Below are 40,388 nucleotides of genomic sequence, written 5' to 3' on the forward strand. Positions count from 1 at the left end.
TTCAAATGGCTATTCTACGTTTGATTGGTTTTGGAAAAAAAGAAGAATTTAAGAAAGTGCTAGCAATTTTAAGAAAGAAAAAGCCTGATAGGACAAGGATCCTATGAAATTTGTCGTGTACAGAGGACTTTCATACAAACTTGACATTGAGTATTGTCAATTTTATGGTTTAATAAAATAAAGCTTAAACAGGTTATAAAAAGAACATGGAAAAACATATTGATGTGTTGATTGTCGGTGCCGGTATTTCGGGTATTGGTCTGGCTGTTCATCTTTCGAAAAATTGCCCACAACGCCAGTTTGAAATTATTGAACGTCGTGAAAGTTTTGGTGGAACTTGGGATTTATTCAAATATCCGGGAATCCGCTCCGATTCAGATATGTCGACCTTTGGTTTTAATTTTAAGCCGTGGCAAAAAGACAGCGTCTTGGCGGATGGTCCATCCATCAAAAATTATTTATCTGAAGTGATTGACGAGTATCAGCTTAAAAATAAAATCCATTTTCAGCATCGGGTTTTAGCGGCGAATTATAATTCGGCTATTAAAAAGTGGGTGGTTGAAATTGAAGATGCAGCTCAAATAAAGCAAACCTGGGTGGCCAATTTTGTTTTAGGTTGCACAGGTTATTATAATTACGATCAGGGATTCCAACCTGAATTTCCAAATCAGTCTGCATTTAAAGGCGAGTTTATTCATCCGCAACATTGGCCTGAGCAGCTAGATTATTCTGGTAAAAAGGTCGTAATTATTGGTAGTGGAGCCACAGCGATTACCTTAGTGCCAGCCATGGCGAAAGGTGGTGCAGGGCATGTCACCATGCTGCAACGCTCCCCAACCTATATCGCCTCTGTGCCGTCAATTGATGTGGTCTATGAAAAAATGCGTAAGATCTTACCAGAAGATCTGGCCTATAAATTAACGCGCGCGCGTAATATTGGCATGCAACGTGGTATTTATGCCCTGGCGCAGAAACAGCCGAAACTGCTCAAGAAGCTTTTGCTGAATGCGGTGAAATTCCAACTCAAGGGTAAAGTTGACATGAAGCATTTTACTCCAAACTATGAGCCTTGGGATCAGCGTTTATGTGTGGTACCTGATGGTGACCTGTTTAAAATTCTGCGTGAAGGCCGTGCTTCAGTTGAAACGGATCAAATTGAAAAATTTACTGAAACGGGTATTCAGTTAAAGTCAGGTAAACATTTGGATGCGGATATTGTCGTTTCTGCAACCGGATTGAATATTCAGATTTTAGGCGGTATTCAGGCCACGCTTGATGGCAAGCTGATGAATACCTCTCAACATATGCTGTATCAGGGCATCATGGTCAGTGATGTGCCAAATATGGCCATGATTATTGGCTATATCAATGCTTCCTGGACACTGAAAGTGGATATTGCAGCAGATTATATTTGCCGTCTGATCAACTATATGGATAAAAATGGCTATGATGAAGTGATTCCACAAGGTGACGCGACCGAGTTAATGCAAGATACCGTGATGGGCAGTCTGAGTTCAGGTTATATTGCCCGTGCTGCTGATGTCATGCCGAAACAGGGCAAGCATGCACCTTGGAGTGTCTCCAATAATTATCTGGCTGACCGTAAACAATTAAAGCATGCACGTTTTGATGATGGTGTGCTTAAATTTCATAAGCGTGAGCAACAAGATAAGAAAAGCTCGACACCGCGTTTAGTCTCATAATTGAATTTCATTATTTTTTGAAGAGAGAGCAGTAATGCTCCCTCTTTTATACTTATTGAATTATGGGTTCAAGTTGTCAGCTTTTATTCTGCTGCAAGCTGCTACAGATAGAGCACCAAGCATTGAACTGGTCTAGAAATAAACGTTGATTATAGCGAACGTGAAATCAATTCTTTCATAATTTCATTGGTGCCGGCATAAATCCGGTTGGCACGGTTATCAATATAGGCACGTGCGATTGGATATTCCATCATGTAGCCATAACCGCCATGCAGTTGCAGGCATTCATCCACGACTTTGGAAAACATTTCGGAAATTTTGTATTTCGCTGCTGCCGCTGCATCAATCCCAAGCTGTTCAGTAAGTTGTAATTCCATACAGCGGTCTAAATAAGCACGGCAGAAATCGATTTCGGTTCTTAATTCAGCCAGCTTAAAGCGGGTGTTTTGAAAAGCACTGATCGGTTTACCAAAGACTTGGCGTTGTTTGGTGTATTGCACAGTATGCGCAAATGCAGCTTCGGCTCCCGCCTGACAAATGATGGCAACCAGCATGCGTTCCCAGGCCAGTTCTTTCATTAGCATCATAAAACCCATGCCTTCCATACCGAGTAAATTTTCTTTGGGCACGCGGACATTATCAAAGAACAATTCACAAGTATCTTGTCCTTTCATGCCGATTTTATTTAAAGGTTTGCCTTTACTGAAACCGGCGCGATCTGCCTCAACAATGATTAAGGACAGGTTGGCTGAACCTTTATCACTGCTGCCCGTTTTGCAGACCACAATCACCATGTCACACAGGTAGCCATTGGTGATAAAAATTTTGGAACCATTGATGACATAATCACTGCCATCTAAAATAGCAGAGGTACGTACTGCTTGCAGGTCAGATCCAGTTCCGGGTTCGGTCATGGCAATTGCAGTAACGACTTCACCTGTAGCCATTTTTGGTAGCCAGTGCTGCTTTTGTTGCTCATTGCCGAAATTGCAGATGTAATTGGCCACAATATCCGAATGTAGCGAAAAACCGGTTGCTGAATCCATGGCATAGGCCTGTTCTTCAATCAGGATCATACTGTACAGCCGGTCTACACCCGAGCCTCCGTATTGTTCCGGCATGGTGGCACAAAGTAAGCCTAGTGCACCCGCCTCGTTCCACAAATCCCGGTCGACATGCTGTTGCTGTTCATATCTGGAAGTATTGGGAACCACTTCCTTTTCATAAAATTTGCGTACCGTTTCACGGAAAGCTTCATGTTCGGCATTAAACAAATGACGGGGCAGCATATTGGCTAAAGGTCGAATCGCAGCTGATTGCATTATTATTGTGTCCATCTATAAATATGTTGTTTGATAAAAATTAAAAGATTGAGGCATAAGCGACAATGAGATGAATGCTCAAATGTACAGATAAAATGATGAATTTGGTCAATTCGGGCAAATGGCTCGAAATAGAGGGGATGGATAGGGTAAACTAGCAAAAAATTTCACATTGTTGGGGAGCTAGCTATGAGCGAAGAAATCAGCTTGGAAGAACGCAAAGTCATTTATCGTGCTCGTCGCGGTTTAAAAGAGATTGATGTTTATTTTGACCCTTATGTAAAAAATTATTATCTACAGGCAGATGCAGTAGAGAAAGAAACTTTTGCTGAGTTGGTCGCGCAAGAGGACCCAGATCTGCTAGATTGGTTTATGGAAGTGTCTGAACCGCCACGTCCGGAAATGAGAGCCTTGATTGCCAAGTTGAAACATTACGTTCATGGCTAACCGTTGTTTTCAGCTGAAACGCAGCCGTCTGGCCTGCATATTTCAGCTGAGCATTTTTACTCTGTTGATTGTGCTTTTGCAGCAACTCTTGCCCGTATGGCTATGGTTGCTGTGTATTGTGCTAGGTGTAATAACCTATGCCTATGGATTGAAAGTCCTTCAACCGATCTGTTTGGAACATTTGCATGCACGTGAATGGTCACTGTCGCATTTAAAATCGCAACAGGTTAAACGTGTGTCGGTTAGTCATTTGATTGATCATCAGCTTTATATTGTGGTGTATTTCCAGCATTTTCAGGAGAAACCACTCTTGATTTGGGTTGATCAATTGCCTTTTAAGCAATGGAAAGCACTGAAAAAACTGGCTAAATTAAGCTAATTGTTAGACAGTTGTGTAAAATTTATTTTAATTAAATTATTTATAATCAAATATATAGTTATATTTTTTGTTCTTTGTAAGACAGTTTGATGAGAAAAATCACAAATGTTGCAATTGTCAGACAATTTTTCCAGTGAATTATTTCAGCTAAATGTAAATTAAAACTACCAACAGCAACTGAGGAAATCATCATGGTGATTCCAACTTGGATGTTTCTGGTGATAGCAATTGTTTTGGCGATTGTTATTGGACGACTAGGAACAGTGCTGAAGGATCGATTTGCACAACATGAAAGCCGTTAGGCTTTGACCCCTTGATAAGTAGCATGTGCCGAACCGTCGCAATGCTACTTTTTTTTGCCCAAAATTTTTAACTTGATGGAATACAGTCAATTTTCCGTACGTCATTTCGTGGCACAGTAGCAAACCAAATTAGAGTGAATACTCTTTTATTCAAATTTTGCATCTGCTATGTTTAGGTGCTATGGACATAAACACAATTATAGAGGACAGGAAAATGTCGCAAGTCCAAAAAATATGCCAAGGTATGGCAGCCATCATCGTTACAAGTTCTTTATTATCAGGTTGTTCTCAAGTGGTTAAATCAGGGGCAAACATTGCCCTAGGTTTTAGTGAGAAACATATTGTACCGCCTATCTTGGCCATGGATGATGCTGATATGGCATGCAATTCAGGCAATGCCTTAACGCCTGCTATTATGTCCACCAAAGATATGGGGGCAGACCCAACCCGTATTGCGGTTCTTTTATATGCTTCATCAGGAGTTTGTGCTGAAAATCAGGCCTTGGAAGCAGAATTGCATTATTTACGCGCTTCTAAAGCGGGGCAAGTTTCAGAAGCACAAGATGCCCGTATCCAGCAAAAACGCTGGGCTGCCATTGCCGCACAGCGTCAGTATGCAGGCTACCAGCTATTAGAAAAGCGTTGGGCGACAAAATATAACAAGGCCCTAGGTGATGGGTGCCCAAAAATGAAAAGTGACCTCGATCAAACGGTATATTTAATGGGAATGATCAGTGGCTTACAGGCCATGACCAATGACATTAATTCTGGCGGTGCCGTCAATGTACCGAAAGATATTGCGGCAGTGGTGGAACGCGGCATGGTGTGCCTAGATAATTCCAAATTCTGGGGTGCGCCAGAAGCTGCACGTGCAGTCATTTGGACCTTGTTGCCGGGTGCGGGAGATGGTAAGCCCGACCCTTATCAGACTTTAAAACAGTCGGTGCAACTGGGTGAACAAAAAGGTGTACGCTTGTCACATGCCCTGTATGCGGTCGCAGCTCAAGCCAGTGGCGATGATGCCAAGATTCGTGATGCACTGAAAGCATTTGCCACAGCCCGCTCTGAAGAAAAACCGGTTAATCCGCAGTTCAGACTGGTAGACAGTATGGCGCAAAATATGGTGCAGGGGATTTCAGACCGTTACTGGACTGAACATACCGGCATCCGCTCCAGTGATGATGGGATGCAACGTTTCTGGGATGATCAGGATAATTCTGCAGAACTGGATGATTTATTTACTGAAAATGAGAGTGCTGCATCCTCTTAAGTTGAATGGGATGAAAAAAATATAAGAAAAATATGGGTTGGGATGATGTTTTATTTTTAATCCATTATTTCTAAACTGGGGGGCATGCCAATGAAAAACCCGTTTCTGATGCAAAAGATTATTTTTATTGCATTTGTAATGTCTTTTTCGGCATGCCTTCAAGTTTTTGCAGACTCGTTTATTTATTGGCAAGCTGATTTATTTAAAGAATTCTGGCGTTTATGGACTGCCCATTGGGTACATGTGGGATGGATTCATTATCTGCTCAATATGCTGGCTTTTGCCTGTTTACCTTTCATCTTTCCACGCGTCAAAATCTGGCATTTCATTGCTTTACTTTTATTACTTCCGCCGTTTATTAGTCTGTGTTTTTATTATTTTTTTCCGGATATAGAAGCTTATGCCGGTCTGTCTGGAGTCTTGCACGGGGCGTATGTCACCGTTGCCTGTGTGCATCTGTTGTATAGAAAAGAGCGCAATTTTGCTGCCTTGGTGTTGTGCCTGATTCTGGGGAAATTGCTTTGGGAAAATACGGTGGGCAGTGTCGGTACAGCGGAACTGATTGGTAGTCCAGTCCTGGTTGAAGCACATTTATTGGGGGTGATTGGAGGAGTCGTCATCGCTTTGGCTTATGTTTTATGGGAATATTTTGTTGAATAGTGGCAATATTGACATTTAAAACAGAAAAGAAAATACATATTGTCATTTTCATTGATATCGAGTTAATGCAAATTTGTTGATAAGAATAAATAGATTGAATAGAGAAAGGATGTTTTCTATTCAGAAAAGGAAAGTGGCATTGCTGAAGTTGTAGCAATGATTAAAAGAAAAAATAGGAATGCACATGCAAAATGATGAAAACAGCAGATCAGGATTAGGTCTGTTACGTTATATATGGACAGAGTGGATCTCGACTTTTGTCATTCTATTACTACTTTTACTCACACTCATCATCGGTACTGGTGAGATGATTCATGGTCAGCTATTACGTGTAGGTGAACGTTTGTATGGCAATGAAGATATTGGCATGCAATATTCTTTTTTACGTGCAGAACCCACCAAGCCAAGCTGTGACTTACATCCGGATATTGATGCGCAAGTACAAAAACAAATGAAAGCCAATGCCAATGATGAGTTCGCTGATATTTTCGGGACTACATCGGAAGCAGATGTACGGGCTTCGGTTCTGGCAGGGCAGCAACAGTGCCAGGAAAAGTATCAATTCTATGACAAAGCCATTCAATATATGGATGATCATCCAACGATAAGAACTTACCGTACCCTGGAAACCTCATTCTTTGGTGTTTTTAAATTTGGTACTGAAAACCGTGTCATTATTTTATTGTTGATGGTTGTGGTTGCTGCAATCACCGCTTCAGTCAAGTTTCATCATATTGGCTTACGTGCTCCAACCACCAAGCTGGATTATCGTGTTTATGCCCTGTTTATGGCATTGGGTAATGGTCTGCTGACAGCATCGGTACTCAGCCAATACCATTCCATTATCAACTCAGGCGTGACTTCCACGTATGAAACACTGACGGTTTACTGGTTGTGGATTTTCCTATTTATTAGCTTAACCCTGATCAGTCTGTTACAACTCTTTAAACCACCTATGGCTAAACAGGAAGCTAAGGGTAATCTGGGACTGGCTTTACTGAGTGTACCTTTATATGCCTACATGGCATTAGTGACCGGGATTGTTTTTACCTTTGTCATGGATTATCCAATGGGGCAAGGGATTTACCTCGGAATTCTGGTGGAATTCTCTGGCATTTTCTTAAACCTGGCACTGTTTATCTGGGTGGGTATGCTATTGACCCAAACTCGGGTGATGGATTTATTCCTCGGTATTTTACGTCCGTGGAATTTGGCCCCTGAAACCCTGACCTGGCTGATTTTGATTGCCGCTGCGATTCCAACGGCCTATACCGGTGCTTCCGGGATTTTTGTTGTGGCAGCAGGTGCGATCATTTATAAGGAAGTATGGAATTCGGGTTCACGCCGTCAATATGCCCTGGCTGTTTCCGCCATGTCTGGCTCGCTGGGGGTGGTGATTCGTCCCTGCTTGCTGGTGATTCTGATTTCCATGCTCGATAGCCGACATGTAACTTCAGATGAGCTGTTTGATCATGGTATTTATGTCTTCTGGTTGACCGCTTTGATTTTCCTGGGGGTATCACTTTATCTTGCGGAAACACGTTTCCGTGTGAACTCGCCTAAAGTGGCGGTACCGGGCATGTTAAAAGCCATTGTGCCGGTGATTCCTTATATCGTGATTACTGTTGTTGTCATTTTAATGTATACGATGGGTCTGGATACTCAAATGGATGAATTCACTGCTCCGGTGATTCTGCCGATAATCCTGATTGCTTACATTATGTTTGATAAATGGTGGGGTGACCGTTTTGTGACACCACCAGACCGTCATGCAGCTTTAACCCTGGAACATGAAAAACAGTCGACCTTTATGCGCGAACATACACCGCATGGGGGAGAAAAATCACGCGGCTTTGCCCATTCCATGTGGTTTGCTTCAGCAGAAACCGTTGGACATATTGGTGCACTGATTATCCTGATGGCTTTGTCTGCAAGTGTAGGCGGTCTGATTGAACGTAGTGAAGTGGTTGAATTATTGCCAACGCATCTTGGCAATATCTATATTTCACTGGCCTTTATTGCACTGTTGCTGGCAATTGTCGGTATGACGACAGATCCGTTTGGCGCGGTCATTCTGGTGGCTGCCACCATTGCACCGGTAGCTTATGAAAATGGTATTCATCCCATCCATTTCTGGATGATTGTACTGGTTGCATTTGAATTGGGCTATGTCTCTCCGCCTGTGGCGCTGAATCATCTGCTGACCCGAATGTCGGTAGGTGATGATGAGGTTCGTGCTGCCGATGCGGAAGCAAAGGTCAAATACACCAAGTTTTATTACCGTTATGAACGTTGGTTGCTACCGATTATGGTGCTGTTCCCGTCTTTACTGATTGTGACCTATGCGCCGTATATTTTTAAACTGTTCGGTTGGTATCATTAATTGATCATGCTAAAAAAAGCACCTTCGGGTGCTTTTTTTATGATTGGAAAAACTGGCTGAATGATTAGATTGAACGTTTTTTCACCAAGGGACTACACAGGATAATGGCAGTTAAAATGAGTCCGAAACCCATTAAACTATAATAATCCGGTATTTCTTGCCAGAATATAAAGCCCCAGATTCCGGCAAAAATAATGGCAATATAATTTACCGGGCCAATTTGTCCGGCAGGTGCGAGTTTATAGGCATTGGACATGAAAATCTGGCTGATGTTGGCCAGCAGTCCCGCACCAATCAGAAAACCCAGTTCAGTCCAGCTATAGGGACGCCATAGCCAGAACATCGGAATCATGGAAATGAGGGTGCCGATAAAACAGAAATAAAAAACGATTTTTTCTGGCGATTCGGTACTGGTAAGCGCACGAACCGTCACAAATGCCATGGCAGCCAGGAAGCTTGCCCCTAGTCCAATGATCGACATCTGGTTAAACATGCCGGCATCCGGCTTGGCGACAAAGATCACACCGATTAAACCAATCGCTGCAGCAAGAAACATGGCGTTGGTGATTTTTTCTTTCAGAAATAGCCAGGCAATCAGGGGAATAAAAATCGGGGAAGAATAGGTAAACACCATGGCATTGGACAGCTTTAAATGGGCAATCGCATAAAAGAAGCCATACATGGCGACCAGCCCGATCACGGCACGCCAGCTATGCATCCAGATTTTTTCGGTTTTAAAAAATCCAATTCCTTTACGGTAAATAAACGGCAGAAAAATAAACAAGCCGACAAAGTTGCGAAAAAATACAATAGTGGGATTATCTAGCGTGTGTGAGGCATAGCGAATACAGACGCCCATCAGAGAAAATAAAAAGGCAGAGCAGGTCAGTAAGGCAAGTGCTGTAAACAGGTTCCGATTGCTGGTCGGTAGGGACATGAAAGAAATCAGCTAAAACATGTGCTGATATTTTAGCTGAATATTCAACTATAAAATTATTGTTTTTGAGCCAATTGAGCTTCGAGTAATTTAATCTGTTCTTCTTTCAGGGCAATCAGCTCATCTGCATCGGCGTGTTGGGCTTTTAGCATGGTTTCCTGTTCATTTAACTGGCTTTGAATATCATCCAGTTTAGCCACTTCTTCTTTGGCGAGTGATTCATTTTCTGGAACAGCTTGTTTCAGAATTTTTTCATCCACCAGCTGAATGGTTTTCTGCTCGGCTTGAGCAAGCGGTTCAGCTGGTTTTGCAGGAGCCGTTAAACTAGCTCCTTCATGTTCAGGCAATGTTTCGTTTGAAGTTGCAAAAAACCATTGATAGGCTAAAAAAAGCGCAATGATTGCAACCAATCCCCCCATAATGCCCAATAAAAGTTTTGGGCTATTTCTTTGATCTAATGTCATATTGAACCTGTTTTTATTTAGGCTGACGTGGTTTGAACTGAATGACACCAATCTCATCCGGCAGTTCCGGCATTTGTGGTTCTTCGACATGTGTTGGCCGGTTTTCGCTATAGCCACAGTCAATACATTCAATCCATTCATCGTCGCCAGAAGTTAGCATGACAACCCGATCCAGTGCTTCACATTTTGGACATTTAGCACCTGCAATGAAACGACGTTTGATAGTCATCATCCTAACCTTCCGAACAATCTTAGACAGTTAGTTTAAGCGTTTTTAGAGGGCTTCGTCCAACCTTGATGACGTAATAATGCATCTATTTTTGGCTCGCGTCCGCGGAAATTGATAAACGCGTCAAGTGCTGTATCTTTTCCGCCAACTGCTAGAATAAATTGACGAAATTCTTTTCCGGTCTGCACATTAAAGATTCCTTCTTTTTCGAAACGGTCGAAGGCATCACTGGCCAAAACTTCGGCCCACTTATAAGAGTAATAACCCGCAGCATAGCCTCCGGCAAAAATATGGCTAAAGCTATGCTGGAAACGGTTATAACTGGCTGTCGGTGCGACCGCATATTTTTGGCGAATTTCGTCCAGCGTCGCTTGTACCTGTTCGGCATTTAAAGCAGAACTGTGTTTGTGAATCGACAGGTCAAACAGGGCAAATTCGATTTGACGCAAGGTTTGCATACCAGACTGGAAGAAACGGGCATCCAGCAAGGATTTAAGCAAATCTTCTGGCAAATGCTGCCGGGTTTCGATGTGTTCGCTGAGCAGGTCGAGGCTGTCAGTATCCCAGGTCCAGAACTCCATAAACTGGCTTGGTAGCTCGACTGCATCCCAATCTACGCCGTGTGTACCTGCCACGGCAATATGGTCGACTTCGGTCAATAGATGATGCAGCCCATGGCCAAATTCGTGGAACAGGGTATTCACTTCATCGTGAGTGAGCAGCGCAGGTTGATCGCCTACAGCAGGGGTGAAGTTGCAGACCATGTAGCAAATCGGTTTTTGCAGGCCTTGTCGGGTTTGCATGCGCGAGCGGAAACCACTCATCCAGGCACCACCGCGTTTGCCGCTACGTGCATACAGATCGAAATAAAAACCGCCGACTACCTTGCCTTGATCTTCCAGTTCAAAATAGCGTGCATCTGGATGCCAGACGGGCGCTTCACGTTCCACAATGTTGATGCCGTAAAGACGATTTACAATACTGAACAAGCCTTGCAAAATCTTGGGTGCAGGGAAATACGGTTTCAGTGATTCCTGCGATAAATTGAACTGTTGCTGTTTCAGTTTTTCCGAATAATAACCTGTATCCCACGGCTGTAATTCGAGAATGCCATCCTGAATGGCGATGGTTTTTAATTCGGCAATTTCTTTACTTGCAGGTGTTCGGGCATGTTCAGCCAGGTCGACCAGGAACTTATCTACGGTTTCGACATCCGGCGCCATTTTGCTGGCCAGCGATAACTCGGCATAGTTGTTGAAACCTAATAACTGTGCCATTTCATGACGTAGACTCAGGATTTCTTCCATCACCTGGGTATTGTCAAATTCAGGATGCTCAGATAGGTCGGAAGCACGTGTGGTATAGGCTTTGTATAACTCTTCACGTAAGCCACGGTCATCGGCATAGGTCATGATGGCCAGATAAGCCGGAATGTCCAATGTCGCAACTGACTGATCAAGTTCGCGTTGCTGACCATATTGTTTGAGCAGATCGATGCTGCTTTGTGGTAAACCTTTGAGTTGTTCTTCAGTTAGAGGCTTGAAGTAGATTTGTGTGGCATCGAGGACATGGTTAGAAAAGTCAGATGACAGCTGTGACAAACGTGCAGAAATTTCTGCATAGCGTTTTTTCGCTTCACCTTCTAAAGCCACGCCTGAAAGTTTGAAATCGCGCAGTGCCAGTTTAATGGCACTTTGATGGGCTGCAGGGAGGGTGCTAAATACGGATGAGTCATGTACATGTTGATAGCTTTGATAGAGCACCGTATGTTGACCCAGCTGGGTGTAGTATTCACTTAATGCTGGAAGCAGGGATTGATAAAGTTCACGCGTTTCTGTGTTATTCATCACGGCATTGAGATGTGATAGCACACCCCAAGCTTCGCTCATGTTGTTTTCCAGCGTATCGACCTGTTCCAGAACATTGAGCTGTGCTTGAGCGTTCTCTGGAACTGCAGTTAAATCTTTTAAAAAACTTTGTCCTTGTTGAATTGCTTGTTCAATCTGTTGTTTTAAATCAGCCAGTTGAATCTGGTCAAATTGTGGAACGGGCAAGGTCGCCTTTTCTAAAGTCATTTCTAATACGCCATATCATTTATAAAGTTAATAGTAGATGTAAGGCTTAGAGAAGGTTAAATCAAGGGCTATTATTTTTCAGTCGGTAAATACTTTCTAGATTAGACTCAATAAAAAGCCCTACCGAAGTAGGGCTTTTATCAGAAAATTAGTCTAGCTTAGCTTTCGCATTCGACTTTTTCTTTTTCGGTTTGGATTTTTTCTTCAGCTTGTCTTTGGCTTTTGCATCCGATTTGGCTGAAGATTTTTTATCTGACTTTTTAGCTGGTGCAGCAGATTTGGTTTTAGGCTTTTTCTTGCGAATCGGTTGTTCACCATCTTCACTGACCACGGCTTTCGCACGCGGGCTAAATACTTCTTCTGTTGTTGTCTTGGCCACACGTGGCGCGCGGCTACGAATAGCACGGCCGGCATGGGTTATTTGTTGCAACAGTTCAAAGTCAATTTTGCGATCGTCCAGATTTACCGCAGCCACCTTAATTTTGACTTCATCGCCCAGACTAAAGGTTTGACCACGTGCCTGACCGATTAAGCTTTGGCTTGGCTGGTCATAGACAAAATAGTCATCGCCCAGTTGGCTGACGTGGATCATACCATCAACATAGAGGTCTTTTAATGTTACAAACAGGCCAAATTCAGCCACTGCACTGATCACACCGACAAATTCTTCAGCTAAATGCTGCTTCATATAATGACATTTCAACCAGGTGGTGACGGAACGGGAAGCTTCATCGGCACGGCGTTCGGTTTGAGAGAAATGTTCTCCGGCATCATCCAGAGCGGCACCGGAAAGCAGGAAAGGCTTTTGTTTTAAATGGGCTTTGATGGCACGGTGCAATAACAAGTCCGGGTAACGGCGGATCGGAGAGGTGAAATGGGTATAGGCCTCATACGCCAAACCAAAATGCCCGGCATTATTTGCACCGTAATAGGCTTGCATCATCGAGCGTAACAGCACCGCATGAATGCTTGGAGCATCAATACGGTCTTTGGTGGCTTCAATCACCGCCTGATAATCTTTTTGCGTTGGTTGTTCCGGGAAAGGCAGGCCGAGCAATTTCACATATTCACGCACTTTCTGGATGCGTGAAAATTCAGGTGGCTCATGTACACGGTATAACATCGGAATGTCATTTTCCAGGGCATATTCTGCGGCTGCGACGTTTGCCAATAACATACATTCTTCAATCAGCTTATGCGCTTCGTTACGTGTACGTGGCAGAATTTCATTAATGCCACCTAACTCATCAAAGGTCATGTAGGTTTCGACTGTTTCGAATTCCATGGCATGACGCTCTGCACGTAAACCTTTCAGGATCTGATACAGCTGGAACAAGGTATTCAGCGATTTGCGTACATCACGATCTTCAGGAACTGCTTTGCTGTCGCCATCAAAATACTGTGCCACCTGAGTATAGGTGAGACGCGCTTTGGAATGCATGACTGATGGATAGAATTCAAAACCAGTGACGCGACCGGCACGTGACAGTTTTAGATCACAGACCATACAGAGACGATCGACATGCGGATTCAGCGAGCACAAGCCATTGGAAAGTGCTTCCGGCAACATTGGTAAGACAAAATGCGGGAAATAGACTGAAGTGCCACGTTCTTTGGCTTCGTCATCTAGCGGTTTGTCGTTGCGGACATAATGGCTTACGTCAGCGATGGCTACGACCACACGGTAGCCGCCACCTAGACGTTTTTCGGCATATACGGCATCGTCAAAGTCGCGTGCATCCTCACCATCAATGGTGACCAGAGCCAAATCACGTAAATCGATACGACCTTCACGGTCTTGTGCAGAAGGTTCCTTAAAGTGTTCGGCATCGCGAAGCACTTCTTCCGGGAATTCATAAGGCAAGCCAAATTCTAAAATGGTTTGCGGAATAATGATTTCGGTATCTGCCTTGTCTGCCATAGACTGAACGATATGACCGGTCGCCAGTTCTTCGCGGGTTGGATAGTCATCAATCGCCACACGAACCGAATCACCTACTTTGACCTGGGCATGTTCAATCAGTTCTTTTTCCAGGGTAATCGGCTGATGGGCATTCGGATTGGTCGGCTGAATAAAGTATTCGCCATCGTGAATGGCCACTTTACCAATAATCTGTTTCACCCGATGTTGCACCACTTCGGTAATAAAGCCCCAAGGCTTACCTTTGCGGTCGACCGAGGTTTGACGGACCTTGACCCGGTCGCCATTAAAGACCAGACGCAGCTCGCGTTCAGGCAGTAAAAGGTCTTCATGATCGGCAATCGAGGCACTACCCAGACCTTTGGAATTGATATAGACGGTGGCTTCATGCGTCGGCTGGCTGGCGGCAAGCTGGAACTTATATCCATCTTTCATCAACTGGCCATCGCGAACCATGGCGATCAGGCGATGACTGAGTGCATCAATACTTTTTTGATCTGCAATTTCAAAATGTTCTACTAAATCTGCATGAGATTGTGGTGCTTGTAATTTTTCAATCGTTTCAGAAATCAGAATACGGCTAGGAATAGGATTTTCATAGCGTTCAGCTTCAGCTTTAGCTTCAGGATCGACCCAATTTTTCATAATGTCTTTGGCTTCATGTCAGAAGATAGGATTAGCATAAGTCATGCTGCAACAGACTGCACGTAAATGATTGCAATAATGTGTTTTTCAGTTCAAATTTTGGGGTAAGGCTGAATATTTCACGGTCACCAGCCATAAAACAGATAGAAAAGGGCAGAGCAAAGTCGTAAATTGTTTAAAAAATAGATGATTGATTAAAAATATCAGAATTTTTTCAAATCTGACTTGAAGAAATGAAGTTTAATTTGTATTATGGCGGCTCGTTACGGTGAGGTGGCCGAGTGGCTGAAGGTACTCCCCTGCTAAGGGAGCGTGGGTCTTAAAGCCCACCGAGGGTTCGAATCCCTCTCTCACCGCCACGAATAACTTGAAATGCGCTCATAGCTCAGCTGGATAGAGCACTTGGCTACGAACTAAGGGGTCGGGAGTTCGAATCTCTCTGAGCGCACCAATCAAGTTAAACGTAAATGTAACGAATGCTGAAAGGCAACTCAAGTACGCGCTCATAGCTCAGCTGGATAGAGCACTTGGCTACGAACTAAGGGGTCGGGAGTTCGAATCTCTCTGAGCGCACCAACTTGAACACATCGACAGATGTAAAACTGGAAGAAACCGCACATGTTGCGGTTTTTTTGTGTCTGAAATTTGGTGTAACTTAATCTTGTCAATTTTTCCATGAGTTGGGAAGTTTTTAAAAAGCATCTCATCTTCAATATTTACTTCAGATATCTGAAGTAAACCTGAAATAAAAATACGCTTATAAAATTGATGATTTCTTATTTCAAATCAATTTTCAAATCAATCTGTGCAATCATCAAAAAACAAATTTTGTTTAAAAAATAGATGAAAAATCCAATTTTGCCCAATAACTGTTCATTTGATTGCAGATTTGTGAAAAAGCACTTAACAGAATGTTAAAAACGCGTATAATGCACCACATCAAGACGTCGCGCTCATAGCTCAGCTGGATAGAGCACTTGGCTACGAACTAAGGGGTCGGGAGTTCGAATCTCTCTGAGCGCACCAACTTGATCACATCGACAGATGTGAAATTGAAAAAAACCGCTTAATTGCGGTTTTTTTGTGCCTAGAATAAATTAAATGTATTAAAAAATTATTTCATCTGTTATTTAATCTTTAATACCGCTAACTATGGTATTGCTATCTATTGTTCTAACATGTCGTGATAAGACACATTTCGCGTCGGCTCTCCACTAACAGCATCCAACAGGTTTTCTAGACTGTTGAGATGATCGGAACGCAGCTTAAAATAGAATGGAAGATTGATCACTCTTAATCCGGCTAAAATTTTATATTCTGCATTACGGTTTGATGTAATTTAGGCGAGCAAAAACAATAAGGAAAACGCCCAATCTGGTGTAATATCTAGCACAATTGTTCGAATAATTTGATGATGAATTATGTCAGAGACCAAGCCTGCTGTATCGGTACGTTATTTCCTAAACCTGGAAGAATCGCAAGACGGTTTTGCCCTGGCGACTTTTGGTAAAAAGCAGATTACCCGTTTTATTACCCCATTGGTGAGTATTGGAATTATTATCTGGGGGTTTTATCTCGGCTTTAATGGCGTGGGTCGCTATTACGTTGCGCTTGGCGCTTTCTTTTTAATTTTGCAATTGATTATGCGTTACTGGTTTTTACCGATGATGTTCAAACGTCAATTTGTGAAATATCAGTTTGGTAAAAGTGAACAGGGCATCGAGTTGTTTCAAGATCATGCCGACATTTATGCCAATGGCCGTAAACAGATTTTTTACTATAGCGAAGTGCAAAACTTTGCTGTGGGCAAGCTGACTTATATGATTGAATTGAAGAATCGTACCGTGGTGATTGTACCGAAACGTGCCTTCGAGCAATTGGCCGATCAAACCGTATTTGAAAACACATTTAAAAAGTAAGTTTGAAATAAAGTAAAAGTGCAATAAAAAAGGAAGATCATGAATACACGTCCATCTAAAATTGTCTGTGTCGGTCGCAGCTATGCAGACCATGCCAAAGAATTAGGCAATGCCATTCCTGATCGTCCTGTTTTATTCATCAAGCCGCCCAGCAGTTTAGTGAGTTTGGAACAAGGCATTAGCTGGAATCCGGCATGGGGCAATTGCCATTATGAATGTGAACTCAGCCTGCGGATTGACCGTACTTTGAAAGCAGAAACTGATCCTGCCAAAGCCTTGCAAGCTGTCGGTGCAGTGACTTTAGGTCTGGATTTAACCCTGCGTGATTTACAGGATGACTTGAAAAAGAAAGGTCAGCCTTGGGAACGTGCCAAAGCCTTTGACGGTTCATGTGTCTTGGCAGATTGGGTGGACGTTGCTGAAGTCAAAGACTGGAAAGATGTCCATTATACTTTTCATGTAAATGATGAGCTGCGTCAAAAAGGCGATACCTCGTTGCTGATTTTTGATATTGCAACCTTGCTTGCAGATATCAGTCAGGTGTTTACTTTAGAGCCGGGTGATGTGGTAATGACCGGTACACCTGCGGGTGTGGCTGCATTGCAATCAGGCGATCAACTGAAAATGACGTTGCAAGGTCAAAGTCAGGATTTTGTCTGGAAAACCTTTGTTCAATAAGCGAAAAAGCTGAGTAAAAAGGCTGTTTGATACCACTGCTGTCCCATAGTTGAATCTCAGTGTTAGATTTGTGTGTGGCAAGGATGCCACACATTCCCCATCACGACAGGAAGTCGTGATGGGGAATAAAAACTTTTGCCTACTTTTGGTCTGTCAAAAGTAGGGTTTAGCCTACACAAAGTCACTTCAACTTTTAAAGTAAAGATAAGGCTGTGAAAAATTAAATATAATTATATATCAAATACTTAAATTTAAAATATCATCATATTGATTTCATACTGAAATAAAATTCAAATTATGGGACAGCAGTGTGTTTGATACAGCCTTTTTTTAGTTCTAGATTTTTACATAGCGGTCAGTTTGCATGGTTGGATCAGATATTTTTGTCTGCTAATACATCTACGTAGTCATTAAAAAAGCCTTCATATGTGAAGGCTTTTTTATGGCATCGTCAAGGTCAGTTAACGCTATTTCTTTTCAAAAATAGCCGACAGCGGAATGGAAAGTTTTGCAGCCAGATAATCATCAGATTCAACCAGAGCTGGACCAAGTCTTTGTATCCATTCATCATCCGGACGAATATTGGCGACATCTTTGCTACGCGGAAGCGGGTAGGGCAACTGTTTATAAAAACTCCAAAAATCGACCTGAGCCAGATTGCGCGCGAGAATGTATTCATCATTATCGGTACGTTTTACCAGATTTTGTTTTTCCAGCATCACTACATACGTCGGCCAGCGTCCGATTTCATCACGGCCCAAGACTTCCAGTGCTTCTTCATCAGAAACGCTTTCACCACTTTGCTGTTTTTTATAAAATAGCTCCATCAAATCTAGCAGCATAATCACGGGATGGCGTTTGGGTTCTTTGCCTGAATTAAACGCAGTGAGGGCATAACTGATTTCGACCCCCAGCAAAACAATGTTCCAGGACAGGAAAATCCATAACAGGAAAATCGGAATGGCAGCAAAAGCGCCATAGACAATTTCATAACTGGTGAAATTTGACATGATGATGCCAAACAAATTTTTCAGCAATTCAAAGACTACAGCGCTGAATGTACCGGCAATCAAGGCAGCTTTAATCGGAACACTGCGATTGGGAATGGTCCAGTTTAAAATAAAGAAGCCCAAAATGGTCAGGACAAAGGAAATGCCCCACAAGATAAATTCACCGTCGACCTCATAACCGGCAAAATTATTACTCAGTACATTTAATGAGGCTACAGTGGATGAAATCGCAAAAGCACTGCCTAGCAGAATAGGGCCGAGTGAAATAATGGTCCAGTAACGCATAAAGCCGATAATCCCGCCTCGCGTTTCTTTTACTCGCCAAATCCGGTTAAATACGGTCTCGATACTGGAAAGCATCATGACTGTGGTCACGAACAGAAATAAAATACCAATCACTGTCAGGTTGCTGGATTTATCGGTAAAGGCAGTAAAGGCTTTGTCAAAGGCGATGGTGGTTCGGGGTAAAAAATGACTGTAAATCAGTTGTTGTAATTGCTGCCTTGCAGGTTCCAGGGCTTTAATCGAAGAAATGATTACCAGAAAAACTGTCAGCATGGGGACCACTGCAAACAGCGTGGTATAAGTCAAAGATGCCGCTTGATCACGGCAACGATCGGCTTCAAAACGTCTTACGACAAATAAAACAAACTGAAACCAGGTCTCATTATAAAAAGGAAGTTTTTTTAAATACTTTTTTAGCATCGTGATGAAGTCTCAATTTTTTTAGTCATCTTTATGAATTTTCAATACCAAGCTTAACCAAAAAATGGGAAAAATACCGTATAGTTTTCTCTTTTAGCTTCGTTTATAAAAATTATGCAGTCTTATGTCCTGGTTTTATATTACAGCAAATATGGCTCAACCAAAGAAATGGCACATTTAATTGCCAATGGTGTTGAATCTGCAGGTATGGCGGTAAAAATTCGTACGGTACCCAACCTATCCACTGTGGTGAAACAGGCTGAGCCGAGTATTCCGGAGGAAGGGGATATTTATTGTACCCTGGATGATTTGGCCAATTGTTCAGGTCTGGCTTTGGGTTCACCGACACGCTTTGGCAATATGGCCTCCGAGATGAAGTATTTCTGGGATCAGACCACCAGTCTGTGGTTGAATGGTGCTTTGCATCAAAAACCGGCCTGTGTCTTTACATCTTCTGGTTCGATGCACGGCGGACAGGAAAGCACATTGCTGACTATGCTTCCACCTCTGTTTCATCATGGCATGATGATTATGGGCCTGCCGAATGCCAACCCGGCATTATCCAACACCAAGTCTGGTGGAACACCCTATGGTGCCAGTCATGTGAGTGGTCCGCGCCATGATTTGGGTTTAAGCCAGGATGAAAAAGTCTTGTGTGAAGAGCAGGGTAAACGCTTGGGCGAAGTGGTTAAAAAATTGCAGGAAAACTGATTTTTATTAAGAACTTGAGTTTCACTCACTCTATTTGTAAGGTATGTATCTATAAAAAACCCTTCTAAAAATGAAGGGTCTTTTTATTGCAATTTAAAGTTTAAGTGCTTATTCAGGTTGTTTAAATCTATGATTGCATTGCAAACATTTATAATCCAGAAACACATTCTTATCGATAATGACACCGGCTTTTTTACCGAAAATATTCCCTAATACGCCACCGGTCACACCTACAGCAATGGCACCTACAAATGTTCCTACTGTGCCACCGAAAATCACGCCTAATGGTCCGGCAACTGCCCCAATCGCCGCACCGGTCGATGCTCCCGTTGCAGCACCACCTACCGTTCCTGCTGTTGCCCCGGCGGAGGTCATTAAAATTCCACCAATGGTTTTTAAGTTCTTTTCGTGATCGCGTTTTTCAACTTTGGTCGATCCACATTTAGGACATTGCATAAGTTTTTCCATCAACAATTTATATTGACCGATCTTGAACTATAGGAAATAGAGAAGGTTTCAAGGTCAGCTGATATTTATGACATGTTGCTACAGTATGTCGCTTCTGCAACTGGATGTCAGGAGCATTTCATACCAACTTGATTCTAGTTGAAATAAAGTCGAAACAGTTTATCTGAGTTGTAAAAACATTCATTCTTTATCGAATCTGGTGATGGCTGATTTTTTAATAATCATCAATCATACAGCCATGAAAATGACTGTATCTTGCATATACTGCAACTTAAAACAGGCTAGGCTGAGACTGTACGGCTCCTCTTTTCAAGCCTAATTCCATGTGTCTTTGGTTTAATTCTTCGATTTTTCGACGGATAAGAAGACTGTTAAAACAATCTTCTTACCCGTCGCCTTCCTGACCGGTGCCAGTATGGCAAATGCTCAAAACACTGAAGTGGTCGTAGATATAGGGCTGCAAATAGCCTTATCGCTAAAGTTAGAGTGTTTTTTTTTGAACGGATACTCATACTTTTAAAAAATTAACTTTACTGCTGAAATTACTTTATAAATACGCTTAACTGTGATTGGTTAATTGTATTTTCATAAATAATAGATGTTCATCACATTTGAATGAGCATTCTAATAAAGTCAAATTTTACAACTCCCTAAAGCTGAACTGTTTTGACAAGGTGAATATTCGCTTATGAAATCAGGATGATTTTTTATATAAAAAAAATATTAATTTTATTAAATTTTTGATGTAAATTTTAATTTTAAAGATTTATTACATAATGATTTCTTACAATTCAAAAATAAACAACAATTAATAAATCAATAATTATAACAACAAGATAGTTTGTTATCTTAAACCTAAGATATGTAAAACCTGATAAATTTTGCCTTTTGTTTTATTTATGTGATTTAATATTTTTAATATAAATTAAACCTTAATAAATAGAAAATAAATAAACATCCTGGAACGAAGGACGGGTAATGATTATGAAAATATCAGTGATCAATGTGAGTTTATTTTGTTGCTGTATTTTGGGCAATGCTTATGCCACATCGGATGAATGGAGCCAGCGCTGGAAATCGTCAAGTACTCGTTCCAGTGAAAATCTGGTGCAGGCCAATCTGATCGAGCTCAAGGATTCCGATTATTATTCTGGCTTGGGAAAGACCACTATAAATAGCACCTCGACCAGCTCTATCGGTACGGTGAATTCAGCTACGAGCAATGTGAATATCAATGGTTCAAATAACGGCGTGGACATTTCGAATGATACTTCGAATGAAGGCACCTTAAATTCCACGACCACTCAAAATAATCAGCAATGCCCCAACTTAAGCACCCAACCGGGGGGGGGCTCACTATGCTGAATTTTCCGTTAAATAGAAGAAAAATATCTTCTGTGACTGTGTTGATCCTTTTAAGCCAGCTGATGAGCGGGTGCACGGGTATGGCGGTCTCAAACAAGAAACCGGTCAGCCTGGTACAGGGACCTCCAATTACCGATATTTTCACCCCTTTTGATATGGCTTTATCCTGCCTGAAAGGGCAACTGCGCAGTGATGTCAGCTTTTCCGTTGGAGCGATTCTGGACCAGACCGGTAAAGATGTAGTGACCAATGGCGGCAGTGGCAAAATGGTGACCCAAGGTGCGGGAGATATGGTGCAGTCCGCCCTGTTTCAGGCTGGGGTCAGTTTATTGAACCGGCGTGATCCGAGAATTATCGAAAGCGAAGCCAAGTGGGGCATTCGCGACCCACGGCAAATCCAGGCATCCGATTATTATGTCACTGGCAGCATCAACAGTCTGGATTTTATTCCAGGGGGCGGTGTGGATATGCAGATTGGTGGAGTCGGGCCGAATTATAGTCAAACCCGCATTATGGTCGGGCTGGATTTATCCCTGACTGATACCCGCAGCAGTAAGGTGGTAGCTAATGTTTCGCTGCAAAAACAGATTGCTGCGCAGGATTATGGTCTGAGTGCAGGCAGGTTTGCCGGGCATACTTTATTGAATATTCAGTTGGGCAAGGGGGAGCGCGAGGCAACTAACTTTGCCTTACGCCAAATGCTGAATCTGGCTACTTTTGAGTTGCTTAGTCAGGTGATTCCGCCTGCAACCTTTGAAAGTTGCCGCGCGCAAATACCACCTGAATTTGGCCAATTGAGTTTAACCCGAAGTTCGGTTGCGCTGTATAAGTATAAGCAGAGTCAGCAGCAAAGTACCGCAAACGTACCGAGTACTGTTCTGGAATCATCCTCACATAAAACCAGTTCACCGAATGAGAAAAATAAATCGACGAACTCACCCAACAAGGATACACAGCCACCCAAGAAAAAAGAGTCTGAGTTGATTGAAAATCCTGAAGGTGAGTCTGAACCGAGCAAACAGGATTTGATTAAATATATCAGTATGAAAAAGCCTTCATCTTTTTTAAAAAAAATGAATGAAGAAAAAGACAATGAAAAGACTTCGATGCTGTGGGATGTTAATCCGGAAGTGGTCGAAAACTACTGGTCAAGTACGCAGCGTGATTAAAAATATATAAAAATGGGCTCGCTCCCATTATAAAAAAGAAGTGCTTAGCGAGAAGTACTTCAAAATTAGAAAAAAGGAAAATAACCATGAATAAGACTATCAAAACAATCGCTTTATCTGTTGCCTTCTTGTCCGGTGCAGGCATGGCTAATGCTCAAGAGGTCACTGTAGATACTGGGTTAAATGGTGCCTTAAATCTTTTATCTCAACATACCCAGCCAAATGGTACTGCGCTTAACCTTGCCATTAATACCGCTACTGTTGATGCAACGGTCAATGTAGATGGGCGGTATAACTCACTGAATAATGTGGGAGACAAAATTGCAGTAGAAACTTCAGCAATTGGTGCGGTAAACACCGGTAGTATCAATTTGCAGCAAGGCAATCTGACTGCTGTGAATACGGGAACATTGGAATCAACTCTGGATGCTGAAAGAAGTGCGGCGCGTAATTTGGAAGAATGGCGTTCTGAACGGTCATCAGAGTTTGAAAGTTCCATTAGTACATCGTTAAATACGGATACTTATGACCAATTCTCTGAAACTCTGAGTAATTACACTGCAGCGAATTTAGCTTTTAATTCCGCAGCTATTGATGCATCTGTAAATGTAGATGGAAAAGTGAATCATATTGATGGTATCAAAACTTCAGCTATTGGTGCTGTGAACACCGGTAGCATTACTGTGACCGTAAAGTAAATCCACCGTTCAATATGATCCAGGGTCTAACTATTTGCGGATAGTTAGACTTTTTTATTTTAGAGCAAAAAATGTTCAGTGAATATTGCTTTGTAGTTAAATTAATCTTTAACAAGTCCTATTTGGTGTGAAAGTTCGGTTGTTATGAGATGTAAAACCACGCTATTGACTAGAGTTGATTCGAATTATTGGACAAAAAAAGTGCAACGAATTTATTTTTTTCTTGTATCTCATTTTGCAGCAGGGGCCAGCAAGCTGAATTCACATGGAGCAGGTGAGTAAGCACCGATTTTGTTAACATTATTCTGGATAGTTGTTTCACATAAAATATGCATTCTAAAAACAAACACCTATAAAAAAGAACGCCTGAGCGTTCTTTTTAAATTCAGTTGAAATTCTAGTCACGGACAAATTCAACAGTACCATTTTCTAAAGATTTAACACGTGCCAAAGATTCAACACGGTAACCTTTATCAAGTAACAATTGGCGCCCTGGCTGGAAAGATTTTTCAATTACAATGCCAATACCCACAACTTCTGCATTTGCTTGATGAATTAAATCGGCAAGACCTAAAGCAGCCTGACCATTTGCCAGGAAGTCATCAATCACTAAAGCTTTATCGCTAGAGTTGATGTGCTTGTTGGAAATGGCAATGGTACTTTCAATTTGTTTAGTGAACGAGAACACTTTGGAACGGTATAAATCATCTTTTAAGGTTAAAGACTGATATTTACGTGCAAAGATCACAGGCACACCAAGTTCTAAACCGGCCATGACTGCTGGAGCAATACCAGAAGCTTCAATGGTGATAATTTTCGTGATCCCTGCATCTTTAAACCGTGCAGCAAATTCTTTGCCAATTTGCTGCATTAATACAGGGTCGATTTGATGATTTAAGAAAGCATCAACTTTCAGAACTTGATCAGATAGAACGATACCTTCACTTAAGATTTTCTGTTCTAGTGCGTGCACGGGAGAATTCCTCTAAGGGCAGATGCTTTTTCAAGCAAAAGCGTATTTTAAAAAGGCTCTCGAAAAATGCAAGCGAAATTGCTCAAATCAATTAACTCGTTGGGCCTTTATAACCTGTTAATAATAAACCATAGGAAGTTTTGCCATCTTGATGGGTTACTTTCACGGGTGTGTAGTCCAGTTTAGGTGCTAACCAAAAAATGGTATCGCGATTTGGCTTGCTGTGTTTGAGCACTACTTTAATGGTGTCGAAAGTGCCATAAGACGTTTTTACCTTTTCCATACCCTGTTTGACAAAACGACGTGATTCCACTTCTTTGGCATCGACAATCGCATAACTTGATCTCAGCCCGGATGATTTTAAGTCTTCACGCAGTTGTAATTCAGCATTCAGTTCATCCAGCGTACCAGCTTTCCAGGCAAATGAACGTGCTGTGTCATCCTTCTTGGTATTAATGGTTTTAGCTGTGGGATTAAACTTGATACTCATTGTATTATTATGAATGAGTACTTTACTGCTACGGCTGAAAGTATGGGAAATAATTTGGCCATTATTAAAGCCAAAATAACTGGTTTCTGTTGCAGAAGCCAAGCCAGCAGCTTTTGCAGCAAAAATATAAGTCCAGTTATTTCCCGACTTGCTTAATGTACGGGTAGCAGAACCCAGATTTTTGCCATTATAGCTAAATTGATAACTTGCCTGGAATGGACTCATGGCGAAGGTTTGGCTTGAGAAACCAGCAAACAACAGAGTAGTGCTTAATCCAGATGTCAACGCAATTATTTTCAATACAGGGTGAGCCATCAGTAAATTGTTCCTCTGAATTTGGAATAAAATGTAAAACTTGTCTTTAAGCGGTATTATGCGCTTTGATTATGAAGATAAAATCTGAAATTTTGTTCGATCTGTATCTTTATGTAGTTTTTCCCTAAAAAATATAGATTTTTAATCAGTAATCATCATCTAATTTATTTTTGCTTAACCGGACTGACTTTGCTGTCCTGGTATTCTTCCGCAATCTCCCAGACCTCCATCGGCTCTTCGGACATTTTTCTGAATAATGCAGTCAGGTTGACATTGCCTATGACCACCAGTTCAGCTTCACGCAAAACCGCATGGTTGACATGCACTTTTGCTAAGGTATCAATGATAGAACGCTTTTTGCCTAACCATCGGTTTAAATCCAGATGCAATAAGTCATCTTTTACTTTAATGACATTCAACTTTTCAAGAATCATGCCCAGAGGGTCTTGATTGAGTACTTTTTGATAGAAAAATAAAGCAAATTTTACAGCAAGCTTTTGGAAGATATTTTTGAATTTGGCTTCAATGACTTGGGTGTCACTAATCTGTTCAAACACAATCAGTTGGGTATCTTTATTCAGTTCCATCTGTACCAGTTTCAAATCGACTGAAAGGGTAATGTATAAACCCTTCACATCAAGCGTTGCATATAAGCGTAGCCAGTCTTCATGCAAGTCGGCATGCAGATCTTTCAGCATGGCAACATTGTCAGTAACAAAACGCTGAAAAGTTGCATTTAAAAAAACTTGAGAAAGGGGGAATTCACGCTCATCTTCAATAAACCCTTCAGCCTTTTCATACACCTGGCGTATACGTTTAGAGATATTGGATAGTAGCGTTTGCATAATAAGGCATCCCAGCGAGTTAATCTTCTTAAACTTCGATAGATTCTGTCGAAAGTATTAAAAATACAGATATTCCACCTTGCAGTTTAACAAAATTAATTGCACCATTTTCATGATTTTAATTGTCTACAGCGTGCTTATTGACTGAGTTCTCGTTTCTTCATTCAAAACTAGACGCTGTGTTTATTTTATACTGCTTTTATGCAGTTTGGGGACCAGACATTTTGTCGGTTTAATGTGATGCTTAAGAAAATCAGTTTCGCACCTTTAATGCATGCATGGTGGAAAGATCCAATTTTCACAAGCGCAGTGATTGTAGCTGTTGCTTTGCATTTGATTATTTTGACTTTGCAGTTTGCCATGCCGAAAGAAAGTGATGCGGCAGTCAAAGAGATCGCCGTCACATTACGTCCGAGTGAGGACAAGGTGGAACATGCGGATTTTCTGGCACAGGCAGATCAGCAAGGTTCTGGAACTTTTCGTGAAGCACACCGTATGTCGAGCGATATGCCGGCAGCGATGACTGAGCAAACGACCGGTGAACAGCAACAGGAAACTCTGGAGCGTTTACAACAGAAACGCGAACTCAGCTTTGAAGAAAAAGTGCTGATGACCACCTTAAGCTGGAAGAAAGAAGCAGAACAGAACCAGCGTAAAAAAGCCATGCAGGAGCTGAATAGCCAGTTTCAGGCCAAGGCCGCGATGGTGGCAAGTCTGGAAGCACAATATTTGCAACGTCAGCAAAACTTTAGCCGTCAGCAAAAAATTAAAACCGTAGATGGTATACAGGCCAAGCAGGATATTTCTGCCGCTTATTTGGAAAAATTCCGTGAGAAAGTAGAATTTTACGGTAACCGCTATTATCCCGATGCAGCCAAAGTGCAACGCCTCGCAGGAGAGGTGCGTTTAATGGTCATCTTAAATAAAAGTGGCGGAATTCGTGCCATTCGCCTGATTGAAAGTTCAGGTCATGGTTTACTTGATGAAGCGGCCAAGACCTCAGTGCGTAAAGCTGCTCCATTCGGTGGTTTTGATAAAGGGATGAAAGATATTTCCGAGCTTCGCATTGTGCGTACCTGGCGGTTTGACCCGGCTGAAGCTGAGTTTGAGGTGCATTGATTGAATGGCCTTGATCTGCTTTTAAAAGTTTGACAAGTATTTATTTTGATTATGTTTTTAAGGTGATGCTAATACATAGTGCCCCTTTTGACGCCCATCCGGCCATGTCACGTTTAAGTCCTGTTCTGAAAGATCTAGGCGGGTCGGGAAGATTTCTAAATATTGGCGGTATTGGGGTGCAGCTTTCAAGCCAATACATGTCCCATTTTTCCACCAGGTTCCTTCTGCATATTGGTCTAAGGCACCTACAGCCAGATACCATTTAAACTTGCCGTCCGGTTGCAGTAAAAGCTCAGAGCCGACTTCCATCACGCCTTCCAGATAATAATGGCCTACCCAGGCATTATCTGCTGGCTGGAACCTTACTTCCTTACATACAGATTCAACATTGGCATACAATTGGGATGCAGGAAATAACGCTGAAATCAGGCAAAGTCGGAAAAGAATTCTGTTCATCATTTTTTCCAGCATTTAGCAGGGGAGATATTTTAAGATTTTATGCTTATTTGGCATAAATAAAACCCGACTAATCGAAATTAATCGGGTTTAATAAATGGGAATGCTGCTAGAACCTACTGTTGTTCAGTATAGGGATTTTCAAAACCTAACTTCGCCAGAATTTCAATTTCCAATGCTTCCATTTCTTCAGCATCTTCATCTGAGGTTTCATGGTCATAGCCCATTAAGTGTAATGTGCCATGCACCAGCATATGAGTGAAATGCTCAATCGGTGTTTTGTTCTGATCAATGGCCTCTTGTAAAACCACAGGAATACAAATCACCAGGTCACCAATGGGTAGGGCATCCAGCATTGCCAGCACTTCTTCTGGCACATCGCTCGGGAAAGACAGCACATTGGTCGGCTTGTCTTTTTGACGATACTCCAGATTCAGCTTATGGCTTTCATCATTGTCTACACAGGCAATCCCGATTTCACAGTCCTGATCGACATTGATAAAACGAAGTGTAGTTTCAATGACCTTTTTAATATAAGCGCGTTTTAATACCAGTTCAGGTGACTGGTAGTCTTGTTGCAATGATAGGTTAAGTTTCAAAATGAATCCTTAAAGTATCTTAGTCCTGAGCATCGGCAGCAGCATCATTTTCAGCAATCAATGCTTCCTGACGCGCTTTACGTTCTGCCCGTGCTTCAGCACTAAGACGGTGTTGTTCACTGTCCCATCCTTCATAAGCTTCGACAATTTTCTGTACCAGCCGGTGACGAACTACGTCACGGGAATGGAAACGGGTGATATGAATTTCGGTTACAGGTTCCAGTACACGTAAAGCATGGGCTAAACCAGATTGCTGACCGCGAGGTAAATCGACCTGAGTGATGTCACCGGTAATGACCGCACGTGAACCAAAGCCTAAACGAGTCAGGAACATTTTCATCTGTTCTGGCGTCGTGTTTTGTGCTTCATCCAAAATCACGAAAGAATGGTTGAGGGTACGGCCACGCATATAGGCGAGGGGCGCAACTTCAATCACCTGACGTTCAATCAGTTTGGCGACTTTTTCAAAGCCCAGCATTTCATACAGGGCATCGTAAAGCGGGCGCAAATAAGGATCGATTTTCTGGCTTAAATCCCCCGGCAAGAAACCGAGTTTTTCCCCGGCTTCAACCGCAGGACGAACCAGCAGGATGCGCTGGATTTCATTACGTTCCAGCATATCTACCGCAGCAGCCACGGCAAGATAGGTTTTACCGGTACCGGCAGGACCAATCCCGAATGAGATGTCGCTTTGCAAAATACGCTGTACATAACGCTTTTGATTGGCACCGCGTGGATTAATCCGGCCTTTGCGGGTTTGCAACCACACTGCATCGAGACCAGTATGTTCATTGTCAGAAAAGTCTTCCTGCAATTCACGATCCGTCTGACTGCCCTGAATCATCAGATGCAAAGTATCCGCGCTGACTTGCTGGCTGGTTTCAGTTTCTTCATGTAGACGCATCAAGAGGCTTTCGGCTCTCTCTACTGCATCAATCTCACCATCGATGTAAAAAGCATCACCTCGATGGGAAATTTTGACCTCTAAACGCTGTTCGATTTGTTTCAAATGACCGTTATAAGCACCCAGCATGCCTTTTAAACGTTCCATTGAAATACCAGGAAAAGTTACTGTACGTCGGATCGCTGCAGTCAAGAGAATTCCTTATAAAATGATCTTACTGATCACCTTACATTACGCCACGTCAGGCTCAAGATTCAAGAGCTCACCGTAAACAAAATTTAAAGTTTTAATTTCGGTAATTTCAATCTCTGCAAAACGCCCAACCCAGGCCGGATCACCAATGAAAGAGACCAGACGGGTATTGTCCGCTGTACCAATCAACAGGTTCGGATCTTTGTCAGAAACCTTTTCAATCAGCACACGCTGGATGGTGCCGAGCATGGCATCAGTTTTATCAATGCTTGAGCGTTTAATCCATTGCTGAACTTTGGCCAGCCGTTCTTTTTTCACATCTTCAGGGGTGTTGTCTTCAAGTTCTGAAGCGGGTGTACCTGGACGTTTTGAATAAATGAAGCTATAAGAGTGGTCGAAATCTAAATCCTGGATGAATTGATAAGTTTCTTCAAAGTTCTCATCGGTTTCACCCGGGAAACCAATAATAAAGTCTGAAGATAAATGCATATCCGGACGGACGGTACGTAGCTTTTTAATTTTTTCGATATACACGTCAATGGTGTGGTTACGCTTCATCGCTTTCAGCACATCGTTGGAACCGCTTTGTACCGGCAAGTGCAGGTGCGAAACCATTTGTGGCAAGTCACGGTAGCATTGAATCAGGTCATCATTAAATTCAAGCGGATGTGAGGTGGTATAGCGTAAACGACCAATCCCCGGAATTTCAGCCACCAGACGCAGTAAGTCGGCAAAGGTGCAGATATTGCCTTCGAAAGTTTCGCCGCGGTAACCATTCACGTTCTGACCTAATAGGCTGATTTCACGAACCCCTTTTTCCGCCAGACCGGCAATTTCTGCAAGTACGTCATCTAAAGGACGCGATACTTCTTCGCCGCGGGTATAAGGGACTACGCAGAAAGAACAGTATTTGGAACAGCCTTCCATAATTGAAACAAACGCTTTATAGCCTTCAACACGCGGTTCAGGTAAAAAGTCGAATTTTTCGATATCCGGGAAAGAAATATCCACCAGCTTGATTTTTTCTTTCTTCGGTTTTTCAATTTGTTCACTATGCTGATCCAGCATTTGCGGTAAACGGTGCAAGGTTTGTGGACCAAACACCATGTCGACATACGGTGCACGTTTCTGAATATTGTCACCTTCCTGAGAAGCGACACAACCGCCGACCCCAATCACCAGATCAGGATTTTTTTCTTTCAGCTTGCGCCAGCGACCTAGTTCGGAAAAGACTTTTTCCTGGGCCTTTTCACGAATGGAACAGGTATTCATCAGCAGAATATCGGCATCATTTGGGTCAGTGGTGAGTACATAACCGTGCGAGTCGCCTAAAAGATCTGCCATACGATGACTGTCATACTCATTCATCTGACACCCTTGCGTTTCGATATACAGTTTTTTCACTGAACCGTCGGCTGGGGTGTGCTGTGGCTGGGTAACAGTGTTTTCTGAAGCAGCTTGGGCACTATTTGGAATGAAGGTTTGAACCGTCATGTAGGCTCCTAAAGGATAAATCGGTGAAATCGCAATTCAAGACTGACTGTATCAAGCTCACTCAGCGAGCGATATTTCTTTTTCCTTTCAATGCCTAATGGTATTGAAGAGGAAGAAAGAGGCTGACTGTCATCTTGAAAAAATGCAATTTGAATACAAGAAAGGCGCATATTTTAGCAGGAATCGAAGCCAAACTTATAGCTCTAAATAAAGCTGCAAAAATATTGATTTGTGAAGTAAAAATGATTGAAAATTAATATTGTCTAATCATAAGGTTACATAACAGAACAGTAGAGTAGTGTAATAATAATTAAACTATTCAAAAATGATTAGGTGCGACCAAGGCAATATTAAATGACAGAAGGCGGGCATATGTTTAATCGGGTAATCAATAAAAATTATTATAAAGTGCTTGCTTTGGCTTTGGCATCTACCGGTTTTATTTCGATTTCTTATGCAGCTGATGAACAGTTTAATGATGCTTTGCGTGCTGCCAATTCTTCAAATTTAGATTTATTACAACAATATCAGGCATCGATGCAGAACGATGTGCTGGGCTATTATCCGGAATACTGGTTATTGAATAGCAATCTGGCCAATCAGCCTGCCAGCCAAATTATCAATTTTGCTCAGCGTTATCCGCAATCGGCCATGGCGGAAAAACTGGCTGCCGATTATGTCGAAGAAAAAGTCAAGCAGGCAGATTTTGCGACTGCGCAGCCTATTTTGCAGTATGTGACCAATCCGGATCAGGCGGAAAACTGTGCGGTTGCGCAGGTTCGTGCCAAATCGGGTGATCCCCTGGTTTTTGCTGAATATAAAGATGTCTGGCTTGCTACCAACTCACAACCTGAATCCTGTACCGGTTTGGGACGTATGATGCTGTCGAGTCCCCTAATGACCGAGCAGGACAGGCAGCAACGCTTGTGGGGACAGCTTCGCGCAGGCCAGTCGGGCTTGGCCTTGGCTACGGCACAAACGCTGGGGCTGAGCCTGTCACTTGCACAGCTCAATCAAATTCAGGCCAATCCTTTAAATTATTTATGGTCTGCGCCTAAAGCCACCAGTGCAGATCAGGCTTATTTGATTTATGCCCTGGGACGTCTGGCCGATAGCGACTTAAATACTGCAATGGCTTCCGTCAAAAATGCAGCAGAAGGGACACCGCTACAAGTACAAAAAGCGCTCTATCGTACTGTGGGCTATATTGGCGGAACCACGGTGATGAAAAACAATTTTAACCGTGAAGTACTGAATTATCTGGATGCCAGTTACGGTTTGCCCTTTAGTGCAGAAGAAGCGGAAATTTATGCTCGTCAAGCCATTCGTTTTAGTGCATGGGAAAGCCTGATTCGGGCCATTGATGCGATGGGCGTAACCCAAAAGCAGGAAGATCGTTGGCAGTACTGGTTGGCACGGGCTTCAGAGCAGCGTGGTGATGCTCACTCTAAACGTGTGGCACAAGAAATTTTCAAAAAATTGGCACAGGGAGATGATTACCATAATCTGCTGGCCAGAGATAAGTTGGGGCAGAGTTACAATAATATTCCCGGTAATGTTCAACCTTCAAATAGTGATGTGCAGCGTTTAAGCCAAAATATTCATTTTAACCGTGCTTTTGCTTTACGCCGTGTCAACGCACCGGATAGTTATGTGAATCGTGAATGGAACTGGGCAGTGCGTCAGGCATATTTAAAACATGATGATGGCTTACTGCTGGCAGCTGCAAAACGTGCGACGGATATAGGTTGGTACGACCGTGCCATTTACGCGGCTGACCGTACTGAATCCAAGCACAATTATTCCTATCGTTATGCCATGCCACATCAAAGTTATGTGGTCAGCCATAGTCGAAATGCCGGAATCGATCCTGCATGGGCCTATGGTTTGATGCGTCAGGAAAGTCGTTTTGTTTCACAGGCACGTTCACATGTGGGTGCAGGAGGGTTAATGCAAATTATGCCGGATACGGCGAAACTGGTGGCCCGGCAAATGGGCGAAACTTATAATCCGGCAGCTTTAACCGACATGAATACCAATATTCGTTATGGCACTTTTTATTTGTCGATGATTCAGAGCCAGCTCAGCAATAATCCTGTGCTGGCAACGGCTGGCTATAATGCTGGTCCAAACCGTGCACGTCGCTGGCAACCGGATGCCCAGCAGATAGCCGCTGATCAATATACTGAAACCATTCCCTTAACCGAAACACGTGATTATGTAAAACATGTCATGACCAACGCCACCCATTATGGAGTATTGCTTGGACAAGGAGCGCAGTCGATTGAAAAACGGATGAATATAATTCCATTAAGAAATAATCCTTAATTTTTAGTTTTATTGATAGGTCTGACTTGTTGATGATATTTTCTGGGCGAACTTCAGTTTTACTAAGATGGGTGCTGTTCGCGCTGAGCAGTGCTGGACTAGGGCTGTTTGCACCTCAAACTTTTGCAGCCCCTTTGCAGGGTTATGTCATGGTGGTACAAATGACCCCTGCGGTATGCATGTTTGATGCCCAAAAATCAAAACAGCGCAAATGTCTGGAAGGCTATTCGCTGAATATTTCCGGTTTGTATCCGGAAACTTCGGAAACCGAGTGCAGGACCACATCCTCTGCGGCTTTATCTCCCTTGCAGGCGAAAGTCGTGGCACGAGTCATGCCCGATGAAAATGCCCGCATGCAACTTTGGCGTGGAATTGGCGGATGTGTACAGATGAACTCAAGTCAATATTTCCGTACTATCATTAATTATGCTGAACGTCTCAAAATTCCGAAGGAATTAACCAGTCCTGAGACGCGAGCCATGCATCAGACCAATCTTCGATTGCAGTTTCTGCGTTTGAATCCAAGTTTACCTGCCAATGCTATTAGATTTAGCTGTTCGACTTTCCAGGGAAATACCATTCTGACCGAAGTGAAACTTTGCTACAAAAATAATGGACAGTACAAGCGCTGTTCAGCAGAAGTAGAAAATACCTGTCCAAATTTATTTACCATAAAAGGTTCTTACTAAGCTTTTTTATATATTTTATTTATATTTCCTATCATACTTTTGTTGAAATCCATTCTCTTTTAAATGCATCTGTCAAAGTATTGGAGTACAATCTTTGCCGTTTATGATTATTAAGATTAAATAGAACAGCTATTTAATTATTATGACGATCCTCTCAATTGGAGATAATTACATGAAGCAACCTGTTCGCGTTGCCGTTACTGGCGCTGCTGGTCAAATTGGTTACAGCCTATTATTCCGTATCGCTAGCGGTGAGATGTTGGGTAAAGACCAACCAGTTATTCTTCAATTATTAGAAGTTCCTTTTGAGAAAGCTCAAGCTGCGCTTAAAGGCGTAATGATGGAACTTGACGACTGTGCTTTCCCATTATTGGCTGGCATGATCGGTACTGATGATCCTAAAGTTGCATTCAAAGATGCTGACTACGCTCTTCTAGTTGGTTCGCGTCCACGTGGTCCAGGTATGGAACGTGCTGACCTTCTTAAAGTGAACGGTGAAATCTTCATCGGTCAAGGTCAAGCATTAAACGAAGTTGCTAGTCGTGACGTTAAAGTACTTGTTGTAGGTAACCCTGCGAACACCAATGCTTACATCGCAATGAAATCTGCTCCAGATCTTCCAGCGAAAAACTTCACAGCAATGTTGCGTCTTGACCACAACCGTGCGTTGACTCAACTTGCTCAAAAAGCTGGCGTTGCAGTTTCTGACATCAAAACTATGACTGTTTGGGGTAACCACTCTCCAACAATGTATGCTGACTACCGTTTTGCAACTGTAAACGGCGAAAGCTTAAAAGACAAAATCAACGATGCTGCTTGGAACAAAGACGTGTTCCTTCCAACTGTTGGTAAACGTGGTGCTGCAATCATCGAAGCACGTGGTCTGTCTTCTGCAGCTTCTGCTGCAAACGCTGCAATCGACCATATGCGCGATTGGGCTCTTGGCACAAACGGCGAATGGGTAACTATGGGTATTCCTTCTGACGGTTCTTACGGTATCCCTGAAGGCGTAATGTTCGGTTTCCCTGTAACTTGTGAAAATGGCGAATACAAGATCGTTCAAGGTCTTGAAATCGACGAATTCAGCCGTGAGCGTATCAACTTCACTCTTAACGAGTTAGAAGAAGAACGTGCAGCAATTGCTGACATGGTTAAATAATTTAATCTTTTAGATTAAATTGAAAAGCACCCCATTTGGGGTGCTTTTTTATGCCTGAAATTTGGTTTTGAACAAAAAATAACACGCTGTGATGCAGTGACAACTGAATGTGTCAGGGTTTGCGTCTAATTTAAAAGCTAACAATAAAGGTTTAAGGAGAATGAGATGTTTGATCAACAACCTACATTGGAGCTTTTATTTGAGCAGTTGGGACTAGACGCGAGCCAAGAGGCGATAGACCGGTTTATAGAAAGCCATCAATTGACGATGGATATCCCTTTGCATCACGCTCCATTCTGGACACAGGCACAGCATGATTTTCTGATCAGCCATTGGAAAAAGGATGATGAATGGGCCATGGTGGTGGATATCTTAAATGAACAATTGCATACCGAAGACCGGCTTTCAACCTCAACCCATCAGTGAACACAAATTGAAACAACAAACCTAGTTTTATGACTAGGTTTTTTTATGAATATTTTATAAGTTAATTAAATAATAAATGACAGTTTGGTTGATAAGGAGTGTGCCATGCTTATGAATAATAACCCATCCTTTAAAATGTTATTTGAACAACTTGGGCTGGCTTCTAGCCCTGCAGCTATTGAGCTTTTTATACGGACTCATCAATTACCTGCACATCAAAATCTGCATGATGCTCCCTTCTGGAATAAATCCCAGCGTGAGTTTTTAATTCGCTATTTAGTGGAAGATGCAGATGAGTGGGTCATGTTGATTGATGAACTGAACCAGCAATTACATATGAATGCCACCAAACTGCAACCTGCCTGATTTTTTGTAGACAGGTGAGCTTTAAAACCTGCTGAGAAGAAGGAACTTTTAAGCAGAACAGATCATAAAAAAACGCCTCATTGCAGGCGTTTTTTATCGTTAAATCTGCAATTAATGAACTTTGCTTTTGACTAAATGCACAAACCAGTCATGCTCACGGAATGGGTGAAAGGCTGGATGCTCTTGTACCAAAATCAAGTCAAAATCGGCAGTTTTACTGTATTTGGTGAGCCAATGTCGCGCTAAGGCAGTTTCACTCTTGGCTGCAGAAGCATAGGCCAGGAAAAAATAAACGTCCCCATACTGGTCGTGAGTGATGGGTTTTAAGATTTGCTGGGTAATCAAGGCAAATCTTTGTTCCTTGGTAATTTCGAAATACAGCATATAGGCTTTGGCCAAATGCATGGATAAGTTCATATATAAACTTAACGGCATTTCTTCAAATTCAATACGGCCCTGTTCAAGTAGAACCACGGCTTCTTGCAGAAAATGAATCTGTTCCTGACGTGAATTACTCAGCAGCACCAATTGCATGCGTAACTCAGCACGTTCTAAGGCAAGTTTTGGCGTATTCCCTTGTAAATACAACTGATCAGTTTCGCCAATACGTTGAATAATCTGTTTGGTGTTTTCCCGCATCGGTTACATCCTCATCTGTCAATGATTCCTATATGAGGATGTTTTTCCAGATTTAAAGCATCCTCCGGTGTGAATTACCAAATGGAATTGCTGCTGCGTAACCATGCCGTAATGGACAGGCGTTGATGCTTAGCTTTGAGTACTTCGTGCAATAAATCACTTTGGAATAGGGCAATGCGGTTCGGTTTTGGCGGGATAATGTGCCACTGATCATTTTTATCCTGTAAACGCAATTCACCACCCCAGTCCGCTTGCCAGTCTTCATGCAGATAATACACAGCAGAAATCACACGGCCATTTTTACCTTGAGGGTTGTCACGGTGCAGGGCATAAAATTCACCGGCGTTATAACAGGCAAAATGGGCTTCAACTTCTCGAATGCCCAGAAAAAAGGCTCGGTTCAGTTCTTCTCCCAGATTTTGCAAGGTTTTGATGTGCTGTTGGGCTTTTTCTAACTCTTCATTAATCCATAAAATATGATCACTACGGATTTTGCTTATCACCCCATTTTGAATAGCTGCTTCTCTAAACTGATTTAAATGAGAAGTACATTCTTCAACCAAGGCATGAATATATTCTTCAGGATAAACATCATCAATAATGCTAAAGCCCTGCTGATCTAGATCTTCAATCATTTGATCAACATTGCATGACTTTGGAAGGTGAATTGCATCCATACAGCTATACTCACAACAGGATAGAAAAATGCTGTTGTATTCTAGAGCAAGATATCCTGCGGAACGAAACATTTTTTCATGCTAAAATAGCGGTTGATATCAGGAATTAAAGAAACATGAATTACCGTCACCATTTCCATGCAGGCAACTTTGCCGATGTCATGAAGCATGTGTTATTGCTGCAACTTTTAACACGTTTAAATGCCAAAGATAAACCTTATCGCTATATCGATACGCATGGTGGGGCAGGTAAATACGATTTATCGACGTCTGCAGCGCAAAAATCAGGCGAGTTTTTAAATGGTATTCACCGTTTAATCAAGCTGGATGATTCAATCACCCGCAATGCGCCTGAAGGCGTAAAGCAATATCTTAAAGTTGTTCAAGATATGCGTGAAGTTTCAGGTAAGGGTGCCTATCCGGGTTCACCCTGGTTTGCTCTGGAAGGCATGCGTGAAATAGATAAAGCCACTATTTTCGAAATGCAGCCTGAAGTCTTCCAGCAGCTGCGTTTTAATATTCGTGACCGCCGTGCCGGCCTGCATGAACGTGATGCCTATGAAGGCTTACTAGGGGTGATTCCGCCTAAAGAAAAGCGCGGTCTGGTCATGATTGATCCACCTTATGAATTGGAACGTAAAGATTTTCCACAATTGGTCGAATTGTTGGTTGCTGCGTATAAAAAATGGCCTACGGGTATTTTTGCTGTATGGTATCCAATTAAAGATCGCGCCATGATTGAACGTTTTGAAAAGAAAATGATCAAAACCGGTATTCGTCGTCAATTGGTATGTGAAGTTTGTGTATGGCCGGATGATACGCCAGTGGGTCTGAATGGTTGTGGTTTGCTGGTGATTAATCCGCCATGGAAATTTTCTGAAGATGCGGATGAGGCTTTACAATGGTTGTTCCCGCATTTACGTATGAGTGAAAATGGTGGGCACGCCGCGGTTCGCTGGTTGGTTGGTGAATAAGAGATACGTTGAAAAAGATACGGTTACATTTAGGATCGACAAAGAATGACAAGTATAAACAAACCTGAAAGTGAATCTTCTCCACGTGATGAGCATGGTTTTGATGGCATCACCTTTGAAGTGGAAGAAGAAGAGCATACCCACGAGGGACAAAAGGTGAAACGTCGTGGCATCTATCTGTGGCCGAATCTGATTACAACAGCCGCTTTGCTATCGGGCTTTTATTCCATTATTGCCAGCATGAATGGAGATTTCACTCAAGCCATTTATGCTATTTTTCTGGCGGCATTATTCGATGGATTGGACGGTCGGGTAGCACGTGCGATTGGTGCTCAAAGCCCGTTTGGTGAACAGTTCGACTCCTTGTCTGACTTGCTTGCTTTCGGCGTGGCGCCGGCTATTTTAATGTATAGCTGGAGTCTGCATGATTTGGGGCGCATTGGACTTGCTGCCTGTTTTGTGTATACCGCTTGTGCAGCTTTCCGTCTGGCACGCTTCAACGTGCAAATTGGTGTGGTAGATAAACGCTATTTTATTGGTGTGGCAAGTCCGTTGGCGGCGGTGATCATTATTACCCTGGTCTGGGTCGCACAAGATTTCCCGCAAATTTTTGATATACGTGAATTGGGTATTCAGATCTTTAATGCGATTGCGATCATTTCAGTCGGCTTGTTGATGATTTCCAATATCAAATACTATTCATTTAAAACATTTGATCGCAAACGAGTACCATTTTTTGTGTTACCGATTGCAGTGTTTATCTTTGCTGCAATTACTTATAATATTCCTGTAGGGATTTTGGTTATTTCCATTATCTATGCACTGTCAGGTTTTGTGACCACTTTCCTTGCGAGAAAAAATACCGCCATATAAAAATGAGAACGCTATACTGAAAATAAAAAGGAGCACGATATGCAGTTGTTTCAAGATTTATTTGATCGCTCCAAACAACTCAATCAGGCTCCATTTCAGTTGCGCTTGGCCTATCATGCGCAAAAAGGTCACTATAAAATCATTCATCAAGGTTTGATGATTCCTGGTCTACCCGCACCCTTACATTACCTCAATTTCATTAGTCTGATTGGCCAGCCGAATGCAGCAATGCTGCGCAATGAAAGTGCCATTCAAACCACAGCTTTAGATACTGCCACTACCATTGCCAGTATTAGCTCGCATATGGTAGGGCAATTGAATGCTTACTCGGTGGAGAAGGACTGTCGTTTTAGCAAAGGGCATTTTCAGTTTTTAGATCGGGAAACAATTCGCGGCAGTTTTCCTCATTTTCAAATACAGCGTAAAGATAAAGAACTAAGTTTTGATTTATCAATTTGCACCAGCAATATTGTTTCCTATTTTACCCGGTTGTGTATGGGACTGGCAGATCACTGGTCTTTACTGTGTCAATGTGAAGGGCAGGTGACTTATAAGGAACAAAAGTTTGAAATTCAGCAGATGGGCTGTTTTGAATATGCTCGTTCCATTAATTTCCCTTATTTGCCTTTGGCATTTTTTACCTATCAAGTTATAAATCTGGAAAATCAGCGTCAACTGCTTTTGGCTCAGATTCGAGATTCTTTCAACGGTATTTTACAGTCACGCCTATATTTACGAGATGGAAAAACAGGCATCTCGCAAATGTTTGACCAGAACGTACGTTTTAAAGTACATCGGGTTTATCCCAAAGTAAAAACACCGAATGGGCAAAGCATGTATTTGCCACGTGAGTTTGAATGGGCTTATGAAGATAAAGATGGCACCTGCATTTCCGTACAGGCACAAAGCCGCGGAGATTTTAAATTTGGTTTGGCGGCAGGTTATGTGGGTAGTTTTAAATATCAAGTCAGAATTAATCATCATGAAGAAACAGGTGAAAGTGGCTATTGTGAATATATCGATTGCCGCTCACTGAGCTGGCAAGAAAAAAATAAACAGGAAAAAATGCGTGATGAACTAGCTAATCCTGTCCCGTTTGCGTGCAAAAAATAATAAAAAACTTCTATTTTGTATAATAAGTAAACAGTCGTGATATTTTTGTTGAGTTATTTAAAAAAAGGAGTTGCATTGGGTTTGGAATGGTGTAGAATGCACATCCATCGGCGGTGATGAAGATTAAAACTTCTGATAAAACAGCAACTTAGCACGAAGTGTTGAGATTTGGTTTTAGAAAGAAAGTTTAAAATAATTTGAATTACTGATTGACACTGAGAATATCTAGTGTAATATAGCCGACCTAGCTTGCTGGTGACGAACCAGTAAGAAGATCATTAAGAGATTATGAAGAAC

38 protein-coding genes and 4 tRNA genes are annotated in these 40,388 nt (G+C 42.3%); 25 read left to right on the top strand and 17 right to left on the bottom strand.

Features of this window, described 5'->3' with window-relative positions; translation table 11 throughout:
* The first annotated feature begins 206 nt into the window (after positions 1-206).
* The gene (locus FTT83_RS09485; RefSeq protein ID WP_180042106.1) at positions 207-1,703 is read left to right on the top strand and encodes an NAD(P)/FAD-dependent oxidoreductase; all 1,497 of its coding nucleotides are present in this window, start codon (positions 207-209) and stop codon (positions 1,701-1,703) included.
* A gap of 149 nt (positions 1,704-1,852) precedes the next feature.
* Here the strand turns inward: FTT83_RS09485 and FTT83_RS09490 are convergent, their stop codons facing one another.
* On the bottom strand, positions 1,853-3,025 hold the full coding sequence (locus tag FTT83_RS09490; protein ID WP_180042104.1) for an acyl-CoA dehydrogenase family protein: 1,173 nt from the start codon (positions 3,023-3,025) through the stop codon (positions 1,853-1,855).
* Positions 3,026-3,214: 189 nt separating this feature from the next.
* Here FTT83_RS09490 and FTT83_RS09495 point away from each other — a divergent pair, with 189 nt between their 5' ends.
* The 5 genes from FTT83_RS09495 to FTT83_RS09515 all read left to right on the top strand — a co-directional run bounded on the left by FTT83_RS09495 (position 3,215) and on the right by FTT83_RS09515 (position 8,466).
* A complete protein-coding gene (locus FTT83_RS09495; protein ID WP_180042102.1) occupies positions 3,215-3,472 on the top strand; it encodes a succinate dehydrogenase assembly factor 2 in 258 nt (85 codons plus the stop codon).
* On the top strand, positions 3,465-3,851 hold the full coding sequence (locus FTT83_RS09500) for a hypothetical protein (protein WP_180042100.1): 387 nt from the start codon (positions 3,465-3,467) through the stop codon (positions 3,849-3,851). Before FTT83_RS09495 ends, FTT83_RS09500 begins: the two co-directional genes overlap by 8 nt.
* A 516-nt stretch (positions 3,852-4,367) precedes the next feature.
* The gene (locus FTT83_RS09505) at positions 4,368-5,423 is read left to right on the top strand and encodes a hypothetical protein (RefSeq protein ID WP_180042098.1); all 1,056 of its coding nucleotides are present in this window, start codon (positions 4,368-4,370) and stop codon (positions 5,421-5,423) included.
* 90 nt (positions 5,424-5,513) lie between these two features.
* Positions 5,514-6,083: a rhombosortase gene (rrtA, locus tag FTT83_RS09510; protein WP_180042095.1), complete on the top strand. Its 570-nt coding sequence runs from the start codon at positions 5,514-5,516 to the stop codon at positions 6,081-6,083.
* A gap of 184 nt (positions 6,084-6,267) precedes the next feature.
* Positions 6,268-8,466: a TRAP transporter large permease subunit gene (locus tag FTT83_RS09515; RefSeq protein WP_180042093.1), complete on the top strand. Its 2,199-nt coding sequence runs from the start codon at positions 6,268-6,270 to the stop codon at positions 8,464-8,466.
* Between the two features lie 64 nt (positions 8,467-8,530).
* Here FTT83_RS09515 and FTT83_RS09520 read toward each other — a convergent pair whose 3' ends face one another.
* The 5 genes from FTT83_RS09520 to rnr all read right to left on the bottom strand — a co-directional run bounded on the left by FTT83_RS09520 (position 8,531) and on the right by rnr (position 14,740).
* Entirely contained in the window at positions 8,531-9,403 is an 873-nt protein-coding gene (locus FTT83_RS09520; protein ID WP_180042091.1) for a DMT family transporter, read from the bottom strand.
* A 56-nt stretch (positions 9,404-9,459) separates the two neighbouring features.
* A complete protein-coding gene (locus tag FTT83_RS09525) occupies positions 9,460-9,867 on the bottom strand; it encodes a hypothetical protein (protein WP_180042089.1) in 408 nt (135 codons plus the stop codon).
* 13 nt (positions 9,868-9,880) lie between these two features.
* Positions 9,881-10,090, bottom strand: coding sequence for a YheV family putative zinc ribbon protein (locus tag FTT83_RS09530; RefSeq protein WP_171263178.1), 210 nt, complete (start codon positions 10,088-10,090; stop codon positions 9,881-9,883).
* Positions 10,091-10,131: 41 nt separating this feature from the next.
* On the bottom strand, positions 10,132-12,171 hold the full coding sequence (locus tag FTT83_RS09535; RefSeq protein ID WP_180042087.1) for a M3 family metallopeptidase: 2,040 nt from the start codon (positions 12,169-12,171) through the stop codon (positions 10,132-10,134).
* 148 nt (positions 12,172-12,319) lie between these two features.
* Positions 12,320-14,740, bottom strand: coding sequence for a ribonuclease R (rnr, locus tag FTT83_RS09540; RefSeq protein ID WP_180042160.1), 2,421 nt, complete (start codon positions 14,738-14,740; stop codon positions 12,320-12,322).
* 264 nt (positions 14,741-15,004) lie between these two features.
* Between rnr and FTT83_RS09545 the strand changes: the two genes are divergently transcribed.
* The 6 genes from FTT83_RS09545 (at position 15,005) to FTT83_RS09570 (ending at position 17,334) form a co-directional block, all read left to right on the top strand.
* A tRNA-Ser gene (locus FTT83_RS09545) sits at positions 15,005-15,096 on the top strand.
* A 15-nt stretch (positions 15,097-15,111) separates the two neighbouring features.
* Positions 15,112-15,188, top strand: a tRNA-Arg gene (locus tag FTT83_RS09550).
* Between the two features lie 48 nt (positions 15,189-15,236).
* Positions 15,237-15,313, top strand: a tRNA-Arg gene (locus tag FTT83_RS09555).
* A 373-nt stretch (positions 15,314-15,686) separates the two neighbouring features.
* A tRNA-Arg gene (locus FTT83_RS09560) sits at positions 15,687-15,763 on the top strand.
* 395 nt (positions 15,764-16,158) lie between these two features.
* Positions 16,159-16,656, top strand: a complete 498-nt coding sequence (locus tag FTT83_RS09565; RefSeq protein WP_180042085.1) for a YcxB family protein — start codon at positions 16,159-16,161, stop codon at positions 16,654-16,656.
* Between the two features lie 39 nt (positions 16,657-16,695).
* Positions 16,696-17,334 (top strand): fumarylacetoacetate hydrolase family protein, encoded by a 639-nt coding sequence (locus tag FTT83_RS09570; RefSeq protein ID WP_180042083.1) that lies wholly within the window; start codon positions 16,696-16,698, stop codon positions 17,332-17,334.
* 467 nt (positions 17,335-17,801) lie between these two features.
* Here the strand turns inward: FTT83_RS09570 and FTT83_RS09575 are convergent, their stop codons facing one another.
* On the bottom strand, positions 17,802-19,049 hold the full coding sequence (locus FTT83_RS09575; protein ID WP_180042081.1) for a YihY family inner membrane protein: 1,248 nt from the start codon (positions 19,047-19,049) through the stop codon (positions 17,802-17,804).
* 114 nt (positions 19,050-19,163) lie between these two features.
* Here FTT83_RS09575 and wrbA point away from each other — a divergent pair, with 114 nt between their 5' ends.
* Complete coding sequence (wrbA, locus tag FTT83_RS09580) at positions 19,164-19,760, top strand: NAD(P)H:quinone oxidoreductase (protein WP_180042079.1); 597 nt, start codon at positions 19,164-19,166, stop codon at positions 19,758-19,760.
* A gap of 108 nt (positions 19,761-19,868) precedes the next feature.
* Here wrbA and FTT83_RS09585 read toward each other — a convergent pair whose 3' ends face one another.
* Positions 19,869-20,228 carry a hypothetical protein gene (locus FTT83_RS09585; RefSeq protein ID WP_180176548.1) on the bottom strand — a complete coding sequence of 120 codons (360 nt, stop codon included), beginning with the start codon at positions 20,226-20,228 and terminating at the stop codon, positions 19,869-19,871.
* 984 nt (positions 20,229-21,212) lie between these two features.
* On the opposite strand from FTT83_RS09585, the gene FTT83_RS09590 reads away from it, so the two are divergent.
* From FTT83_RS09590 to FTT83_RS09600, 3 genes are all read left to right on the top strand, one after another.
* Positions 21,213-21,593: a hypothetical protein gene (locus FTT83_RS09590; RefSeq protein WP_180042077.1), complete on the top strand. Its 381-nt coding sequence runs from the start codon at positions 21,213-21,215 to the stop codon at positions 21,591-21,593.
* Entirely contained in the window at positions 21,587-22,762 is a 1,176-nt protein-coding gene (locus FTT83_RS09595) for a CsgG/HfaB family protein (protein WP_180042075.1), read from the top strand. Before FTT83_RS09590 ends, FTT83_RS09595 begins: the two co-directional genes overlap by 7 nt.
* An 86-nt stretch (positions 22,763-22,848) precedes the next feature.
* Positions 22,849-23,460, top strand: a complete 612-nt coding sequence (locus FTT83_RS09600; protein ID WP_166168749.1) for a hypothetical protein — start codon at positions 22,849-22,851, stop codon at positions 23,458-23,460.
* Between the two features lie 397 nt (positions 23,461-23,857).
* On the opposite strand, the gene FTT83_RS09605 is transcribed toward FTT83_RS09600, so the two are convergent.
* The 3 genes from FTT83_RS09605 to FTT83_RS09615 all read right to left on the bottom strand — a co-directional run bounded on the left by FTT83_RS09605 (position 23,858) and on the right by FTT83_RS09615 (position 26,083).
* Entirely contained in the window at positions 23,858-24,433 is a 576-nt protein-coding gene (locus FTT83_RS09605) for a xanthine phosphoribosyltransferase (protein WP_086195739.1), read from the bottom strand.
* Positions 24,434-24,524: 91 nt separating this feature from the next.
* Positions 24,525-25,238 carry a DUF3108 domain-containing protein gene (locus FTT83_RS09610; protein WP_180042073.1) on the bottom strand — a complete coding sequence of 238 codons (714 nt, stop codon included), beginning with the start codon at positions 25,236-25,238 and terminating at the stop codon, positions 24,525-24,527.
* Between the two features lie 164 nt (positions 25,239-25,402).
* On the bottom strand, positions 25,403-26,083 hold the full coding sequence (locus FTT83_RS09615; protein WP_166168753.1) for a hypothetical protein: 681 nt from the start codon (positions 26,081-26,083) through the stop codon (positions 25,403-25,405).
* A 240-nt stretch (positions 26,084-26,323) separates the two neighbouring features.
* On the opposite strand from FTT83_RS09615, the gene FTT83_RS09620 reads away from it, so the two are divergent.
* Complete coding sequence (locus FTT83_RS09620) at positions 26,324-27,202, top strand: energy transducer TonB (protein WP_180042071.1); 879 nt, start codon at positions 26,324-26,326, stop codon at positions 27,200-27,202.
* 57 nt (positions 27,203-27,259) lie between these two features.
* Here the strand turns inward: FTT83_RS09620 and FTT83_RS09625 are convergent, their stop codons facing one another.
* The 4 genes from FTT83_RS09625 to miaB all read right to left on the bottom strand — a co-directional run bounded on the left by FTT83_RS09625 (position 27,260) and on the right by miaB (position 30,847).
* Entirely contained in the window at positions 27,260-27,658 is a 399-nt protein-coding gene (locus FTT83_RS09625; protein WP_180042055.1) for a hypothetical protein, read from the bottom strand.
* A gap of 116 nt (positions 27,659-27,774) precedes the next feature.
* Complete coding sequence (gene ybeY, locus FTT83_RS09630) at positions 27,775-28,257, bottom strand: rRNA maturation RNase YbeY (protein ID WP_180042053.1); 483 nt, start codon at positions 28,255-28,257, stop codon at positions 27,775-27,777.
* 19 nt (positions 28,258-28,276) lie between these two features.
* On the bottom strand, positions 28,277-29,353 hold the full coding sequence (locus FTT83_RS09635) for a PhoH family protein (protein ID WP_086195734.1): 1,077 nt from the start codon (positions 29,351-29,353) through the stop codon (positions 28,277-28,279).
* Between the two features lie 39 nt (positions 29,354-29,392).
* Positions 29,393-30,847 carry a tRNA (N6-isopentenyl adenosine(37)-C2)-methylthiotransferase MiaB gene (gene miaB, locus FTT83_RS09640; protein WP_166168761.1) on the bottom strand — a complete coding sequence of 485 codons (1,455 nt, stop codon included), beginning with the start codon at positions 30,845-30,847 and terminating at the stop codon, positions 29,393-29,395.
* A 354-nt stretch (positions 30,848-31,201) separates the two neighbouring features.
* Here miaB and FTT83_RS09645 point away from each other — a divergent pair, with 354 nt between their 5' ends.
* The 5 genes from FTT83_RS09645 (at position 31,202) to FTT83_RS09665 (ending at position 35,815) form a co-directional block, all read left to right on the top strand.
* Positions 31,202-33,175, top strand: coding sequence for a lytic transglycosylase domain-containing protein (locus FTT83_RS09645; RefSeq protein WP_180042051.1), 1,974 nt, complete (start codon positions 31,202-31,204; stop codon positions 33,173-33,175).
* 32 nt (positions 33,176-33,207) lie between these two features.
* Entirely contained in the window at positions 33,208-33,864 is a 657-nt protein-coding gene (locus FTT83_RS09650; protein WP_180042158.1) for a ribonuclease I, read from the top strand.
* A 172-nt stretch (positions 33,865-34,036) separates the two neighbouring features.
* On the top strand, positions 34,037-35,023 hold the full coding sequence (locus FTT83_RS09655) for a malate dehydrogenase (protein WP_092821112.1): 987 nt from the start codon (positions 34,037-34,039) through the stop codon (positions 35,021-35,023).
* A gap of 165 nt (positions 35,024-35,188) precedes the next feature.
* Complete coding sequence (locus FTT83_RS09660) at positions 35,189-35,449, top strand: DUF2789 family protein (RefSeq protein ID WP_086195730.1); 261 nt, start codon at positions 35,189-35,191, stop codon at positions 35,447-35,449.
* A 105-nt stretch (positions 35,450-35,554) separates the two neighbouring features.
* Positions 35,555-35,815, top strand: a complete 261-nt coding sequence (locus FTT83_RS09665) for a DUF2789 family protein (RefSeq protein WP_086195729.1) — start codon at positions 35,555-35,557, stop codon at positions 35,813-35,815.
* Between the two features lie 111 nt (positions 35,816-35,926).
* Here the strand turns inward: FTT83_RS09665 and FTT83_RS09670 are convergent, their stop codons facing one another.
* Positions 35,927-36,454: a hypothetical protein gene (locus FTT83_RS09670; RefSeq protein ID WP_180042049.1), complete on the bottom strand. Its 528-nt coding sequence runs from the start codon at positions 36,452-36,454 to the stop codon at positions 35,927-35,929.
* 74 nt (positions 36,455-36,528) lie between these two features.
* Positions 36,529-37,131, bottom strand: a complete 603-nt coding sequence (locus FTT83_RS09675; RefSeq protein ID WP_180042047.1) for a 2OG-Fe(II) oxygenase — start codon at positions 37,129-37,131, stop codon at positions 36,529-36,531.
* A 116-nt stretch (positions 37,132-37,247) separates the two neighbouring features.
* On the opposite strand from FTT83_RS09675, the gene FTT83_RS09680 reads away from it, so the two are divergent.
* From FTT83_RS09680 to FTT83_RS09690, 3 genes are read left to right on the top strand one after another with little or no spacing between them, the layout of a single operon-like run.
* Positions 37,248-38,105, top strand: a complete 858-nt coding sequence (locus FTT83_RS09680) for a 23S rRNA (adenine(2030)-N(6))-methyltransferase RlmJ (protein WP_180042045.1) — start codon at positions 37,248-37,250, stop codon at positions 38,103-38,105.
* Positions 38,106-38,150: 45 nt separating this feature from the next.
* On the top strand, positions 38,151-38,978 hold the full coding sequence (pssA, locus tag FTT83_RS09685) for a CDP-diacylglycerol--serine O-phosphatidyltransferase (RefSeq protein WP_180042043.1): 828 nt from the start codon (positions 38,151-38,153) through the stop codon (positions 38,976-38,978).
* A 39-nt stretch (positions 38,979-39,017) separates the two neighbouring features.
* The gene (locus tag FTT83_RS09690; protein WP_180042041.1) at positions 39,018-40,091 is read left to right on the top strand and encodes a DUF6670 family protein; all 1,074 of its coding nucleotides are present in this window, start codon (positions 39,018-39,020) and stop codon (positions 40,089-40,091) included.
* Positions 40,092-40,388: the final 297 nt, after the last annotated feature.

The organism is Acinetobacter sp. YH01018, from assembly GCF_013420295.1.
Classification (GTDB): Bacteria; Pseudomonadota; Gammaproteobacteria; order Pseudomonadales; family Moraxellaceae; genus Acinetobacter.

What these genes read in the sequence shown, in the direction of transcription:
- FTT83_RS09515 (WP_180042093.1), top strand. Translation starts at nt 6,268, where the DNA reads ATGCAAAATGATGAAAACAGCAGATCAGGATTAGGTCTGTTACGTTAT.
- FTT83_RS09660 (WP_086195730.1), top strand. Translation starts at nt 35,189, where the DNA reads ATGTTTGATCAACAACCTACATTGGAGCTTTTATTTGAGCAGTTGGGA.
- FTT83_RS09525 (WP_180042089.1), bottom strand. Translation starts at nt 9,867, where the DNA reads ATGACATTAGATCAAAGAAATAGCCCAAAACTTTTATTGGGCATTATG.
- miaB (WP_166168761.1), bottom strand. Translation starts at nt 30,847, where the DNA reads ATGACGGTTCAAACCTTCATTCCAAATAGTGCCCAAGCTGCTTCAGAA.
- FTT83_RS09615 (WP_166168753.1), bottom strand. Translation starts at nt 26,083, where the DNA reads ATGCAAACGCTACTATCCAATATCTCTAAACGTATACGCCAGGTGTAT.
- FTT83_RS09690 (WP_180042041.1), top strand. Translation starts at nt 39,018, where the DNA reads ATGCAGTTGTTTCAAGATTTATTTGATCGCTCCAAACAACTCAATCAG.
- FTT83_RS09535 (WP_180042087.1), bottom strand. Translation starts at nt 12,171, where the DNA reads ATGACTTTAGAAAAGGCGACCTTGCCCGTTCCACAATTTGACCAGATT.
- FTT83_RS09520 (WP_180042091.1), bottom strand. Translation starts at nt 9,403, where the DNA reads ATGTCCCTACCGACCAGCAATCGGAACCTGTTTACAGCACTTGCCTTA.
- FTT83_RS09565 (WP_180042085.1), top strand. Translation starts at nt 16,159, where the DNA reads ATGTCAGAGACCAAGCCTGCTGTATCGGTACGTTATTTCCTAAACCTG.
- FTT83_RS09620 (WP_180042071.1), top strand. Translation starts at nt 26,324, where the DNA reads ATGCTTAAGAAAATCAGTTTCGCACCTTTAATGCATGCATGGTGGAAA.
- FTT83_RS09575 (WP_180042081.1), bottom strand. Translation starts at nt 19,049, where the DNA reads ATGCTAAAAAAGTATTTAAAAAAACTTCCTTTTTATAATGAGACCTGG.
- FTT83_RS09485 (WP_180042106.1), top strand. Translation starts at nt 207, where the DNA reads ATGGAAAAACATATTGATGTGTTGATTGTCGGTGCCGGTATTTCGGGT.
- FTT83_RS09505 (WP_180042098.1), top strand. Translation starts at nt 4,368, where the DNA reads ATGTCGCAAGTCCAAAAAATATGCCAAGGTATGGCAGCCATCATCGTT.
- FTT83_RS09585 (WP_180176548.1), bottom strand. Translation starts at nt 20,228, where the DNA reads ATGGAAAAACTTATGCAATGTCCTAAATGTGGATCGACCAAAGTTGAA.
- FTT83_RS09495 (WP_180042102.1), top strand. Translation starts at nt 3,215, where the DNA reads ATGAGCGAAGAAATCAGCTTGGAAGAACGCAAAGTCATTTATCGTGCT.
- wrbA (WP_180042079.1), top strand. Translation starts at nt 19,164, where the DNA reads ATGCAGTCTTATGTCCTGGTTTTATATTACAGCAAATATGGCTCAACC.
- FTT83_RS09600 (WP_166168749.1), top strand. Translation starts at nt 22,849, where the DNA reads ATGAATAAGACTATCAAAACAATCGCTTTATCTGTTGCCTTCTTGTCC.
- FTT83_RS09595 (WP_180042075.1), top strand. Translation starts at nt 21,587, where the DNA reads ATGCTGAATTTTCCGTTAAATAGAAGAAAAATATCTTCTGTGACTGTG.
- FTT83_RS09610 (WP_180042073.1), bottom strand. Translation starts at nt 25,238, where the DNA reads ATGGCTCACCCTGTATTGAAAATAATTGCGTTGACATCTGGATTAAGC.
- FTT83_RS09650 (WP_180042158.1), top strand. Translation starts at nt 33,208, where the DNA reads ATGATATTTTCTGGGCGAACTTCAGTTTTACTAAGATGGGTGCTGTTC.
- FTT83_RS09625 (WP_180042055.1), bottom strand. Translation starts at nt 27,658, where the DNA reads ATGAACAGAATTCTTTTCCGACTTTGCCTGATTTCAGCGTTATTTCCT.
- FTT83_RS09590 (WP_180042077.1), top strand. Translation starts at nt 21,213, where the DNA reads ATGAAAATATCAGTGATCAATGTGAGTTTATTTTGTTGCTGTATTTTG.
- FTT83_RS09680 (WP_180042045.1), top strand. Translation starts at nt 37,248, where the DNA reads ATGAATTACCGTCACCATTTCCATGCAGGCAACTTTGCCGATGTCATG.
- rrtA (WP_180042095.1), top strand. Translation starts at nt 5,514, where the DNA reads ATGAAAAACCCGTTTCTGATGCAAAAGATTATTTTTATTGCATTTGTA.
- FTT83_RS09645 (WP_180042051.1), top strand. Translation starts at nt 31,202, where the DNA reads ATGACAGAAGGCGGGCATATGTTTAATCGGGTAATCAATAAAAATTAT.
- FTT83_RS09490 (WP_180042104.1), bottom strand. Translation starts at nt 3,025, where the DNA reads ATGCAATCAGCTGCGATTCGACCTTTAGCCAATATGCTGCCCCGTCAT.
- FTT83_RS09655 (WP_092821112.1), top strand. Translation starts at nt 34,037, where the DNA reads ATGAAGCAACCTGTTCGCGTTGCCGTTACTGGCGCTGCTGGTCAAATT.
- FTT83_RS09500 (WP_180042100.1), top strand. Translation starts at nt 3,465, where the DNA reads ATGGCTAACCGTTGTTTTCAGCTGAAACGCAGCCGTCTGGCCTGCATA.
- FTT83_RS09570 (WP_180042083.1), top strand. Translation starts at nt 16,696, where the DNA reads ATGAATACACGTCCATCTAAAATTGTCTGTGTCGGTCGCAGCTATGCA.
- pssA (WP_180042043.1), top strand. Translation starts at nt 38,151, where the DNA reads ATGACAAGTATAAACAAACCTGAAAGTGAATCTTCTCCACGTGATGAG.
- FTT83_RS09675 (WP_180042047.1), bottom strand. Translation starts at nt 37,131, where the DNA reads ATGGATGCAATTCACCTTCCAAAGTCATGCAATGTTGATCAAATGATT.
- FTT83_RS09665 (WP_086195729.1), top strand. Translation starts at nt 35,555, where the DNA reads ATGCTTATGAATAATAACCCATCCTTTAAAATGTTATTTGAACAACTT.
- FTT83_RS09670 (WP_180042049.1), bottom strand. Translation starts at nt 36,454, where the DNA reads ATGCGGGAAAACACCAAACAGATTATTCAACGTATTGGCGAAACTGAT.